The sequence below is a fragment of the Halodesulfovibrio sp. genome (assembly GCF_015482765.1).
Lineage (GTDB): Bacteria > Desulfobacterota > Desulfovibrionia > Desulfovibrionales > Desulfovibrionaceae > Halodesulfovibrio.
In genome coordinates, this window is sequence record NZ_JADMLB010000071.1 from 1 (window position 1) to 57,671 (window position 57,671).

Sequence of the window (57,671 nt, forward strand, 5' to 3'; positions counted from 1 at the left end):
GTAGCGACAGCAAGGTGATCATATGTCATTAGTTAATTCTTTATTGAAAAAGCCTGTAGAGGTGACTGAGCTTCAGCAAAAAGCTCAGAAAATTCAAAACAAAGCAGAAGTGAATGTTTCTAACCTGTTTACGGGACAGCAAACAGATCACTCTCGTTATGTACGTGCTACAGTCAAGTCTGCTGAAGCTGTTCGCAGTGCGATGGATAACAAGATGAACGCAATGACTTCGCTTCTTCAGGCTCAGATTAATTATGAGGAAGGAAGTCAGGCTGAGAACAATGCGTTATACTTGGGCCCGCTTGACCTGTCTTACTCCCGTAGGGCACGTATTGGTGCACGTGCAGGACAAATTTTGGACTTTGATAAAGACCGTCAGTTGCAACATGATAGCGATGCCAGTTCTGCTAAAGAGAGAGTTGATGCTAGAGCCGCTGAAGTTGCTTCGGGAGTTCAGCATGCAGTGCCAGAAAGGGTGCATGTAGCGTCTCCTGTCCGGACTGGCGGAGCTGCAGCAAAGGTTCAGGCCAGAGTCTCAATACGTGTTTAAATTTACTAGGAACGTTGGTGAAGGAGTTCCTTTTCAGTAGGATGAAAGGAATTGCTTGCTGGCTGAATAGGTATAAAAAAACGTCAGATCTACTAAGATGGATCTGACGTTTTTGTTTTCAGGGGAATTACGTATTTATAGTGTTAGTCCGGCAGGGGAATGTTGAATATTTTTTCCCACTGTTTGTGGTGCACAAGAAATCGCTCGGGGCAGATCTCTACACTATTAACTGGCAAATCATTTAAAAGTTCACGGTATTTATCGGGATTACTACCGTAAACAAGACAATTAATTTCTTGGAATCTACGGATGTCGTTTTGTAGATTTACTGTTGAGTCCGGTTCTGTGGCAAGTAATTGAAAAGCTTTTGCGGCACTGGAAGCAATGTCTGCTCCATCTGCATAAACGCTGATAAGCAAGATTACGGAAAGAGTGTCTACCGCTTCTTCTTCCATTGCATCAGAGATTCCGGTTTTCTGGGAATAGATTACGGCATGCCCTAGTTCGTGGTAAATAGCATGGTGAAGTGTGTTTAATGCTGATGTCGTAGGAGAGACTTGCTCAAGATATTTTTTGGAAGCAAACAGTTTTTCCATCTCTTTAAAGAAACTGTAGGGGATATGGATTTCAAGTTTGCCGTTTTGTAATACCGCAAAATGAGGCCCGAGTTGGGTTCCGAATCGAAGTGTAACGTTTTGGGAGAGCAGGCTCCAATCTTCAACAACTTGGGCTACTTCTTCTGCGACTTCTGATTGGTGGATAATTCGTGCTGCGGCAACATCTTCTGGGTCGGGGAGTTCGTACGTAACCCGTAGGCTTCCTTTTGCTTCCGCAATCACTGGTAATAATGCAGCGCAGAAGAGTAATAATGCGGTAAAAGTGATCGCGATGCGAAGGAAGTAAGGGCTGTACGTACGCATGCTCTGCACTGTAGCGTGAGTTTTTCAATATATCAATTGAATTGCCTAGCATTTTAGTCTGTGGCGTAGGGGAGGCATAGCGCTATGAAATGCTTTTGTATGTATCATAATGCTCGTTTGTGGTGGTCATAAAAAAGGGGTGAAGCATAGGCTTCACCCCTTTTGAATTCTAGTCTCTTACTGATGCTAAACTTTTGCAGCAGTGCGGAGAGCTTCAACTGCATCGGTAGCTTCCCAACGGAATTCAGGAAGCTCGCGACCGAAGTGGCCGTAGCATGCAGATTTTTTGTAGATAGGACGTTTAAGGTCAAGAGTTTTGCTGATGCCGTAAGGGCGCAGGTCAAATACTTCTTTAACAGCTTTAGTAAGGATTTCATCAGGTACTTCGGAAGTACCAAAAGAAGTTGCGAGTACGGATACTGGTTCTGCAACGCCGATAACGTAAGCGATCTGAACTTCACAAGTAGGTGCGAGACCCGCTGCAACAACGTTTTTAGCAATGTAACGACCCATGTATGCTGCGGAGCGGTCTACTTTGGAAGGGTCTTTACCGGAGAATGCGCCACCGCCGTGGTGCCCCATGCCGCCGTATGTATCCTGAATGATTTTACGGCCTGTAAGACCGCAGTCACCCATTGGGCCGCCGATTACGAAACGACCTGTAGTGTTGATGAAGATACGGGTAGCATCGTCGATGAGTTCTTCAGGAAGAGTTTTTTTGATAACTTCTTCACGGATGCCTTCAACGATGTCGTCCTGAGATACACCGTCTTTGTGCTGAGAAGAAATAACAACGGTATCGATACGGGTTGGTTTGCCGTCGATGTATTCGAAGGAAACTTCAGTTTTGCCGTCTGGGCGAAGGAAATCGAGGTCGTTGTCTTTACGGGCAGCAGTGAGGCGCTCGGAAAGTTTGTGGGACCAGTAGATTGGAGCCGGCATAAGGGTTGGAGTTTCGTTACATGCGTAACCGAACATCATACCCTGGTCGCCTGCGCCCTGATCTTCAGGAGCAGTCTGGTCTACACCCTGCGCGATGTCTGGAGACTGTTTATCAATAGAGGAGATAACAGCGCAGGTGTCGGCATCAAAGCCCATATCTGAGCTGGTGTAGCCGATTTCGCGGATAGTATCACGAACTACAGTCGGGAAGTCAGCGTAACCGGTTGTGCTGATTTCACCGGCAATAACAGCCATGCCAGTGGTAACAAGAGTTTCACAAGCAACACGACACTCAGGGTCCTGAGCCATGATGGTATCGAGAATAGCATCAGAAATTGCGTCAGCAACTTTATCCGGGTGACCTTCAGTAACAGACTCAGAGGTAAAATGGTATTTACCTTTGTTGTTGATCATCATTATGGAAGCTCCTCTAAATCAGATGATGTTTTATTAAATTTTTTTCGTCTCAGTTCAGGGCATTCAGGATTAAGGATGCCGCCTGAAATCAAAATTTTAAAGGCGTCTTCGACAGAGAGATCCAGCTTAATGGTATCTTCTTGCGGTACCATTAAGTAAAATCCGGATGTTGGGTTCGGTGTAGTGGGAACAAAAACGTTCAATACACTTTCCTCTGTCTTTCGTTGGATTTCTCCGACTGCGATGCCTGTAACAAACGCCAGAGCGTAGAGTCTCGGGCGTGGGTATTCAATAAGAACGACTTGTTTAAATTCTTTTGCGGGACTTTTAAAGACACTGATGAACAGCTGGTTCGTTGCAGCGTAAAACCGGTTGACTCCCGGTACCTTTAAAATGGCCTTTTCTATGGCTCGGGCAATTGCTTTGCCTACATAGTTCCGCACCAGCAGGCCGGTGCAAAGCAAGATAATGAAAACAAGTAGAATGCCTGTTCCGGTTTCGGGAATTCCAAGTTGACTGGGAATTCTCATGGATTCCGGTATCCATTTCCATGCGCTGTCTGCCCATCTGAGCAGGATACGCAGGATAAAGACTGTTACAACAATAGGCGCAAGAAAAAGAAAACCGGCAATGAGGTTTACACGTAGAAAATGTTTTAGCCGTTGCCAAGCAGTTCGTTTTTCCGGCGTTGCTGTCATGCGTTCTCCGTTTACAGGTAGAATGGCCAGTTGTCTAACAGTCTTGCTTTTCCAACATACACGGCTACAGCACACCGTGCTTTATCGGTAATAGTTGAAACCGGCTCAATGGAGTCGGGATCAATAAATTCAAGGTAATCTTCTTTTCCCAGCGGAAGGTGTTGTTTCCAATGTGCTCGGATAACGTCTTTTAGTTTTTCAACATTACGTTCTCCAGCTTCAAAGGCTTCAGCACCTGCGCGAATACCTGCATTGATGTGACTTGCCTGCTCACGTTCTTCCTGTGTCAGGTAAGCATTTCGAGAGCTCATTGCAAGCCCGTCTTTTTCCCGAATCAATGGTCCATTAATAATAGTGGTCGGTAAATTCAAATCTCGGGTAAGACGGCGGATAATTGCTAACTGCTGCCAGTCTTTTTCACCAAAGACTGCGTATTCCGGAAGTGTGAGAATCAGCAGCTTTGTGACAACGGTGGATACTCCCCTGAAATGGGTAGGGCGTGTTGCAGAACATAACCCCTGTGCCAGTTGAGGAACTTCAACCCATGTCGCATGGTCGTCTGCGTACATGCTTCCGGGTTCAGGGATAAAAAGAATATCTGCACCGAGTGCTTTGGCGTCCGCAGCGTCACCTTCATGATTACTCGGGTATGCGTCGAGGTCTTCATTTTCACCGAACTGCGTCGGGTTAACAAAAAGACTTACTATTAATTTGTCCGCTTTTTCGCGGGCAATACGCATGAGATTTTTATGGCCTTCATGAAAGTAACCCATTGTCGGAACAATACCGACTTTGATGCCTTCACAGCGCCATTTGAGACATATTTTCTGTAACTCAACAGGAGATGTAACTATTTGCATATCAATTTATCCAGATATATTTGAGGAAGTAATATACGTATCAGAATAACTTGTCTAGTTAAAAAAGGAATAATGTGCACTAAAGTGAGCATTTCCGGTGCCACTTGCGGGAGAAAAATGTTTGTGTCACATCTCCCTTTGTAAACGTTTTTTAATGAGAGGACATAAACCCTGATGGAAGCTTTGTTTCAAGGAAAACTCGATAACTTTTGTGCACTGTATGCTGTTTTGAATGCTATGCAACGAACCCATGGTATTAACCATTGGGAAGCACGAAAGCTTTTTCATGCTGGTCTGGTAAGTTTTTCACAGGATACTGAGCACTGGGAAAAGATCGTTTGCTGTCGCACAGATTATATTTCAGAAGTTCAGTCGTTTTTTCATGTGATACAGGGTAAAGGTACTCCTTTGGAGTATACACAACCTTTTCCTGATGGGAAGGCGAGTATTGATGACGTGTTGAAAGTCATAAAAGATTGGAGCCCTGTGAATAAGGAAAAGGGGGTGACTCTTTATGATCAATCAGAGGGAAAGGGTGTTGTTTTACAATTTAAGCGCTATCTTCCTTTTCGGGGAGCCCCTCTTATTAGTCACTGGACTGCTGTAAAAGAGTATGTGGGGAATGAGATTCGCTTTATTGATTCCAGTTTGGAGAAAACTGCGACATACGCACTTCCGGAAAATGGTTTTTGCACGGAGGAGAAAGAAATAAAGCAAGGCAGGTTGTTTTTAATTAATCCTGCGACGATTTATTTGATAGATTCCAATGTATAAAAGTTGGAATGATACAAAGAAACGCTTTTTTTTTCTTCACGGATTATTTTTTCTATTAACGCGTTAGTAATTGAAATATTTTATTTTCAAATGGTTGCTAGTTATGCTACGAGTGTTACTCTCGGGATGACGCAATGTTTGGGTTGCTGCCTCGATTTTTAGACAGATGTTACAATGCAGCATAGATATAGATGCTGTATTCGCATAGGCAGGGTGCGCGTTGAGCGCTTTTCTGCTATTGGTTTGGAAAGGTTGAATCTGTGTGGGATTTAAACCTGTTGTAGATGCGTACGCGCATTTAGTTTTTTATTTTTGGAGTTTTTTCGTGTCTAAGAACATTTATGTCGGCAACCTTGCCTGGTCTGTTAGAGATGATGATTTGCGTGATCTTTTTGAAGAATTCGGTGAAGTAATTTCTGCTCGAGTGATCGAAGATCGTGAAACAGGTCGTTCCCGCGGCTTCGGCTTTGTAGAAATGGAAGACAATGGCGCTCTTGAAGCCATTGATGCTCTTAACGGTAGCGTTCATGGCGGACGTAACCTTAAAGTTAACGAAGCTCGCCCTCGCGAACGTCGTCCTCGTTACTAGTTCAATAGAAAAATATTCTGTTTTGGCAGATTGCCATGCTGTGTTGCATACATGGTAGAACAGAGTCTTCTAGAGAAATCTAAAGCCCGCCTTCCGCGGGCTTTTTTATTAGTGGCTATTGGGATGGTAGGGGCTGATTTCTTGGTTGTACAAGGTTTGTGCTTCCCGAGAGAGGGCTATATGCAGCATTGCTTGTTTCATGTTTTCTATAAAATGCTGCGGGACAGCGTCATTAAATAAAAAACCGTTCGGCAGTTCGGCGACTCTTGCCACAATAATTAAATTAGAGGGATCACCGCCGGAAACTTGGTAGTTGTATGTGATGAGCGGTGCGCTGCCTACAATGAGTGGAGCTCTCCCCTTTTGAAATTTTTTTATGGAACAGGCTAGCGATGTAGCAAAGTCGAAGTTTGCTTCCGAGTAGCCGTTTCGTAGCAAAACAGGTAAGACACTTGCAGCCTTTGTGACACAAATTCGTACATTTTTTAGTTGCTCAGGGGTTGAGAAGAGCAATTTGTCTTTTTTGTGCGCCATAATGACAATATCAAAAAACATTGGGCTGCTGACGTAACGATATTTTTTTTTCCGCTCTTCTGTCAGTGCTACAGGGAAAAGACATGTCGGTGGAGCCGTGTCGAAGTCTTTTATAGAGCGGGGCCATGGCTGAACTGTAATTTTTTGTTCAGGCAGATTCATTTTTGCCCAGATTTTTTTTATCAGCGCAATGTTGTAGCCTTTAAGTCTGCCTTTGTGGAAATACACAACGGGAGGTACCTCTTCTGTAATAAATTTTACAGATTGGCTACTGGCAGCTGAAGATAGCGTCGGTAAGAGCACTAACTGTGCTATTGCAAGTGCTGAGAATATAAAAATCCGTAGTTGCATAGTTATCCCGTAACAGATACGTGGCATTGTTTTGCTGTGTTGTTGGGTATTTTTTTGTACTATAGACTCCTAGTACTTTTGGCAATGTATTACGGCGTAGACTTTATGGAGGAATATATGGGTCGAATCTTTACTGCTAAGAATTTTCCTTTCATTCTTGCAGCAGTATTTGTTGTTTTCTTTGGTTTGATGGGGATTGCTCCAGTTTCACGGGAAGTGTGGATTGCTGAAGTTATTCCTGTTGCAGCAATTTTTCTTTTGCTGTGCATTACGTTTCCTTTTTTCCGCTTTTCCAATGTATCCTATGGGTTGATGGCATTTTGGTTGTTTTGGCATACAATAGGTGGGCACTATACATTTGCCGGTGTACCTTTTGAGTGGGTGAATGACCTGTTTGGATTTGAACGGAATCATTTTGACAGAATCGGACACTTTTCAGTGGGATTTTATGCGTACCCGATTGCCGAGCTATTCGTACGCAGGAAGTTAGCCGGACCTGTTGTGACAACACTTTTTGCACTATTTACGATTATGTCGGTTGCGGCGGCTTATGAGATAATAGAGTGGCAGTACGCTGTTATTGAGGGCGGCACAGCGGGTATTGAGTTCCTTGGTAGTCAGGGAGATATCTGGGATGCACAAAAAGATATGCTTGCAGATACGCTTGGTGCAGTTGTTACGCTGATTCTATTTTGGGTTTTCGGTAAGCGGTGGGGAAGTCGTGGATAGCGAATGCGACCGAAATGAAGACAGTATAGTTGTGAACTTAGGGTAAGTTATTAAAAAAGCGGCACGGAGTTTTCCGTGCCGCTTTTTATGTTTGATCGTGTTTTAAATGAGAATGTTGAAGAGGAACCCGACGAGAAGAATGCCTGATGCAACAATTGCTACGTAAATTGAAATCAATTTTACACTGAGCACTTTTCTGAGGATTACCATTTCAGGAAGGCTCAAGGCGACAACAGACATCATAAACGCCAGCGCGGTTCCTAGAGCAGCTCCTTTACCGAGCAATGCAGATACAATTGGGATAATTCCAGCTGCACTTGCATACATTGGAACACCAATAATAACAGCGGCCGGAACGCTCCACCATGCTTCTTTACCCATGATTGAAGCCATAGCGCCTTCTGGAACATACCCGTGAATACCAGCGCCGACGGCAATACCGATAACGATGTAGAGCCATGTTTTACCAATAATATCTACAACAGAGTCCCATGCAAAGTCTAAACGATGAGCAAGGGTCGGGTATGTCGGTGCGTTGTTGCTTCCATCATCACGGATTTGTTTAACCCATGGTTCAAGCATGTCATCAAGCTTCATTTTGCCAAGTACCCAGCCTGCGATAACTGCAATAGTAACTCCGGTAACCAGATACAATGCGGCAACTTTAAAGCCGAAGAGACCGTACAGAAGAACAAGCGCAATTTCGTTTACCATTGGTGCGGCGATAAGGAACGAGAAGGTAACGCCAAGTGGGATACCTGCGGCAACAAACCCTAAGAAAAGAGGAACAGCGGAACATGAGCAGAATGGAGTGATGATGCCTACACATGCTGCAATTACGTTCCCGAGTGATTCTCTTCCGCTAAGGTATTTGCGGCTTCGTTCCGGTGTGATCCAAGTTCTCAGTACGCCAACTCCAAAAACGACAAGGCTGAGCAGCAGTAAGATTTTTGGAGTGTCATACAGGAAGAATTTTACGGATTCATAAAGATGGCTTCCCTTTTCAATTCCCGGAATAAGTCCTGTCAGAGTTTCTGCAATAAGAGGAAGTTGGGAGTATAACAGCGCCCATCCGATTAATGCAATAGTGCCGACGATTGCGTAAAAAGAAATAGAAAAACGTGGCTCTGTTCCTTGAGAAGGTGCTGCTCCGCAAGCGCAAGGGGATTCAAAAGGATTTTCAGGAATATTTCCTTCCTGTTTAGGTGCTCCAAAAGCCTGGGCAGCGAACTCGCCGCCTTTATTTGGGTTTCAGCCGTAGATTGAGCAGGAGCTTTTTTCTTCTTCTTTTTTTTGTGGTGTAATTTCGAGCGGTTTCATTTCTATACCCTCGTTAAAGGATGTTTTTAGCTTTTTTTAAAGCAACAAGATTTTTTTGTAATACCATAGATTCGCTGTCTGTTGCGATTGCTTGCTGCAACAGATTAAGAAAAGACGTTATATATAACTCAGTGCTGCTAACTGCTAGGCTGTAATGCGTCCATCCACCTGCTTTTCGGGCTGTTGTCAGTCCGGCGTCTGTACACTGTTTTAAATGACGGGAAATCGTTGGCTGGGATAAGCCCATAATCTCCACAATATTGCATACACAAAGTTCTCCTTCCAGCAGTAAGCCAAGAATTCGGACTCGCGTGGGGTCTGATAGTGCTTTAGTTATTTTGATGAAATCATGCATACGTCCTCCTGAATACACATTTAGCAATATGGCTATATGTGTATGTTGTCAATGGGGTTTCATGAGAAATGTCCGACTGTACAGTTGCGGATAAAGGGCGTATGAACTTCGGCTAGTATCTGTTGTTTACATGTGTATTCAGTGCAACAGTTTGAAATGATAAGCTAAGTTTTTTTGTAGAGGAGATGAATGATGACAGCCTGTGATCCTCAGGTAAATTTGCAAGGGCGTGAGAAGCTTACCCGTCTCGCTGACTTTTTGTTTGAAGCAGGCATGCTGCGTAAAACTCCTCGCAGCGGTTATCAGTTTTTAGGCTCCGGTAGCGAGAATGTTGCAGAGCATTCTTTCCGCACTGCAATTGTTGGTTTTGTGCTTGCTAATGAAGCTGGTGCAGATCCTGTGCATACTGCTATGATGTGTCTTTTCCACGACTTTCATGAAGCCCGAATCGGTGACTTTAACTATGTAAACCGAATCTACAACACCAGTGACCCTAAAGCTGCGTTTACGCATGCTTTGGAAGGTACCGGGCTTGAGTCTTTGGTTATGCCGTACTGGGATGAACTTGAAGAAGCAGAATCTCTGGAAGCGAAGCTTGCACAGGACGCGGATCAAATTGACTTGATCCTGAACCTTAAAGAAGAATTTGATTTAGGTAACCAGTACGCCGGTAAATGGATGCAGGGCGCAATGCCTCGTTTGCGTACAGAAGTTGGCCGTGCTCTTGCCGAGCGTATTCGCGAAACCGACCATACTGACTGGTGGTACAAAGGGCCGGATAGAAGTTGGTGGGCGCGTAAAAACGGTAAGAAAAAAGCGAAATAGTATAGATAAAACGTGTCTTGATGTGCCTACTGAATAGGTACTGAGTTTTTCAAGACGTATTTTGACAGATAAAGCCACTCTTTTTGAGTGGCTTTTTTTGTTTGCTGTTTGCTATTCGGACGCTTGAGGGGGATCATATTCCATAAGTTCAACCGGGGCGTTGTTTTCTTCGATAAAAGCAACTGTCAGCCCCTTACTTGGCGAATTAGGAGCGATAATTACATTTTTGCCGATAAGTGCTTCTGTCAGATTTTCTACAACAAAAGCAACATGTGGAATCGTCTTAACGAGTTCCGGATAAGGCGCGCCTTCTTCAAAACGCATCCACTGGATACCGTATGGATTGCTTTGGTGATCTGTCACAAACATTTTTAGATGCGGCAAGTGGATTTCATTTTCCTGCGGAGTGGATGTGGGAATACCAAGGTGATTGTACTTCATAAAAAACTCCGTAGTTGCTGGTGCGAATACTCAGCGTAGGAATAGTGTGTGTGATATGTTCTGTAAAAGGTATTCTGTGCATCGTGTTTGAATAGAATGTCAAATAAAATGGGAGCAGTACTTGCGTACTGCTCCCTTTTGTCTGAGATGTTTATTTCCCTTTAGGGAGATAGGTTACTGTGGAACGTGCACCAAGCTCTGCATCGGCAGTAATTTCAACATCTGTCCAGTAGATTGCTCCGGAATTGATGTCGTTTTGCTCAATAAACGTTGCGAGGGTGCTTGCGGATTCCACATGGGTAAGCAGCATCGGCGAGAGCACGAACATAAACAACCAGATTATGAAGACTCCTGTTGCGAAAGACAGGAAGCGTGTTGCGCTGCTTTTCTGCATATGCATTATCCTTTGTTCTTAAGTGTTAGATCTTCGCAGTGATTTCCGGGAATACGAGGTAGAACATGATGTATGCCATAGTCAGAGTCAGAAGCAGGTTGAAGGACTGTCCGCAAACATACAGGATAAGCGGCTTACCGCCTTTGAAGTAATGACCCAGTTCACGGAAGTTGGTTGCGAGGCCGATAGATACAAAGGCAAGGCAGAAGAACCATCCGCGGAAGGCTTTAGAGAAGCCGCGAATTACACCATGGTCGATCATTGCGTAGCCTACATCTGCTCCCATTGATCCGTAGATCCATGAGAAGAGAATAGAAGCAGCAAGGAAGCCGAGTACGAATTTAGGGAAACGGTACCAGATTTCCCATGCGTTTACGGAACGTCCAGGAGTGCAGTCAACGCGTGTGCACCAGTAAATAGCAACACCGAATGCTGTTACACCGATAAGAACGTTCTGGATCATTTTAATGGTAGCAGCAACATACAGTGCTTTCTGTGAAAGGAAAGCACCCGCTGCCGCAACAGCACCTGTGGCGTCAATCGTACCGCCCATCCATGCACCGCCAAGAATAAACGGCATATCAACCGCTTTAATGAAGGCCGGCATAATAATCATCATGATGGAGGTGAATACGAGGGAAAGACCAACTGCAAGGGTCAGCTCTTCTTTTTTAGCACGACATGCTGCTGCCGTTGCAATCGCAGCTGAAACACCACAAACCGACATGTCTGCCGAAATAACAATGTTCAGCGTTTTTGATGGCATTTTTACGACTTTTTGACCGAATATATAGGTCGTGATGAGTACGATAGGTGTTACTACCCACGCTACGAAAATACCCGGAATACCAATCGCAACAATTTTACTGAAGAGTACTTCTGCACCGAGCAGAACCAGACCGGTTTTAATGAAGTATTCTGTTTGAACGGCAGGCTCTACCCACTTAGGAGTTCCAATAGTGTTGGAAATAAGCAGGCCGAAAAGGATTGCCCACGCTGCATAGCCGATTCCAAGTCCTTTCATGGTGCTTTGTTGTGCGGCAACATAGGAAAGTGTTGCAATGGCAAAAACAAAGAAGAATCCCACAAAGAATTTAGCGGGGCTGTGCCCCATGGCTGCGCGACCGATAGCAAAGAAAATTCCGAGAGCTACGCATAACAGAATTAACCAAGTAAGCTGGTTGTATCCTTTTGCTTTTGTTTTGCTTTTAGCTTTTCCGGCAGCAAATTTTTTGTTCCGCCAGTCGCTGATAGCATCGGATGCCTTTTGGTTAAGAGTATCATCTGTGAAGTTTGCGGCAGCTGCAGCGGCTTGAGCAGCAGTAGCAACTGTAAGAGATTCATCGGCTGCTGCCTGTGCTTTTTCATATTTGGCCATGGCCTTAGCTTTTTTGGCATCAGCTTTTGCGGTGTCCATGAAGAAAGCATCAAGCGGGTTGGTAGACCAGCCGTGTGGTTTTCCCTGGAAGCTTTTGATTGTTTTTGCAAATGAGGAGGAGGTTGCTTTCATGCCTTTTGCATCAGCAGCCTTGTAGTACTCAATAGTTTTAAACGGAGCTTTGGCTGCTTCCGCCTCCATGATTGCGTTTGATTTAGCGATGGTTTCCCGCAAATTTTCCGGCTCGTTAGGGAGATAGATAACAAGCCCGGCGATAAGGATAATGAAACCAAGCCATATTGCCCAATAATCTTCGAGTTTGATTAAGTCAGACCAACTGGCATGCCCTTTATCAACAACAACTTCTTGCTGCGTTTTTTGCTCTGCCATTACCATTCCTCCTTAAAAAAAAGTAGCAAGGTCATGTACGCCACAATAATCGTAGGCAGTAACAACATAGGCATAGGACATTTTTCTGCTTATTTTACGAGCAGAAAAAAGATGCCTGTAGCATTACAATGCCGGATACCTCTAGTAGACACGTATGCAGGTGAGCAGACGGCGCAGGGGAGTGGAAAAATGGCGCGAAACGCAGAGTCGGTTGAGTAGGAAGAAATCAGAACAGGCGAAGCGCGATACTCAGTATAGCGAAGCTCATGCTGCTAACTTACTGCATAGTATAAGAGGTAAAAGACAGAAAATGTCAACAATTACCTGTAAATAAAACAAGAAGAGAATATAACGGAGTGGTGGTAAGCCTTGCCCTGTGCAGGGTTGGAGAAGAAAAAGAGCCGATGGGATAATTCGCCCGTCGGCTCTTTTTTTAGCGCATGAAAGTTGAAACGACATCGGAAACAACGTCGGACGTCGTTTTATCTGCCGGATACGTTAATCCGATTCTTCTGAACATTCTTGGTGCTTTTAGTGGAACTGTGACGAGGTCGTAGCCGGATTCAAGGACGCCGTCCGGTAAAAAAGAGATACCGAAGCCGGCTTGGACGAGGTGCATGACCTGACTTTTGTGTTCACCACTTGCAACAATATTCATACGTAAGTCGGAACAGGCCAGAAGCCCGATTGTTTGCTGGTGTGCCTCGCAAGGCGGGCATTCGATAAAATCGAATTCATGCAACTCTTCAGGAAGCACAAATTGTTTTTTTGCCAGTGGATGGTCTGGGCGCATGCACAGAACATAATCTTCTTCCCAGAGTGGAATCCATGTTTCACCTTGTTGGCGAAGCATATCGAGTGTGATGCGGGCATCGCACTCGGAGGCAATATCCACAAGCTTCGGCGTAAGACCGGGGACATTTTTTCGCATGGCTTCAAGGACTGATGCAAGACGTTCCGGACTTAAGTCTGGAAATATCCCGATGGTAATATGCCGTTCTTCCATGCTTCCTTTAAATAGGTCTTCTATTGTGTGTGCTTCGTCCAAGAGTCTTTTTGCACGCGGATATAGGTGGTGTGCTTCTTCTGTAATCTGCACTCCTTGCTTTCCTCTTTTGAATAAGGAAACGCCAAGCATTTCTTCCAGTTGTTTTATAGCGCTTGAGATGGAGGGTTGTGATACATGGCTGCGTTGTGCGGCGCGTGTAATATTTTGTTCTTCAAATACGGCTATGAAGTAGCGGAGTAATCGTAAGTCCATAAATCCTCACTGCCTTTCAGCATTCTACTATCTAAGTCCTTTCATAGGCTGAACCTATCACAAGTAAAAGAACTCTGTATTATACAAAGAAAAAAAAGGGTGTATTCTTATGCAAAACGAAAGCAAAGGGCACAGCCCATAATACATTGGAGAAAAAGAATGTCTAAACCACTCGTAGTCATCACTGGTGCAAGTTCTGGCTTTGGTGAAGCAACAGCTCGAACTTTAAGCGCAAAAGGTTTTCCGCTTCTTCTTATTGCTCGCCGTCTGGATAGACTGGAAGCATTAAATTTACCAAATACTATTTGCGCTCAGGTAGATGTAACAGATCGTGAGGCATTGGTAAAAGCTATAGCTGATGCAGAATCTCAGTATGGTCCTGTAGACTGCATTGTAAATAACGCCGGTGTGATGTTGCTTGGTCAGATTCATGATCAGGATCCGGCAGAATGGCAGAAGATGGTGGACGTAAACGTCTTGGGACTTTTGAACGGTATTCACGCTGTGCTTCCAGGAATGCGTGAGCGCAAGCAGGGAACTATCATCAATATTAGCTCAGTAGCTGGACGTAAAACATTCCCTAACCATGCAGCATACTGCGGAACCAAATTTGCGGTTCATGCAATGAGTGAAAATATTCGTGAAGAAGTGGCAGCAGATAACGTCCGCGTGATTGTTATTGCACCGGGTGCAGCAGAAACTGAATTGTTGAGTCACACCACATCCCAAGACATTAAAGATGGCTACAATCAGTGGAAGGTGCAGATGGGAGGTGTTATGAGTGCGCAGGATGTTGCAAACTCAATCGCCTTTGCCTACGAGCAGCCTCAGTCTGTGTGTGTTCGTGAGATTGTTCTTGCTCCAACCTTGCAGGAGCCGTAAGCCGGTTACAGGGTAGTAACGAACCGTAACGAGTGCTTATTGTACAAGAGATTTTGTTGAAGAGGATTGCCATTGTCCGCGTAAATGCAGCTTCTCTTATTTGAAAAGACATAAGAACGCCTGTTGTTTTCCAAACTGATAAGACAGTATGGAAAACAACAGGCGTTTCTTTATGATGCTGTGAATGTAGGTAAACTAGGCGTATTGATTCGCTAGTCTTCCATTTTTAGATAGTTGTTAAAGAGCCTGCGGCTTACTCGGGTGAACGAGTCAAAGTCGGCTGTTAATTCCATGTTTGGAATGAGTGCTTTAACAACAGGGAACTGGAGATCTTTTCGAGCAAGTTCAACATAAACTGGGCGTCTGTTGTTGGCGATAAGCATTTGCTCAAGCATCTGCACGTTGCGGAAAGGATCTTCCATAGAGACATCAGGGAGATCTTCTTGTTTTCTTGTTCCAATCCCGCGCAGTGTCGGTGCAGATGGAGGGCTTTGCGGGTATGGATATGGTGTTTCTGTCAGTGCAGAAACAATGGCGCGTCTGCCATCCAACCCAGCCCCTGTGCCTCGGATAACTTCACCGCGTCTGCCCATGACAAAAGCGTAGTAACAAGGGATGCCGAATTCTGTTGTGATATCCTGAAACATGACATGGACGCCGCGTGCGGCATAGTCATTTAACAGCATGGATAGTTTTGGATCTTCAGTTGTGAGCGTAAAGCATTCTTTCTTGTCGAAAGGCTTGGTTGCTTCAGCATCGCGTTCAAAGATTTCCATGAGTGCTGCAACCTTTGCTTCTTCAAGAATATTGCCGGAAGCAAGGCCGGTAGATCCCGGTGAGGAGAAGAGGGAGACTTCATCCAGATTGCAGAACATGTACACCATCTGCACGGGGACAAGGATAGGTTCATACCCGTCTTCTTCGAGTTTCGGGGTGTGGCCTTCCATCCAGTACAGCTTTTCGTCTTCGTATGGAACTTCAAGCGATAGTAAATTGGGATCAAACGCATTAATGCCTTGAGCTTTCAGTTCGGACAATCGTGCATGTGTCAGCGGATGGTCTTTGAGAGTGTTAATAACACCGGCATCATCAAAGGAGACAAAGGAGGAGGAGCGTTCAACCACTTCCATTGTTAACCCTACTCGTGCATCCGGCAGAGCCAGTCCGCGTCCGTAGGATGTTGCCAACCCTTGCAGAGTGTAGTCGAGCGAGCCGTTTTTGACAGCAAGATCGATGTTCCAGCGTCTCAGCAGTGCGATAGGTGACAGTGACGCAATATGGCGCATTTCAACATCTGCAAAGAGTGGAGTTTTATCCAGTCTGCTTAGTGCGAGGTCTGTTGTCTCTTGCGCAGGGGGACGTGACCATGGGGTGTCGTATGGTGTTTTTAATAGCTCTTCACGTACTGCTGCTGCGGTGGTGAACTCTTCAGTGGACGCTTCATACAACATCGGCAGGTCAAAGTCCTCTGCTACATCAGGGAGCGGCAGCATGCGATGCTCGTGTATGTTTTCTTTAAATTTAGTAATCCATGCAAGGTGGTCATATCTGTCTTCGCGTTTAGCCCAGCGAAGGTAGATAAGGGGAGTGTGTTCCTGCAATTGTTCAATTGCATCATCTGGAAACAGCGGAAGAAGTTTGGAAAATTTTCCATAGAGCATACACGTTTCATACAGCAATGCTGCAAGAACAGGCTTTACGACGGTGTATTCTTCTACAGCTGTCTTCAGAAGAGTTTTGAATTTTTTTTGATCAAAATTCTGAACACGTGTCAGCAGGTATTTATGCATAAAGTCATCAAGAGGATGTTCCTCAAGATAGGCAAGTGCTTCTTCAAAGGTAATATCTGCCGGAGGCTCGCAGGAAACATATCCAACGGTTCCTACCGTATCTGAAAGATTAAATTTGTATTTCATGGATGACGACATCATATACTCCCATATGCTATGAATGAGGCGTTATAGCGTATGTTTTTACGGTGGACAATGGATGCCGTGAACAATAAATGAATACTAACACGCTGTGACATGTGTTCGGCGTGAATAGTGTATGAATCTATTTCCGGCGCTGATATGTCGGAGTATATATAAGGGGGCAGAATGCCACATTTTGGTGCTCACATGTCCATTGCCGGTGGACTTGAAAAGGCTGTTGAACGCATCATGCGAGTAAATGGGACTGCATTGCAGATTTTTTCCAAAAATCAGCGTCAGTGGAAATCGAAGCCGTTGGAGCAAAAGCAAATTGATGCCTTTATCGATGCGTGTGCATCGTGGGGGAATCATCCTGTTGCAGTGCATGATTCTTATTTAATTAATCTCGGTTCTCCCAAAGAAGATGGCGTTGAAAAGTCCGTTGCAGCCTTTGCGCATGAACTGGAGCGTGCAGAACAGCTTAAAATACCCTATGTTGTTATGCATCCTGGAGCTCATCTTGGAAGTGGTGTTGAAGAATCTTTAGAGAGGGTTGCGAAGAATCTTGATAGAGCCTTCGAAGAATCCAGAACTGAACACGTGATGGTGTTGTTGGAGAATACCGCTGGACAGGGGACAACACTGGGACGTTCCTTTGCCGAGCTTGCTTCCATTATTCAGCAAGCCAAACAGACCGACAGGATTGGAGTGTGTGTAGACACTTGTCACGCCTATGCTGCAGGCTATGATCTTGCTTCTGAAGAAGGATATATCTCTACTTTCAAAGAACTGGATGCTACAGTAGGGCTTAGCAAGTTGTTATTTATGCATATTAATGATTCAAAAGGGGCTTTGGGCAGTCACTTAGATAGACATGACCATATTGGACAGGGGCTGTTAGGAGAAAATACCTTTGCTCGCTTAATAAATGATCCAAGATTTATTGATTTACCTATGGTATTAGAAACACCAAAAGGTGAAGACCTTTCAGAAGACATAAAAAATCTGGAAGTCCTGTATAACTTGCTTATTAAGCAATAGCAGGGTGGTTATAAAATCGGTGCGTCGAAAGAGAATATAGTGCAGAAGTTGCAAGTTAGACGGTGTTGATGTTGGTAAATCTATAGTTTTCACGAAATAATGATTTTTTTACTTGTCTTGACGATATTCTCATTTTAGTAATTAGTTGCTGACATTATTTCGTCATGTTGACCCATTAAGTACTCTGGTTTGTAGGGATGCATGCAGAAGACATTTTGCGGGGGCTTAACTCGTATGTCACTGTAAATACCGGTGCTGCTTATGTAGATTGGTGGATTGTTGGGTTTCGCCTCTCTATTGTCGTCAGACGAAATGGTGTCAGCTTTTTTTTATGCTTTGTTGTGTAATGCCATTATGGTGTTATCGGATGAAACATATTTCATTAAAGATCTTTGTACTGCTAATTCTTTCGACCTTTTGATTATATAAAGAATCTTGTACTGTATTGTGCATTTGCTGAGTATGTTTTTTATGTATGTCTACTGCTACGCAGTAGTGTTTTTGCTTTGATCAAAGGGTAGATTATGTCTGTTTTTGTTGTTTCACAATTGCTTGTCGGTGTAGCTCTCATATTTGATGTGCTTTCTTTTCAGTTTAAAGACAGAAAGTACATTGTACTGTCTATTGCTGCTGCGTGTTTTTTTATGGCAGCACATTTTATGCTGCTTGATCAATGGACAGCAACAATTCTCATGATAGTTTCTGGAATACGGTATGCTGTGAGCGGATACACAACAGAACGAAAATGGATGTACTTTTTTTGTATTGTAGCCGTGTTGGGTACTGCGTGGACATATACAGGTGTTGTCAGTTTGTTGAGCTTTGGCGCAACATTCGTGCTTACCGTTGCTGCGTTTTCTAAAACGGATAAGCAGTTACGAGAGATAACCTTTGTGGGTGTTCTGTTGTGGATAATTCATAATGTTGTGGTTTGGTCGCCTTCAGCTATTGCATTGGAAAGCTTTTTCCTTATGAGTAATATCGTTGGGTATTACCGGTACTATATGCGCTCCCCCAAACCGTTTCCTGCTATGGGAAAAGAATAGATCGTTTTGCAGATTGTGCCCCGCTTTGAAGCGGGGCTTTTTTTATGGTTTTTTCATTTTTGAGTAAGAAAAAAGTAATGCTCCGCATTGTGTGATGTTCAGGGACGTTGCGGAGGGACAGGCTGATTTTCAGGCGGAATGACGAAAAATATAATTCGTATACACCTCTAACATGGTAGTATTTATCAATTGTCTTAGGTTCACCCTTTAAATATTGGCAAAGGGGAGGTTTATGCCTCAGAGCAGCGATAGGAAAAAGCGAAAAAAGCTACTGTTGATAGGGGGTGTAGCCGGTTTTGTATTGACCATCGTCCTTGTGTTGGCTTCTGGCCACATGATCGCTTTGACGAATACAGATCAGTTTTGTGTGACGTGCCACGTAATGAAGCCGTTCAGGCAGGCCTGGCTTGCTTCACCTCATGGGGGGAATAACCCTCAGGGTGTGGTTGCTCAATGCGTAGATTGTCATCTGCCACATGGCACTCTTGTAGAGTACGTCGTAGCCAAAGCCTATACCGGTACACATGATGTTATCATGAACATGATTATTGACCCCTATACTCATGATTGGGGAGCAAACCGGGCTAACCGTGAAAAGTTTACGTATGATAATTCATGTCGGAAGTGCCATACCAGATTGCAGGCGCCGAAAATGGGCATCAAAGCAATTCTTGCGCACCGTGAATATCTGAGAAAAGAGAATAAACTCAGATGCGTTAAGTGCCATGAACATGTGGGACATAAAGATATGATGTATTACGTGAACAAGTATTTCAACAGGGATTCACAACCGAACTAGGACTGAAAACCTGAAAGTGTGTGGAGGGAACGGAATGAAGATATGGAGGACTTTGGTAATCCTGTTAGGAATGGTGATCTGTTGCATGCTGGGCACGGGGGTAGCCGGTGCTCAGGAAAAAGTGCAAAAGACGCCTAAAGCCTCTTCCCAAGGGACACAGTCCGTTGGGGGGCTGCATAAGCAGATTCTTGTGCAGCGTGGTTTCTCTGAAACAGCTAAAAAATGTATTGAGTGTCACGCAAAAGAAACACCGGGTATCGTCGACAACTGGAGAAACGGTCGCATGGCGCATGCGCAGGTCTCCTGTTATGACTGTCACGTGGTGGAAAAAACATCTCCTATGGCAAGCCAGTGTGAAGGTATGAGAGGAACAAATGTATATACCAGCCCTATGGTATCTTCTAAAACTTGTTCCCGTTGCCACCCTGTAGAAGTTTCGCAATTCCTTGAAAGCTCACATTCAAAACCGGCTTCTGAGCCTGTAATGAACAACCCGACCTTCGATAAACTTATGTATTACTACGAAGGATTGGAGTTTGCAGGTGTTGATCGTAATACTCCTGAAGGCAGAGCACCTCGTGCTTCCGGCTGTCAGATGTGTCACGGTACAATTATTGAGCTCGGTGCTGACAATAAACCTATCAACATGACATGGCCGGCAGGTCCGGGACAGCGTTATCCGGATGGCTCCGTCGGTAACTGCTCTGTATGTCATACCCGTCATATGTTCTCCATTGCTGAAGCACGTAAGCCGGAATCTTGCGGTACGTGTCACCTTGGCCCTGACCATCCGAACATTGAAATTTACGAACAGTCCAAGCATGGTCAAGTGTATGCAGCACATGAAGAAAATTGGAACTTTACTGCCGCTCCGGATACATGGGAACCGGGTGATTACGATGCTCCTACCTGTGCAGTATGTCACTTAAGCGGTATCGGTGAATTAACTACGACACATAACCCTGCAACACGTCTGAAGTGGAAGCTGTACAGCAAACGTTCTGAAATTCGTGAAGGAACACGCGGTAACGGTGAGGAAGGCAGAAAACGTATGCGTCTTGTTTGTACGAACTGCCACTCAAAACTTCATACTGATGCAACAATGGATACGCTTGAAGCTTCTGTAAAGCTCTACAATATCTACTGGGATAAAGCAGTAGCCATGAAGAAAGAGCTTGCTGAGAAGAACCTCCTTGGTGATGATCCTTGGAAAGACGGTTTCCAGCGTATGATGTACTATCTCTGGCACCATGAAGGCCGTCGTGCCCGTCAGGGTGCAGCTATGAACGGGCCTGACTATGCACACTGGCATGGATTCTTCCAGATGTTCCAGATGTTCATGGACATGCAGGCAATCCGTGATTGGCGCATTAAAAATGGTAAAATCGAAGATCTGAGCAACGTAGCTTGTCCAGGTCCCGATTAGTAGGTCATTGTCGTACTCCATAGAGAAAGCCCGCTGGAAACAGCGGGCTTTTGTTTTGTACTATATGCATACGGCTATCGATATGTGATGCCGTTACGGCGTGTTCTATTCGGAAGGAACGCCTTTAAAAGAAGGGAGAAGTGCTTTTTTAGCAAGCTTGGCGTCTACAGTAAGGATTGGGCCTTCTTCTGTTTCATGCACTTTGTAATCAGTAATTACACGAAGATCATTCGGGTACATTACTTCTTTTTGACGGATCATTTCTTCAACAATGTCAACGAGTGTTGCTTTGGTGTCGTCTGTCAGTTCAAACTGTTCAAGAGAGCGATGCAGGCCGTTCTCCCAGCGGTCGCGCGGAAGGAAAGACGCGTTCCACGCAAATACACCAAGGCCGATTGCATTGTCGTCTCCGCTCAAGCTTTCAGATTCAGCGAGAAGCGGTTTACAGAAAGACATTACGGTATCGGAAAAGTCGTCAGCAGTAGAGGCTTTACGGCGTTTGATTGCTGCAATGCGTTTTTTTAACTTCTGTTGGGCTTTTTTGGGTTTAGCCATGCGGGGCTCCTTTTTCATAAGATGTCTGCCGCGTCATAGTGTTTTTATGAAAGAAGAGCAACAACACAAGCGGCTTCATGGAAAACAGCTGAAATTTGGTGTTGAAAGCAAGAGGTGCACAAGAGCTTGAATGAAGTTCTTATTGTCTTTTGCGATACTGGATAAATGCTGCCAGACCAAGAAGACCTAAAATATATCCCAGTCCCCCGAAGATGTCTTTTACTGTCGTTTTCGGCTGAAGGATTTGCGCATTAAGTTTTGCGAGCTGTCCTTTGACATGGACAAGTTCCTGTTGGACAGCTGTTCTGACAATGGATTCAAGTTCAGCTTTAGTCATAGTGACTGTTTCTGGGGAAGAAGGGGGAGCTGAAGATGTTGTGCTGGTTGCTGCCGGTGTTTTTTCAGAGGTAGTCGGTGCGGTTGACGGCATAGCAGCATCTGCGAAGTCCTGCGCTTCCAGTGTCCATGTAGAGGAATGTCCCTGACCGGCATCAAGCGTAATCACAATAGGATCTTTACTCTTAAGCGCTTCAGCAGAAAGGGGGAACGACCATTCACCTTTTGTATTGGTTTTTCCTTCGGCGAGGAGTTTTCCGGTGTTCTGGTCTGTGGCGCGTATTGTGCTGCTTTGTGCTTTATTGCCACTTGAAAAAAAGGATTCTGTATAGACAGTATTTCCTTCTATCCATGCAAAAATGTTTACGCGATGCGCAAATGCAGATGTTGCAAGAAGGCAGGTGAGGATACAAGAAAAAAGGATGGCTGATATACGCATGGGTGCTCCTGCTATGCTGTGTTATTCATTCAATACCGGATGCAGGTTGAACGTGTATGTCCGGCTTCAGACATATGTTTGTGTGACGATATAAAAAAAAGTAACACGCAGCAAGAAAAGTCTTTTTTCTGCCTAGAGTACAGGTAATGTAAGGAATACAGCGTGTTGTTTTATAAAACGTGAGATTGATTAAATAAACAGCTTTACAGGATTGTTAAACCTGACTATACCTATCTCAACAGCTAGGGGGGTCCTTCGGGGCTGAGAGTGAGCGTAAGAGTTCTGACCCTTGAACCTGATGTGGTTTATACCACCGGAGGGAAGCAATTCAGTTAAAAAGAACTATAAGCTTATCCTTCGGGGTAAGCTTTTTTTTATGCCTGTAGCATAAAACGCACGTCGTTTTATGAGATACAGGGTGTGTCTACATACAGCTAGGGGAGCCTTCGGGCTGAGAGTGAACATTCAGTTCAGACCCTTTGAACCTGACGCGGTTTATACCGCCGGAGGAAGGCTGAGTACTTAACTCGTATTCTGAGCTTGCCTTCGTGCAAGCTTTTTTTATGCGATTGAAGCAGCAAAGGAACCCTATATGCAACTAACTGTAAATGGTCAGATGCAACTGTGCAATGACGACACAACCCTGCTTGAATATCTGCAGGGCAACGGCGTGGATGTAAAAGCGGTTGTCGTGGAACTGAATCGTACCGTTGTGACGGCTGATGATTTTGGAACTACCGTACTTAATGACGGGGATGTATTAGAAATCCTGCAATTCGTAGGAGGGGGCTAATGGAAGCGAACAACAACGACGCACTGGTTATCGGCGGAGTCAGCCTGACCAGCAGACTTTTTACCGGAACTGGTAAATATGGCTCAGATACTATCATCCCTGATGTTTGTGCATCGTCCGGATCTCAGGTGATCACAGTCGCGTTACGACGTGTCGACACAAACGCTGCTACCGGGAACGTAATGCAGCACATTCCCAAGCACATGCAGTTGTTGCCAAATACGTCCGGTGCGCGCAATGCCGATGAAGCAGTGAGAATTGCTCGATTGGCGCGCGCGGCCGGATGTGGCGACTGGATTAAAATTGAAGTTATTTCCGACAATAAATACTTATTGCCGGATGGATACGAAACTGCAAAGGCCACAGAAATTCTTGCAAAAGAAGGCTTTACTGTACTGCCTTATGTGAATGCTGATTTGTATATAGCACGTGATCTGGTGAATGCCGGAGCTGCTGCGGTAATGCCGCTCGGCGCTCCTATCGGTAGTAACCGCGGGCTTAAAACAAAAGAGATGGTTCGTATTCTTATTGATGAAATTTCTTTACCGATTATTGTTGATGCAGGAATCGGTGCCCCGTCACAGGCGTGTGAAGCTATGGAAATGGGCGCAGCAGCTTGTCTTGTAAACACTGCTATTGCCGCTTCCGGCGATCCTGTGGCTATGGGACGTGCTTTTGGCGAAGCTGTACGCGCCGGTCGTGCTGCATATCTTGCGCAGACCGCAGCAGTTTCTACAGGTACTGCCGATGCTTCATCTCCACTGACCGGCTTTTTAGGCGGTATGTAATATGGGTTTTTCTGATCTTCTTTCGCAGTACGATACGCTGGATATGGCAGCGTATCTTGCAGGTGTGACTCCTGCGGATGTGGAGCGGGTGCTTGCAAAGCATTCTATTACTCCACTGGACTATCTGGCTTTGCTTTCTCCGGCGGCAGAGGGGATGCTGGAGGCAATGGCGCAGAAAGCAAACGGCATTTCTATGCGCCATTTCGGAAAGACGATTCAGCTTTTTACCCCGTTATATCTGGCAAACTACTGTACAAACCAGTGTGTCTACTGCGGGTTTAATACCGCGAACAAGATTACCCGTTCGCAGTTGACCGCAGAAGAATTACGCAAAGAAGCCGAGGCTATTGCAGCAACCGGTTTAAAGCATATTCTGATTCTTACCGGAGATGCTCCGGCAAAGTCGACTGTTGAATACATTGGTGACTGTTCCCGCATCTTGAGTGAATACTTTTCGTCTATCAGTATTGAAGTCTATGCCATGACTCAGGATGAATATGCGTACCTGATTGATAAGGGCGTAGACGGACTGACTCTCTATCAGGAAACATACAACAGATCGTTGTATAAAGAGCTGCACCCAAAAGGGCCGAAGCGTGATTACGACTTCAGGCTTGATGCTCCTGAACGTGGATGTATGGCAGGTATGCGTACCGTCAACGTTGGTGCATTACTTGGTCTGGAGTCTGTATGGCAGCGTGATGCCTTTTTCACTGGATTGCATGCTGACTACTTGCAGCGGAAATACCCAGCCACAAGTATTGCGATTTCTCCACCGAGAATGCGCCCGCATGTCGGCTCATATGAACCTGCTTCTATTGTTTCTGATAAAAATCTGGTTCAGCTTGTTCTTGCGCAGCGTATATTCCTGCATAATGTCGGCATCACCGTTTCTACTCGTGAATCTGCCCAGCTGCGTGATAACATGATGCCGCTTGGAGTTACGAAAATGTCTGCCGGTGTAACAACTGCTGTTGGTGGGCATACTTCTGATGATGACAGTACTGCCCAATTCGATATTTCAGATCCACGCAGTGTTGATGAAATGTGCAGAGCTATCGAGTCGAAGGGATTCCAGCCGATATTTAAGGATTGGGAACCGTTTTAACCTGTCAGGAAACAAGTGATGGTAGCTGAATCAACGTTACAGAAAGGGCTGAGCCGTTATTTGAGTGCAGAGCAGCTGGAAAAGCTCGGGGCTGTGACTGTAGGCATTGCCGGTTGCGGCGGGCTTGGGTCTAACTGCGCTTTTATGCTTGCACGTAGCGGTGTCCGTAATTTTGTTATTGTAGACTACGATGTTGTGGATGCATCCAACTTGAATCGGCAGTTCTTTTTCGAAGATCAGCTTGGTCTGGAGAAGGTACGTGTCTGTAAAGAAAACTTGCTGCGTATAGACAGCGGGTTGAACATTACTGTGCATAATGACAAGATAATAGCGCAAACTGCATTGCAATACTTTGCCGACTGCTCCTGTGTGATTGAAGCACTGGATAGCATTGAAGGCAAAAAAATGATGGCTGAGCAGTTCCTTTCAGATTCCCGTCTTTTTGTATCGGCTTCCGGTATGGCAGGCTGGGGAGAGCCGTATATGAAAAAACGGCAGATACGTGAGGATGCTGTACTGGTTGGTGATTTTACCACGGACATTGCTGATTATCCGCCTATGGCACCTAAGGTTCTTATGGCTGCTGCTATGCAGGCCGATGTGGTGTTAACGCATATTCTGGGGAAGTAATATGAACTTTCAGGAAATTTTAGATACCGATATTTATGCTCTGACAGACGAAGGGCTATCCAAAGGACGCTCTAATATTGAAGTGGTGGATGCTATGCTTAAGGCTGGCATTAAAGTGCTTCAATATCGCGAAAAAGATAAGAAGTCCGGAGCAATGCTGGAAGAATGTTTACAGATTCGGGCCATGACAAAGCAGGCAGGCTGTAAATTTATTGTTAATGACTATGTAGATATCGCTATTCTGTGTGATGCAGACGGGGTACACGTGGGGCAGGGAGATATTCCGGTTCCGCAGGTGCGTCAGCTTATCGGTGCTGACAAAATTATTGGTCTTTCTACGCATTCACCTGAAGAATGTAAGCGTGCAATTGAAGTAGGTGCAGACTACATTGGAGTAGGCCCTATTTTTGCCACGAAAACCAAAAAAGATGTTTGTGCGCCAGTAGGGTATGAATATCTTGAATATGTAACACAGAATCATTCAATTCCACATGTCGCTATCGGTGGTATCAAACTGCATAACATCCATGATGTTGCCCAGCATGGTGCTCGTTGCTGCGCGATTGTTTCTGAGATTGTCGGGGCAGATGATATTACTGCTACCGTTCATGCGTTACGCAAGGCAATGGCTTCAAAATAGCCGTAGCTGTCTTTCTATAAAAGATGAAGACCGCCCTTTAAAAGGCGGTCTTTTTTTGTGCCATCAAAAATGTCGGAAAGAATATACTCCGCTATCAGCGGGGAGAAAATAAAAATAAGCGTAAAGTAATAACTTAATGCTATTATTACAGATGCTTTTTAGGTAACAAATGAGTATTCATATTGTTCCATCCGTCAGATTTGAAGGAGCGCATTTATGTGGCGTAAGGTTATCTTTCTCACGCTGATTCTTATTCTCGCCAGTGCAGATCTCGCACATAGTAAGAAAGTTTTTGTTGCAAAACCGGCGAAGCGGTATGTGCACATGACAGGCTTTACCCGCCCTCGAACAGTACTCACTGTTTCAAGCGAAGAAAATGCCCGATGTCTTGCTGTGTATGCGGATATCGGTGACACCATAAAACCTGACGGTGTTTTTGCTAAGCTTGATCCCACCTTTATCGATTTTGATATCCGCCGCAATCTGGATAAACAGCAGGCCACTGAAAGTGATGTGTATTTTTATTCAAAGGAAGCGGAGAGGTATCGTACCCTTATTGAAAAAAAGCATGCGGCACAAACAACACTTGATGCGCTTGAAAGCGATTTGGCCTCTGCAAGAGAAGCGACAGAAGCGCTTAAGGTGGAAGAGCTGATTCTTCGCGAACATAAGCGTCGTCATTCCATACAGGCTCCTGCCGGTTGGCGCGTCATTGAGCGGTATATTGAGCCTGGAGAGCTGGTTCGCAATGGTGATGAATTGGCTAAGATAGGGAATTTTAAAATATTGCTTGTTCCGTTAGCGCTTACCCCCTCTGAGTTGATTACCTTGCAGAAAATGAAAGATATTAAACTGCATCTTCCGGAGCTGGATGCAACTGTTCCGGCATGGATTGAAAATATTTCCCCTGACTATGATCCTGATATGAGAAAGATTCAGGTAGATTTGGGAATTGATAAATTCCCGATGGAAAAGCGGGGAGGAATCCGTGCCGACTTGTATATTCCCATGGCGGAAGGAAAGGGGGCTGTTATTGTGCCCGACAGTGCGTTGGTTCAAGGATATGAAGAGGCGTATCTAGTGCGGGAAGACGGTGAAGAGGTTCCTGTGATCATTATGGGAGATGGTGATGAAGAGGGGACGAAACGTGTTCGTTCAAAAGAAATTGCAGCGGGTGATCGATTTTTAGCAGAACCGCCTCAGACAGGGTTTTAGGGGGATGCTATGCGCTCTGTAATTGCATTTACTCTACAACAGAAGGTTCTGGTCAACCTTGCTTTCTTAGTGCTCATGATCCTTGGTGTCATAAGCATTCTAACCATTCCTGTTGATCGCATGCCGTATGTGCGTATGGGGAAAGTGCACATCAGTGCTTTTTTACCGGGTGCATCACCGTCTGATGTTGAATCTCTTGTTACAAAAGAAATTGAAGAGGCTTTGGAAAGTCTTGAGCAAGTAGAGTATATCCGCTCCCGTTCGTATCGTGAACGCAGTTCTATTTTGGTAAAGTTTATTGACGATTCCGACTATCAAATGCTTTACGATGAGTTGCGGTTTAAAGTGCTCTCTATTCAGAACGATTTACCTGAAGATATGGACCCGCCTAAATTTACGGAGATAACCGTTGATGAATGGCTTCCTGCGTTGAACGTAATTCTTGTGGGTGAACGCTCAAATAGAGCGTTAAGCCTTATCGCAGAAGAGTTGAAAAATGAATTTTCCCGCATTCCGGGGGTAAAAGATGTTCGCCTTAACGGCGAGTACACCCGTGAATTTCATGTTGATCTCTCTCCGGCTAAAATGAATAGATATATGGTGACGCTTGAAGAGGTACGTAAAGCGTTGCTGGATGCAAATGTATCCATTCCTGCCGGTGATTTTGATACGGGAAAGACAGAGTATGTTGTCGTCGTCGATGAACGTTTTCGTACTCAAGAAGACATTGAGAAAGTAATTCTTCGGCGTGACAGTGAAGGTTCCTTCGTGCGTGTCGGCGATATTATGACAAAGGCGGAATACGGCTACCGTGATCCGCATGTCATTACTTCTGTGAACGGCAAAGATTGTATTACTGTTGCCGTGATGAAACAGAACACAGGGAATGCTATCGCTATTTGTGATGCTGTAGAAGCGATTGTTGATAAGCATAGAGAGAGACTTGCGGTAAATAAGGTAACGCCTGTCATAACACAGGATCAGCGTATCTACATTGACGAGTCCATGAATATTATGGGGTCAAACCTGCTTGTCGGTATTTCGCTGGTGTTAGTAATTATCTGGATTGTTATGGGGCTGCGTAACGCGGTTATCACTACTGTGGGCATACCATTTTCGTTCTTGGTTACGATGATATTTATGAAGCTGTCCGGCAATTCCCTAAACGAGATCACATTATTTGCATTTGTTCTGGTTGCGGGGATTATTGTTGATGATGCGATTGTTGTTATTGAGAATATCTTCCGGCATGTCCAACTTGGTGAACCGTTGAGAACAGCAGTCGTTGACGGGGCAGCCGAGGTTGCTGTTCCCGTGATTTCCGCTACTTCCACAACGGTGGCTGCTTTTCTTCCTATGCTTATTATGTCCGGTTCTACAGGGGATTTCTTCGCGCAAATTCCTATTGCAGTGAGTTTTGCAATTGCAGCGTCCCTTATCGAGTGTTTGTTGATATTGCCGTTGCATTTTTATGATTGGCCGGGGGCAAAGAAATTTGCACAGGAGTATGTGCCTCCCAAAGATCAGGCATTTATGATTCGTTTTAAAGAGATAGCCGTATCCATTCTCCGCGTGTTTATGAAGCACCGTACTAAATGCATTGTATCTGTATTTATAGCATTTCTCGGTGCGTTGTTCATTTTAGGAGTGTCGGTTACGGGGACAATTCCACTTCTGCGGATTAAATTTTTCCCTGATAACTACAATATTTTTTATGTAAATGTTGAGGCTCCGGCGGGAACTTCTCTTCAGGAAGTTTCAAGAAGACTGAAAGAAATGACAGTTGTTATTGATGGCAAAGGGAAGAATGTAGTCAGAGCTGCCACAGCGTTTGCAGGGTTTTATGTGAATGAGGATTATGAACAGGTTTACGGTTCAAACTACGGAACAATAAATGTTGAGTTACCGGAAATAAATTCGAGGATTTTTGCTGACTACCCGAAGAATGATCCAATTGCTCATCTACAGACAATGCGTGAAGAACTGACAGAGTATGCGCATAAGAACTGGGGCAAGCGGTGGGTTGTCCGTGTTCGTGCCGAATCTGATGGGCCGCCTACAGGAAAAGATGTGACTGTCAGAATAATGGGTGTTGATACTAAAAATGTCGGGCTTCTTACACGCGATATAATGGGCTTTCTACAGAATAACAAAGAGTTTGCTCAGTACCTCGTCGACCTGCGTCCTGACACAGGGTATCCGAACAGTATTGTCCGCTTTATTCCGGATGAAATGCGGGTGTCACAGTATGAACTGACACCACGCCTTGTAGCCAGAATGGCTGGCTCTATTCTTGATGGTTCTCTCGTTGGTGAGTTTAGAGCAGATGATGAAGATATTGATTTGCGGATGCGTGTGGATGAACGTTATCTACAGGAGCCTGAAGATGCGTTGAATATTCCTGTTATCGAAGAAGATATGGGGCCTATTCGTCTTAGTGATATTGTGAAGATACAGACGTATACAGAACCCGGTCAATTTAACAGGTTCCAAGGGGAACGTGCTATTACGCTTTCTGCAAACTTGAAGCCCGGTTCATCCTATTCACCTCCGTACATTGTAAATGAAGTGGTGAAGTACTATTCAACCATTCGTACCAAGTACCCCGGAGCGACACTTAATTTTTCCGGCGAGTATGAATCTACACAGAAATCGTATTCATCCTTGATGTTTGCTTTTTTGATTGCCTTGCTTGTAATTTACATGATTTTAGCAACACAGTTTAACTCGTATGTACAGCCTTTCATTATTCTTTCAGCAGTGGTTTTCGCGCTGATCGGCGTTGTGTACGGTGTTTTCCTGACGCGCACGCTGTTCACCATTAACAGTTTTATTGCCACAATCGGGGTTACAGGAGTTGTTGTAAACGACTCCCTTGTGCTCATTGCATTCCTCAATAACCTTTGCAAAAAAGGAATGCACAGGGATGAAGCCGTTTATGAAGGGGTGCGTATGCGGTTACGCCCGATTTTGTTAACGACTCTTACAACGACACTTGGTTTATTACCTATGGCTGTAGGTATCCCATATTACTCACTCAACTGGGGAACAATGGCTGCAACTTTCGTTACTGGACTATGCACAGCAACGTTGCTCACCTTGTTTATTGTTCCAGTGTTGTGGCACTTGTTTATGGGACTGCAAGAACGGTTGGCGAAGGAGAGCCATTAGGGCGAAATGACAATGGCTTGTTTGCCGACCATCGTGCCGGACTCTTGCTTTATGTGCGCTTTCTGAATGTTTTTTACAGTAAGCCCGTAGAGTGTCTCTGTAAGTGGTGAGCGGATTTTCATGGAATCGATGAGTTGCGAAATTTTTGTGAGCGTGAAGCCCTGCATGTTCAGGTCTTCTGTTTCGTACATTGTCCGTACAAGAGCAAATTCCCAGCATATGCGAATTGATTTTGTTTTGAAGAGCCGTATGTCCAAAGGGCCGTCAGGGTCGTCAATTAATGCGATGGCATTTTGTGGTTCAATGAGTTCTGCCATTGCTGCCCAGTGTTGGCTCATGTGAGTAGTACAGAAGATGGAATGTACCCAGTGAAAGCCTAAGGCACGAACTTGTTTTACAAGGTCTTCGTGGTGGCTGATAACGTAATCTGCACCCATATCTTTGCACCAGTCCACAGTTTCATCACGGGAAGCCGTAGCTATAACGGTAAGCCCAGCCCATTTTGCAAGTTGTATTGCCATGGAGCCTACGCCGCCGGCACCGCCTATGATGAGAATTGTTTTATCTGTGTTTGCGTGACCGGCTGCAATATAGCCGAGTCTGATAAATAGCGCATCATAAGCGGTAAACGTGACAACCGGAAGAGCTGCTGCTTCGGCATCGGAGCATCGTTGCGGTGTGAGAGCTACAGTACGTGCGTCAGCAAGTTGATATTGGGCAAAGGAACCTGCGTATTTGCTTTGTCCCATGAAGTATACACTGTCACCTTTTTCAACTCGGGTAACGTCCTCGCCTGTATCTACAACAATCCCGCAGGTATCATGACCGAGAACAGCGTGCTCTGATTCGGGAGTACGCATGCGAACTTTTGTATCTACAGGATTGATCGAAGTTGCCAGCACTTTTACAAGAATTTCCTGCCCTTTCGGCGTTGGAATAGTACTTAATTTTTCAGAAAACGTTTTACTGTCTTTAGCGTCTCCGCCACCGCGAGCTAAAATCTGAAGCATAGTTATACCGCCTGTTGCAAAGTTTGGTATCAATTCTAGCAGGAAAGAAGGTGTACTATCCAGTAGAAGTTCTGGAGGGTGTCGATGGGCTTGCTTTTCTGATTTGTATCGAAATGATGCAACACTTCTTTTTGGCATAAAAAAAGGGATGCGCCATAGAGGCACATCCCTTTTTAGGTACATTGTAGTACTACGTTGACTACTCAGCAGGGAATTGTGTTCCAAGCTGTGTCGCCAGCATTGCTTTTGCTGATTCGCAAACAACGCTCCAAGCGTAGCCGCGTTTGTCTTTAGATCCGACACCCGGAATAAGGTATGCAGCGAAGCGGATGGAGAAAATAAGCATATCCATGCCGCCGAAGAACAGTGCGGTAAGCGGGCAGTAGTGTTTCCAGAAGTACATCTGTTCACTGCGAGTACGTGCTTTGATTACGGAGGAACCATTCAATGCGTAGTCAGTGCATTCACACTGAAGAGCAAATTTATCAAGAACACGGGCAGTTGCCTGCGGTACGTAGTAAATTGCAAAGGACGGGTTGAGTGATTTTACAATGCGTCGGCAGAAATCTGCATCTGCAAGACCTGCGTAAAAACGCTCATCAAGTTGTCCAAGTTTTGCGATAACGTCTTTGCGGACGGCAGCAAAAGTGAAAGGAACAAAGTTCACAGTCATTGGCTGGTCAGCATTGCGTGTTTTAGAGCAAGTGCAGCCGAACATACGCTTGAAGTTTGCAACAAGACCAGGGAGACGGTCCACGGTTTTGAGACCGAGGTTGTCTGCACCGACAACTTTACCACCGGCAACAGCGCAGGAAGCGTTGGTTGCAAATTGGTCCATGAGGCGACGTACGGAGCCTGCAAGAACTTCAACACGAGGGTCAACAAAAACGATAAGGTCGCCGGTTGCACGTTCTACGGCCTGATTGGCAGCAGCAGCGTAGCCTTTATTATCAGAGTTTTGAATAAGCTCAATCTCTGGAAGAGCTGTTTTGGCAATAGTTCCGCAATCATCAGCAGAAGCGTTGTCCACAACGATAATTTCTGCATCAAACTTAGCTGCGGTTTGGTTTTCAATAGTCTGTTTAATAGAATCGAGACAACGCCCGATGAATTTGCTTGTGTTATTTGTTACAATAACAAAAGAAAGTTTCATGATTATGAATCCTTATGCTATGTACGTTTAGCTAATCCTACGGAGTCAGCTATGGGAGTGATGGATTCAATGGCCAGTTGAAAAAACTGTCCTAAATCCAAGTCCAGTTTCTCGCACTCTCTAATTCGGTCACGACTGACAGACGCGGCAAATGCCTTGTCTTTCATTTTCTTTTTTAAGCTTTTAGGTTTCATGCCTTCCATGCCGTTTGGTCGAACAAGCGCATTCGTGGCAATAAGGCCGGTAACTGTTTCAGCACAGCGAAGTGCCAGATCGAGTTTTGTGGTGGGTTCGTGGTTCGTGTATTCCGAATTATGGGCAAGTATAGCATTCAGTGCTATTTCTGGAAGCTTTCCTTTGAGTAGTTCTACAGATTGCTTTCCATGTTCCTCAGGTGTGTCCTTTGTGCTCGGAAAATCAAGATCGTGCAACAAGCCGGTTATGGACCAAAGCATTTCATCTTCACCAAAGTGCCGTGCCAGTCCAGTCATAACTGCCTCAGTTTGCATGGCATGGTGAATAAGATGAGGCTCAGGATTTTGTGAATCCAGCAGTTGAAAAGCGCTTTCACGATCAATCATTTTTATTCTCCTGAAATACATTTACAAAATCATGCGAACGATTTTTCATAAACATGAATGCGCCAGAACACAACCATATATTCGATTTGTTGACACGAGCGTCAATAAAGCCGAAAAGAAAATGTTCTTTCAATAAATAAATGCTGAGCAAAAACGTTGCATCAGCATATAACATATACGTGTTGCCTTGGCAGCATTTCGAAGAGTGGATCGCCATGTCATCAATAGCTGGTGTTAAGTTCCGGGAATATGGGAACATATACTATTTTGAAATAAAAGATCTGGAAGTCTCCATGGGAGACTGGGTCGTTGTTGATCAGGGGCAGGGACTTGGTGAAGTCGTTGTTCTGAGAGACGATGTGCCGGCAGATGCAGAAAGTGATGAGCTGAAGCAGGTAAACAGATTAGCGGAAAATGAAGATTTAGTACGTCATCAGGAAAATGAAGGGCTTTCTCGTGAAGCGTTTCAATACTGCCTTGATTGCGTTCGTCAGCGTAAGCTTGATATGAAGCTTGTAGACGTTGAAGTGTTTTTTGACCGCAGCAAAATAATTTTTTACTTCACTGCTCCAAACCGTATCGACTTTAGAGAGCTTGTAAAAGATCTTGTTAAAAACTACCGCACCCGTATTGAACTGCGTCAGATTGGTGTTCGCCATGAGACACAGATGGTCGGCGCTGTAGGTAACTGCGGCATGGTTTGCTGCTGCCGAAGATTCCTGCGCAAGTTTGCTCCTGTAACCATTAAGATGGCAAAAGAGCAGAACTTGTTTCTCAACCCTGCTAAAATTTCCGGAATCTGCGGAAGACTGCTTTGCTGTCTTTCTTACGAGCAGCAGAACTATGAAGAATTTCATCGTGCTTGTCCGAAACTTGGTAAGAAATACTTCACCGAGGACGGCTCTGTAAAAGTTCTTCGTGCGAACATGTTCCGCAACAGTGTTTCTTTGCTTTCTGAGTTTAACGAAGAAATGGAAGTGACATTGGAAGAGTGGGCAGAAATGAAAGCAACGCGTCCTGATCAGGCATTACAGGATGCTGCGCGTGCTGCTGCAAAAAAAGCTGCTGAAGAAGCTGCCCGCAAAGAGCAGGAAGCTAAAGAAGCAGAGGAAGAAGAAGCTCGCCGTGCTGAAGTTGAAAAAGAACTTGAAGCACGTGCAGAAGCAGAAGGCGTTGATGTTGATACACTGCGCGAGCAGATGATCCGCAAACCGGGTGTGAAGAGCGCAGAGCCTATGAAGCGCACAAGCCGCGGTAAACGCAAACGTAAACGCAGACCGAAGTCTACAGAAGAGTAGTCACTGCGAATAACGACAGAAGATATCGTCGAGAGAGACTTCATTGCTCAGTTGTAATGGAGTCTTTCTCACGAATACTTATAGAATGAATGTTTGCTGTGTACCTGCGTATACAGCCAGAAAATACAACAAAGAATCCAGCGCCTGTTTCCAGCGGGCGAAGCCGTCGGGAGATTCTCTTGGAACGCTTTTATATTACGACTCCGATTTACTATGTGAATGCTAAGCCGCATCTTGGACACGCCTATACTACAATCATTGCTGACACCATGAAGCGTTTTCAGCAGATGATGGGAAAAGAGACCTTTTTCCTTACCGGTACAGACGAACACGGCGATAAAATTGTTCAGGCTGCTGACAAAAACAAATGCACCCCGCAGGAATATGTTGATCAGATCAGTCAGCTGTTCAAAGACCTGTGGCCGGAGCTTGGTATTTGCAATGACCACTTTGTTCGCACAACAGATGTTGCCCATAAAAAGGTAGTGCAGGACGTACTGCAGAAAGTATACGATTCCGGCGACATCTATTTTGGTGAGTACGGTGGCCATTACTGCTACGGCTGTGAGCGTTTCTACACTGAAAAAGAATTGGAAGACGGACTGTGTCCGCAGCATCAGACAAAGCCTGAGTACATTGCTGAGAAGAACTACTTCTTTAAGATGTCCAAGTATCAGGACTGGCTTAAGCAGCATATTCTGGACAACCCTGAGTTCATCCGTCCGGAACGCTACCGTAAAGAAGTACTTTCTTTGCTCGATAGCGGCGAACTTGAAGATTTGTGTATTTCCCGTCCTAAATCCCGTCTTGAATGGGGTGTGGAACTTCCTTTCGATAACAACTTTGTTACCTACGTGTGGTTTGATGCGCTGCTCAACTATGTTTCTGCATTAGACTACCCTGAAGGTGAAAACTTTAAGAAATTCTGGCCTGCAGTACAGCATATTGTGGCGAAAGATATTCTTAAGCCGCACGCAATCTTCTGGCCGACTATGCTTAAAGCTGCCGGTTTTGAGCCGTACAACAACCTGAACGTGCATGGTTACTGGCTTGTAAACGACACCAAGATGTCCAAGTCACTCGGTAACGTTGTTGCTCCGCTTGATATGGCGAAAAAATACGGTAACGACACATTCCGTTTCTTCCTGCTGCGCGATATGCACTTTGGTAACGATGCAAGTTTCTCTGAAGAAGCACTTGCCATGCGCCAGAATGCTGAGCTTGCAAACGATTTGGGCAACCTTTTCAGTCGCGTTCTTTCTATGGTTAAAAAGTACTTCGGTGGCGTTGTACCGCAGCCTGCAGAGTACACAGAAGCTGACATGGAATTACGTGAACTTGCTTCTAACTCTTGTAAGAACTTCCAGCAGCTTTTTGATAACGTGCGTTTCTCTTACGGCATTGAATCTTTATGGGAACTGGTTCGTGCATTGAACAAGTACGTTGATTCAAGCCAGCCTTGGACTCTTGCAAAAGAGGGTGATACCGCTCGTCTTGGTACTGTAATGTACACAATGCTTGAGTGTATGCGTAAGGTTGCATTGCACTTATGGCCGGTAATGCCGGAATCTGCTGAAAAGCTTGTTGCGCAGCTCGGTCTGGATTTTGATCCACTGACAGCAAATCTTCCTGCGGAAGTAGAAGCATGGGGTACATTGCCTGTAGGTATTGAGATTGCTCCTGGTTCCAACTTATTCCCGCGTGTTGATATCGACAAGCTCCGCAAAGAGATTGAAGAAGCTGCTAAAGCTGCTAAAGCTGCTGAAAAGGCTGCTAAGAAAGAAGCTGCTCCGGCTCAGGAAGTTGCAGAACCTATCGAATTTGATGATTTCACAAAAGTTGACCTTCGTGTGGGTAAAGTGCTTGTTGTTGAAGATCATCCTAAAGCGGATCGCCTTTTCCGTTGTGAAGTAGATCTTGGTGAAGAAAAGCCGCGTCAGATTCTTGCAGGGCTTAAAGAGCACTTTACAGCTGAAGACCTTCTTGGTCGTCAGGTTGTAGTTGTTGCGAACTTGAAGCCTCGTAAAATCCGTGGACTTGAGTCCCACGGCATGATGCTCGCTCTGAAGACTGCTGAAGGCATGGAAATGCTTACCGCTTCCGGTGAGGTTCCAGCTGGAACTAAAGCTTCTTAATCTAGTTGTATACCTAGTGGGAGTTGCGTGGTGTACCAACTGTAAGTTGGTTACATATAACAACCTTGTATCCCTCCTAGAAAATGAATAACGTACCCCCCCCCGCTTCTGTGAGAAGCGGGGGTTTTTATTGAGCACATTATAAAAAAAAGGGCGCATCCGTGGATGCGCCCTTACTAGTCTTTACGAATTATTTACTCATTTCAATGCCGCGATCGTGGGCTTTGAAAATAGAGTCGATAATGTTTCCGCGAAGTGCAGTGCGATCCATATGGTTAACCGCTGCGATAGTAACTCCACCCGGTGAGCACACCATTTCACGAAGAACAGAAATATGATGTTCAGACTCTTCAGCAAGCTTGGTAGTGCCTTTGAAGAGATTGATCGCCATTTCAGTTGCTTCGTTTCTGTGGAAACCGACGCTGACAGCAGCTTCGGTTACAGCTTCGATGAAGTAGAAAACATACGCAGGTCCACAGCCGGCAACGGCAGTGAAAGCATTGAATTTTGCTTCCGGCAGCACCATTACCTGACCGAGCTGCTCGAACATGGTGTGAACGGCTGTTTGTTGCTTCTCTGTAAGAGACGGGTCTTCAAAACAGAAAGCAAAAATGCCTTCGCCTACCATAGCAGGTGTATTCGGCATGCAGCGAATTACAGGGCATTTACCGCCGCTGTATTTAGTGAGCGTCTCCATAGAAACACCTGCTGCAATGGAAATGATGACCTTATCCTTTGTGAGTGCGGGCTGGATATCTTCAAGCACTGTTTCGACATAATCGGGCTTAACCGCAAGCAGAATATAGTCTGCCTGCTTGGCAAGTTCGATGTTAGAGTCGCACGCTGTGCACGGAACATTACCGCTCGGATCATAGCCGAGAAGGGTGATGTCCTTTTGGGATGTAAGACCGCCGAGAATGGCGGAACCCATGTTACCGCAGCCGATACAGCCGAACGTATTCATGTTAGCCAGTGATCTCCAGATTATTAAAGAAGTAGTTAATCTCGTACTCTGCAGTTTCAGGAGCATCGGAGCCGTGAACTGAGTTCGCTTCGATGTTTTCTGCAAAATCTTTACGGATGGTTCCATCTGCTGCATCTGCAGGGTTGGTAGCACCCATAATAGCACGATAGTTCTCAATTGCGTTTTCGCCTTCAAGAACAGAGCAGACAACAGGGCCTGATGTCATGAACTCAATAAGGCTTTGGAAGAAAGGACGCTCTTTATGAACGTAATAGAATCCTTCAGCCTGTTCTTTTGTCATGCGAATTTTTTTCATAGCAACAACTGCAAGTCCTGCTTCTTGGATGCGCGCAAGAATTTTGCCTTCAAGGTTGCGTGCTGTTGCGTCTGGTTTAATGATGGAAAACGTTCTCTGAATCATTGCCAATGATCCTCCAAATAGAAAGGTAATTGAAGGATACAACTGTCGAGATGTATGTGGTATCCGACTTCCTGTTGTATCTAGCCCGCTAGAAGTTCAGCATCTCTGACAGTTTGACAACCGCAACCTTTTTGTTGCGCTGTTTTTCCCATTCCTGCAAAGCAAGCAGGGTGGTAGGATACGGGTGTCCGATTGCAATGGCGGTACCTTTTGCCAAGGCAATACGTTCTGCTTTTTTCAGCTGGTGCAGAGTGCTGGGAACTTCTTTTACATTATCGATGAAAACATTTCTCCTGAAGGCAATAAGCCCTTGCCTTTTTGCCTCGTCAAAAAACACTGATTTTGCGTGTGTCATGCTGTCTAGAACAAAGAGCCCACTTTTCTTTGCCTCAAGTGCAACAGCACGGACTGCTTCCCGCTTTTGCGTAAACTTGGAACCCATATGGTTGTTTAGCCCAACAGCCTCGGGAACAAGCTTAAGGTTAGTGCGGATAGTTTCACGTATTTCCTCAGGTGTCATAGTAACGTATACGGCTCCAGGTCCCGGTTTTGCATCAGCAGATATCGGCTCCATAGGCTGATGAATGATGATCTCACGGGAAACAGCACTTGCTACCTGTGCAATTTCTTTTGCATAGGATGACCGTGGCCATATTGCAAAAGTGACTGGGTAGCTTAAGCCTGCAAGCGAATGTGCTGCCGAAATACTTTCACCAAGGTCGTCTATCACAATCGTGAGATGACCGCCAATATCCTGCGATACAGCACTGTTATCAGCGCCTGCTGTACCACTGGTTTTGGTAAATTTAAGCAGGTGTGTTTCTACACCGTTGAATGTTACGCGATATATTCTATCAGAAAGTTTAGTCAGGTTTGTTTTGTCTGACCACTGAAGTAATGCTGTCGCAATTGGTGCAACAAGGTTTTCAGGGTCAAGTGCGGTTTCGATGCGTAACTGTTGAAAATGAAATGTCTCGTCGCCGAAGCGTTGTTGCTCAACTGCAATAAGCTTAATGGCAGATGTTGGAATGTGCGCATCTTGAAGTGCCCGTATAATGGCATAGTCAATGCGCTTTACACCTTCTTCCATAGGAGCATCCATGCGTTCTTCATACGGTAATGAAGCTACGTTCACCGCCGCACGGATTTCAGTTGCAGGTTCCGAATGTCGTTTTTCTGGACTACTGGTGAGAACATAAATTAAGGCGATCAATGTGATACAGCAAATAGCTGCGAGTGCATAATAAGGCCAGCGCGCGGGCTGGTTCTGTCGCGAATCAGACATCAAGGCTCCTAAAGGAAAATTAAATACCCAAAAGACATACATCAGAGTCGCATGATTTAAAAGACGCAAAAAAAGGGGGAGCACAATTGTGCTCCCCCTTTGATGTATATCGCTTTACTGTAAGGTTTTGATGCGTGGCAGTGTCTGCACTAAGCGGGTTGCAAGTCTGAGCTGGTTATCTTTATCCAGACGTTCTTGAACAGCTTTTTCACGCTTAAAGTTTCTTTTCTTTTTCTTTTTATCAACTTCTTCAAGGTGACCCTGCAGATCCTGCTCACGTGGTGCGTGGAGGAATTTAGCGGCAGGATTTTCATCTTTTGCCGGTGCTTCAAAAGGAACTACCAGATCCGGCTCAATGCCTTTTGCCTGAATAGATGTTCCGTTCGGAGTGTAGTAGCGGGCAATTGTAAGCTTGATTGCGCTGCCATCATTAAGAGGAATGATGTTTTGAACAGAGCCTTTACCGAAGCTTGGTTCACCCATAATAAGTGCGCGTTTATGATCGCGCAGAGCGCCTGCAACAATTTCAGAAGCAGAGGCAGAACCGGCGTTGATAAGAACAACCATTGGTGCGTCAATATCGGCAGTCTGCTTTGATGCATCAAAGTTACGGGACTCATTGCCTTTTCCTTTAATGGAAACAACGGTTCCGCCTTTAAGGAAGAGGTCTGCAATTTTGATAGACTGGTCGAGTAATCCGCCCGGGTTATTTCGCAGATCGAGTACTACGCCTTTAATTTTGTGTTTTTTCTTGTACGCGTTCAGCTTTTCTTTCAACTCGTCGGTAGTGTTTTCAGAGAAACGGCTGAGGCGAATCCAGAGAATACCGTCGTCGAGTTCACGTACTTTCGCACTGATAAGCGGGATTGAGTCGCGAACAATTTCTACTTCGCGTGGTGCTTTTGCTTTCTTGGAGAGAATGGTCAGTTTTACTTTAGTACCTTTCTCGCCTTTGATGCGTGAAACAGATTCGCGCAAACCAAGATCTTGAGTGAGTTTTCCGTCTACTTCAAGAATGAGGTCACCGGCAGCAAGACCTGCTTTGTCGGCAGGGGTATCTTCAATTGGAGTAACCACGCGCAGTACGCCTGATTCATCCTGAGTAATTTCAACGCCGATTCCATAGAATTCACCTGTAGTGGATTCCTGCATGCTCTTGTATTCTTCCTGATCCATAAAAGTGGAGTGTGGATCAAGAGATTGCAGCATACCGTCGATGGCACCGTTAATAAGGTCTGTCCTTGGAACGTCTTGTACGTAGTAGCGTTCAACAAGATCTAAAATCTGGCTAAATCGCTTGAGAGACTCGAACTTGCTTTGTGCATCTGTTGCCATGCCCGGAATAGATGAGAAAGCAAGTAAAGCTGTAGTCATGATGGCGACTAACCACATAGTTAAGCGCATTATCAAAGATCCTCCAAGTTCAAATTGATGACAAGACAGCACGTTGCTGTATTGCTGCAAAGAAAACAGACTGTTTCATGCTAGTTACTGTGCGTGTTCTTGATTATGTGTTTGTTTCATTCGCATCGTCAGCAGCGAAGAAGTGTGCTGCTTCGGAAGGTTACCTGCACGATTTTGTCTCAATTTGCTCGCGTGTTGTATCTATTTGATAAAACAATTTTTGCGGCAAATAGGCGTCTGTCTGTCGGTTCAAGGCAGAGTCTGTCGGCCGGAGGCAAAATATGTAAATGTCGTGTTAATCCAGTGCGGAAAGCCACGTCTCTGGATTAATTGCTTTTTGATGAAAGCGCAATTCGAAATACATTCCTGTACCGTCTACGGCAGGGTAGAAGCCCGCATTACCAATCATCTGTTTGGGTTTTACAATGTCGCCGACATTGAGTTTGCTGTCGGCAAGAAATGCATAGAGTGAATAATACTCTTCTCCATGCATGACAATAACAACTCGTCCAAAACCTCTCAGGACATCGTTGTGAACAACTTTGCCACTTGATACAGCTTTAATCGTACTTCCTTCCTGCAGAGCCAGACCGATACCCCTTACAGGAGGTTTTGCCTTTGGTTTGAATCGCTTGGCAATAACCCCGTGAGCCGGCCATGGAAGCACTCCTTTAAGCAAAGGAAAGTTTGCTCCGGCTTTGCTTTTTTCTTCCAGCTTGTAGTTCAGTGTCTCAATAATTGAGAGAACATTTCTCAGAGAAGATTCAGCAGAAGCCCGTTGTGCACTGACTTTTTTTAGCTGTTTATGGTGGCGAAGCTTTTGTTGCAGAAGGGTATCTTTTTTACGGTTCACTTCTGCAAGCTGTTTTTTGGCTTTTGCCGAAAGCTCAGCCTGTTCTTCAGAAAGTTTTTTGAGTTCTTCTTCTTGCTCAAGGAGCACCAGCTGCTTTTCTTCGACTGTAGCGTACAATGTAGAAGCCCATGTGTAGCGTCTGTCAAGCTCATCCCAGTTTTCAGCAGCATTGCTGGCGAGTACTCGGCTATTAATGTACAACGGCCATAACTTTTTAACCAATGATATCAATTCTTTTTGTGCTTTATTATTTTGTGCGCTCAGAATTTTATGCTTGTCGGTCAATGCTTGACTTGTTGCACTAATGGCTGCGTATTTTTTTTCTTGCGCATTAATGGTTTTAGAGAGTTTGGCAATCATGACTTCTTCCTGCGTGAGAGCACGTTGAAGTCGTTTGGCTTTGCGCTTGAGAGTGGTGAGTTTTTTCTTTTTGCTTTCAGCTTGTTTTTTTTCTTGTTTCAACTTTTTGGCAATGCTTGCGGCATCTTCGGCATATGCTGAAGAGCAGGGTGGAATGCACGAGAGTACTGTGAAGACGATGAGTATGTACAAGAAGTATTTTTTCATTTGATGCCTTAGGCAGGAAATGGTTGGTTTAACCCGCCGGGCTTTCCCATGGGGATAAGCTGAAGATGTATGTATCTTGAGTAGTATAAGTGCTTTTGAATGTATGGCAACTAAATATATCGTGAAGAGAGAGTAAATCTATTATGTTAGCGCGTGTGTCTCAGTTCCCCTTGTGTACACATAACGAATGAGTATTGGTGTAGAAGGGAACCTTTGTATATGTTTTTTTGTTGTAGAATGCAAAACTACACAACGTGTTGGGTAATGGTTGTTCAAAAAGCGAATGCAGCAAAGAAGCTATTCTAAGAAAATTTTAAGAGGGCAACTTTCGCATTGCGGTGCTTTCTTCAGGCACCAGTCTTTAGCGACTCTCACAATAGATGCATGATATTCATTATAAAGAGCGACGTCTTGAGGAAGAACATCCATGAAAAAATCTCTCAGGTCTTCATAGTAGATATCTTCTTCAACAAGGCTGTGTCGGTTAAATATCCTTCTTGTGTACGCATCAACGACAAAAGACGGGCGTTCAAACGCGTATAGTAGAATAGAGTCCGCTGTTTCCTGTCCAATACCGTTTACGCTGAGGAGCTCTGCTCTCAGCTCTTCCATAGAAAGAGTATCCAGTTTTGAAAAAGAAAATTCGGAAGCGTTGTGGAACCAGCGAAGTAAGTTGTGTAGTCGCTTCGCCTTTACGTTGAAATACCCCGCGGGGCGAATCAGGGCTGCAAGTTCGTCCTGTTGTAGGCAAAGCATTTTCTCGGGTGTTAATACCTGAGCGTTTTTTAGGTTGTGAATTGCCTTTTCTACATTTTTCCAGTTTGTGTTCTGAGTAAGAACAGCCCCCACCATTACCTCAAAAGGGCTTTCCGCAGGCCACCAGTTACTGCTGCCCAACGTGTGTTGCATGGCAGCAAACATGTCATTTAGTAATTTTTCACGATTCATAATGTATTCAGGTTTACGCTTATCTACTATGGCAGGCAAGAGTCAGAAGGTGAAGTGTGTTAGTTGTACAAGAGTTGTATGGAAATGTGTGAAGATTTATTTTGTTTGATTAAATGAAGAAGAATATGGTTTTCAAACAAAAATGTACTAAAAGTCGAAAAAACAACACGTACCGAGATTTCATTGAAAGATATATTTAGATGTATGTTGTTTGTACAATATGGTTTTTTACGAGTGTTATAGATAATATTTTATTGCAAAAAAGCGAAATGCAGTAATTTAATATTATAAAAAATGGTAGAGAAAGAGTATAAGATGTATTTTATTTTGTACTAAAAATATAAAGAATATGCTATATGGGGTTTTATGTTGTGTAAATAGCTATATAACGTCATGTTTTTCTCTGTGTCTTACTCTTTTCGGCATTATTATTTATAAATATGCATTATTTTATTAAATGTTGACATTGTTATAACTCATGATTAAATGATTTCTATAGTTTCTTTTAACGTAGAAGCTTAAAGTTGAATTTTTATGCTGAGGCATATCATTACGCCTATTGGTGTTTCAGCATGTAATTCTTCCCTACACTTTATATGCACCCCATATAACCGAAGAGCGTCCTGTTTAGTACAGGACGCTCTTTTGCGTTTATGATTTGGGATGAAGTATGTGTAGGAGAGTATACTTTGAAAAAAAGTATATCATATTGTATTGAGTGATTTTTTACAGAGAAGACACTGTTTACGTGCAGTGATTTTTATGTAGTGCTACAGAAAATAAGTTTTTACTTGTTTTTAGTAGCACTTTTTTATCCTCTTACATAAGTGCAATACGAAGCTCTGTACGCAACTCATCGGGAGGAGTGTTTTCTACCGTGTTAAGATAAAATTGTATTGAAGGTGCTTCTTTGAGTTCCTCTCCAGAAGCAGGGAGCCACTCTCCGAACAGTGCGGCATAGGTGATATACAGCGTTTCGTATGATCCTTTGTGAACAACCGTGGCGTAACGTCCTTCAGGAATGGTCTGCATGTTCGCTTCACCTGATACGTTAGCGGAAGCATCTACAACAATGCATGCGTCGTAACGGCATTTCTCTTTCGGGGTAATTTTAGGGTCGTCGTAGCAGATTCCAAGGAATTGCGTTTGGTTGTTCAAAAGGTTTTGTGTGTCAGCCCACTGGCACAGCATGTCGTATGCTTCTCCACATCGGCTATAGTCACCGGTATGTCTGATACTTGCTACGTGCATTTCAGGCAGTGTTTTGATTTTTACTGTCAGATTGTTTTCTTTCAAAAGACTGTGTGTGGAATTCATGAGCATTTCTCCAGATAGTAATTCATGTTTTGGCGAACACTTCCTGTAGTAGTAAGGAGTGTAGCCGCACCAACGTTTGAATGCACGGGTGAACGCTTCTTGAGAACCATATCCAGCCTGAAGAGCTATATCGATAATTTGTCTGTTGCTGTACAACAGAGCATTTGCCGCACGCTGTAATTTCAACCGTCGTTGATATTCTGCGACACCTTCACCTATGAGGCCTCTGAAAATATGGTGAAAGTGATGCGGGGCATACATGCTTTGTTGCGCAACCTCTTCGAGGGACAACGGCTCGTCTAAATTTTGCTCTATATAATGTAGAGCAAGGCGGATGCGTTCCTGTGTATTCATGTCAGTGTCTCCATGAAATATATCCTGCCTGAATCCAACATATTCTTCTTGATCGTTTTTGCTAACCTTTTACTGTTTTGCCTGTTCACGTTGACTTATGATGCTTTGAACCCTGTGAAGGTTGGTTTGCCTGCGTTTTACCCCTTTCGTAAGGCTCTATTCGTTTTTTTTGTGGCTTGAGCTGTTAGAGGATCTTCCGGCCAAGGGTGCTTGGGATATCGTCCTCGCATTTCTGCACGAACAGAAGGGTAGCCATTTTTCCAGAATGAAATCAGGTCGCGCGTTACCTGTAATGGTCTTCCCGCAGGTGAGAGAAGATGTACGGTGAGGGGGATTTTTCCGTTTCCGATAGATGGTGTTTCTGTTGCACCAAACATTTCTTGCAGTTTGACAGGAAGAACTGGCGCTTCTGATTCGCTGTAGTCAATGCGTATATGTGAGCCTGAAGGAACAGTGAAATGGGTAGGAGCGAGTTTTTCAAGAGCTTGTTGCTGTGCCCACTCAAGTGACGAAAGGAGAATCGTTTCCATGGTAAGCTTTTTGAGATCAGCAGCTTTTCGGAAACCGGTGAGATAAGGTGCAAGCCAGTTCTCTAGCGTTTCTAATAATTGTTTGGTGGACATATCTGGCCATGTAAAAGCGTTTTTTTCTGTGAATTGAAGTGCATGGCGATGTATAAATGCAAGGCGATTTCTTAGCTGCATTGCTTCTTTTGTCCAAGGTAATGCCTGAAGACCGAGTTGGCGGATTCCATCAAGCATGGCATGCAGCACGTCCTCTTCGGAGGCGGAGGAAATTCGTTCCTGTTCGAGAACAAGTTCACCTAAATTTTCGGTTTGTATCATTGCAACAGAAGATGTCTTCTCATCCCATGTTACTGTTGCCTGTTTGGTTATGTGTTGATGAAACAGTTTATATATGTCTGAAAGATCAATTGGAGCACCTTGCCAGATTCGGCTTGTGGCTTGAGCATCATTAAGTTCTGCAACAACGATAAAAGGTGATCCGGCAAGAGAGCTGTCTTCTTGCACAGAACCTTTGCGACCATTGCTGAGTTTGTACTCTGTTCTTCCATTGCTGAGCTTACCGATTCTGTCGGGGTATGCCAGTGCGATGCAGCTTCCAGTTTTTGCAGGGGCAACTGAGGTGCTGGAAATAGTAAGAAGATTGCAAAGATGGCGTCTGGTTTTGATTACAGAGGAAGAGAATGTCCCCTTTTCCAGAATTTGCTGTAAATCCGTTCCCCGCATTTTTTCAGAAAGCAGAGCTGCCACGGTTGCAGCAGTATGCCCAAAGTCTTGTTTCTCAGCTGTGATCAACATATGCGCTAAACGAGGATGCAGGGGAAGTTTTGCAATCTGTTTTCCATGCTCAGTAATGGCAAAGTCATTATCTAGCGCTCCAAGAGTTTGAAGCAATTCTAATGCCTGCTGGTAGCTGCTTTGCGGAGGTGTATCCAGCCATAAAAGAGTGTGGACTCCTTCAATTCCACATGCTCCCCATTGCGCCAACTCTAGAGCAAGGGGGGCAAGATCACTTTCTTTTATTTCCGGTGCTGCAAAAGCGCGGAAAGAGTGTTCCTGAGTTTCTGACCAGAGTCTGTAACAAATACCGCTTTCCAAACGTCCGGCGCGTCCTGTTCGCTGTGTGGCAGCAGCTAGGGAAACAGGTTCTGTAATGAGTTTGTTCATGCCGGTTGATGGAGAGAAGCTTGATGAACGGGAAAGACCGCTGTCGATAACGATTCGGATTCCTTCAATGGTGAGTGAGGTTTCTGCAATGGATGTTGCAAGAACAACTTTCCGTCGGCCTGTTGGAGCAGGAAGTATCGCAGCATCCTGCTCTTTTTGCGAGAGCTGTCCGTACAAACGAGTCAGATCAGTGTCAGAGGGAAGTGTTTCATGCAGTTGTTCTGCGACGCGGTTAATTTCTCCGGCACCGGGCAAAAATGCTAAAATGCTGCCTTGCTCGTGGGTAAGAGCATGCTGAATTGTTTTTACCATAAGCGTCAGCTGTGCCGGAATATTCTGTTCAACTCGACTTGAAACAGTTTGTGGAAGTGGAGTGTACTTTATAGTTACGGGGTAGCTTTTTCCTTCACTGCGTATGACCGGGCAATTGTTAAGCAGGGTAGATATTTCTTCTGTATCCAGTGTTGCGGACATAACAAGAAGGCGCAGGTCAGGGCGCAATGCCTCCTGAATTTCTAGAGCCAGAGCTAATCCTAAATCAGCGTGGATACTTCTTTCGTGGAATTCATCAAAAATAATGCAAGAATATGCAGAAAGTTCCGGATCATTTTGTATTATGCGCGTAAGAACACCTTCGGTTACGACTTCAATTTTTGTTTCAGAAGAAACTTTGGTGTCATTCTTAATGCGATATCCAATTGTTTTACCTACTTGTTCGTTGATTGATTGAGCAAGTCGGGATGCAGCTGCACGAGCCGCAAGGCGGCGCGGTTCGAGCATAATAATTTTTTTTTCGCTTAAATGAATATTTTTTAATAATGCAAGAGGAACCCGCGTGGTTTTACCTGCTCCCGGTGGTGCATGGAGTACGCAATTCGGGGACTTGGTGAGTGTTGCGGTAATTTTTTCAAGACAGGAATCTATCGGAAGTGGATCAGAATGCGTAAAAAAGTTTGTGTGCATAAACAGTAGGTTGGTGTGTTTTATGTGAATTAAGTAACAAGAACAATATACCGTAGAAAGCCACGCAACGTAAGAGAATATGCAAGAGATGAAAACGAAAAAATCAATCTGAAAAATCCATTTTGCAGGCTTGCGTGATTTTCGCACTCAATTTGCGAGTTTTCTGCAAAAAATTCTACGCATATTGACGTAAATACAAAAGTGTGTGTATGGCACTGAGAACTACTTAGCTGTATGCACAAGTTTGCGGGATGAACAGATGGAGAGAGTTTAGTCATCTAAACTTTCATCTAAGATGGGTAGCCAAACTGGGAAGGCCGCTTTTTCTTTCTCCTCGCATCGAGCTGCATAACGTTTCGTACGGCAGGTTGACCAACGCTGCAATGCATGGATTGTTCAACCTGTATGATTGGCTTGATGTACTCATGCTCACACAGAATGCTTTTTTCTATCGATATTGAATGGGCGCTTATGGATCCTTATGTTGAGACGCGTAAATGTGGTGACATTCTCTGTGTAGAGCACTACCTGTTCTTTTACCTTTAAGGGAGGGTGAAAAGATGGCCTCTGTGGAAACAGAAAATAAGACCTTGGATCCAAAAAATCACGCTGACTGGGAAGTTGCTCAGGATGCTGAGAAACGGATGAAGACCATCTACGCCATTGCTGACGAGATGGGGCTTACAGAAAAAGAACTTCTTCCGTACGGACACTACATGGGTAAAATTGATTACCGTGCAGTGCTTAAACGCCTTGAGAACAAGCCTAACGGCAAGTACATTAACGTAACTGCGATTACCCCGACTCCGCTTGGTGAAGGTAAGTCTACAACGACCATCGGTCTTGTTCAGGGACTTGGCAAGCGTGGTAAGAAATCATCAGCTGCAATTCGTCAGCCTTCCGGCGGCCCGACTATGGGTGTGAAAGGTTCTGCAGCGGGCGGTGGTCGTTCACAATGCATACCGCTTACTCCTTTCTCTTTGGGTTTCACCGGCGATATCAACTCTATTATGAACGCGCATAACCTTGCGATGGTAGCTCTTACCTCCCGTATGCAGCATGAGCGTAACTATGATGATGAAAAGCTGGAAAAACTTTCAGGCATGAAACGTCTTGATATCGATCCTACCCGTGTAGAAATGGGCTGGGTAATCGACTTCTGCTGTCAGGCATTGCGCAATGTTATTATTGGCATTGACGGTGTTAACGGACAGCGCGACGGCTACATGATGCGTTCTAAATTTGATATTGCTGTTTCTTCTGAAGTAATGGCGATTCTTGCAGTAGCGAAAGACTTACGTGACCTTCGTGAACGTATGTCAAAAATCATTCTTGCATACGATAAAAAAGGCAATCCGCTTACCACAAAAGACTTTGAGGTAGACGGTGCTATGACAGCATGGATTGTTGAGGCTGTGAACCCGAACCTTATCCAGACTCTGGAAGGTCAGCCTGTTATCGTTCATGCAGGACCTTTTGCAAACATTGCAATTGGCCAGTCTTCTATTATTGCAGATCAGGTGGGTCTGAAGCTTTCAGAATACCACGTAACAGAATCCGGCTTTGGTGCGGATATCGGATATGAAAAATTCTGGAACCTGAAATGCCACTACTCCGGTCTTAAGCCGGATGCAGCAGTTGTTGTAGCAACTATCCGTGCGCTTAAGTGTCACGGTGGTGCTCCGGTTCCTGCTCCAGGTAAGCCGCTTCCGGAAGAGTACAACTCTGAGAATGTTGAATGGGTTGAAAAGGGTTGTGCTAACCTGCTTCATCACGTCAATATTGTTAAAAAATCTGGTGTTTCTCCAGTTGTTTGCATCAACGCGTTTGTTACAGACACTGATGCAGAAATCGCCAAAGTGCGTGAACTGTGTGAAGCTGCCGGTGCTCGAGTTGCTCTTTCCCGCCATTGGGAACACGGTGGTGACGGTGCTCTTGAACTCGCAGATGCTGTTATTGCTGCTTGTGAAGATGAAACTGAGTTTACACCGCTTTATACTTGGGATATGCCTGCACGCGAACGTATTGAGCGGGTAGCTACCGAAGTATATGGTGCTGATGGTGTAGATTACTCAGTTGAAGCGCTTAGGAAACTGAAGGCTATTGAAGCTGATCCTAAGACAAGTGAGCTTGGTATGTGTATGGTAAAAAGCCACTTGTCACTTTCAGATATTCCTACAAAGAAAGGTGTTCCAACTGGTTGGCGTCTCACTATTCGTGATGTTCTTGTCTTCGGTGGTGCAGGATTCTTTGTTCCGGTAGCAGGTGCTATTTCACTTATGCCGGGCACTGGTTCTAATCCGTCATTTAGAAGAATTGATGTTGATCCTGACACCGGACAGGTTAAGGGGTTATTCTAGCAAGAAAAAGCGCGCGTGCGCGATTTAGTCGGGCTCCGCATTTGCGGAGCTCGCTTATATGCGCATTGCACAAAGGAGCAGACGATGAGTGCTGAAATTATCAGTGGAACCCAGATGCGCGCAGCAATTCTTGAAGAACTGCGCGGAGAAGTAGCGGCGATTAAAGAAAAATATGACACCGTTCCTGGTCTCGTAACCATTCTTGTCGGTGAAAATCCGGCTTCTGTAAGCTATGTGACCCTTAAAGTGAAAACTGCTCTTGGTCTTGGTTTTCACGAAATTCAGGATAACCAGCCTGAAGACATTACTGAAGATGAGCTGCTTTCGCTTATCGATCAGTACAACAACGACTCTTCCATTCACGGCATCTTAGTTCAGTTGCCGCTTCCAAAACACATTGATGAAGAAAAAGTCATCACTGCAATCAATCCAGATAAAGACGTTGACGGATTCCACCCTGTAAACCTTGGCCGTATGGTGCTTGGTGATACAGAAGGCTTCCTCCCGTGTACCCCTGCCGGTATTCAGGAAATGATCGTGCGTTCCGGTACGGAAACAAGCGGTGCGGAAGTTGTTGTGGTTGGTCGCTCCAATATTGTTGGTAAGCCTATTTCTATTATGATGGGACAAAAAGGTGTAGGCGCCAACAGTACCGTGACCATGGTACACACTCGTACAAAGGACTTGGAAGCACACTGCAAGCGTGCAGATATCCTTATTGTTGCGGCGGGTGTTCCAAATCTTGTTAAACCGGAATGGATTAAGCCCGGTTCAACAGTAATCGATGTAGGTGTTAACCGCATCGGTACAGCGGAGTCCGGTAAAGCACTCTTGAGCGGCGATGTTGAATTTGACAAAGCTAAAGAGATTGCCGGTAAAATTACTCCAGTTCCCGGGGGCGTAGGTCCAATGACAATTGCAATGCTCATGAAAAATACTGTCGCGTCTGCATGGCGCCACCTTGGGGCTTCATAAGTCTCTTTGTGTTTCGCAGTATATGATATGAGGTATCGATTGTTACGATAGTTTAGAAAGGCCGTTAACTCAGATTTGTTTGGAGTTGGCGGCCTTTCGTCCTACTGATAGTACTGGATGGAATCAGTAGGAAATGACGAAGCGGCATATTCTAGTTCTACAGACATACGTTCGGTCTGTGCGGAGGAACAATGAGCTGTTGTAGTGATGAAATTTCTCAGGATATGTGGAAAGAGGTTGATGGTGTTATCGAACGCCATCGTGAAACTCCCGGAGCATTAATTACAGTACTTCGAGAAGCGCAGAATATAGTAGGGTGGTTCCCGCAGGCGCTTATTGAATACATTGCAAAAGGGATGAATATTCCCGCCAGTGATGTTTTCGGGGTTGTATCATTTTATTCTCTGTTTTCTCTCAAGCCTAAGGGGCGCAACTCTATTAAGGTCTGTACCGGTACAGCCTGTTATGTAAAGGGTGCGCGTGAAGTCATTGGTCGAATTTCCGGTGAATTCGGTATTGCTGAGGGGGAAACAACTGAAGACAGACGTTTTGATCTTGAAGGGGTTCGTTGCGTAGGAGCTTGCGGTCTTGCTCCTGCCATGGTTGTGGATGGTGACGTACATGGTGACGTGACTGCTGATTCCGTTTTGAAAATTTTAGAAAAATATTCATAGCGGAGTACATATGACACACGTAACTCCAGAAAGACTTCAAGAGATGCAGGCAGAATATGCTGCACGGATCTCTGAACCTAACATTCGCCATTTATTTATTTGCGGTGGTACAGGCTGCCATGCCACCGGTAGTTTGAAAGTAAAAGACGCGCTGCACGAAGAGATAGCCAAGCATGGTCTTGAAGATCGTGTCCGTGTTGTAGAAACCGGCTGTAATGGATTTTGTGCGTTAGGGCCGTTGATGGTGGTTCATCCTGATAATGTTTTTTATCAGAAAATGACCAGAGAAGACGTAGCGGAAATTGTGAGCGAACATCTTGTTAACAATGCTCCCATCGAGCGTCTTATGTATAAAGATCCGCAGTCTAAAAAGCGGGTTCCACTTTTCTCAGATATTCCTTTCTTTGCTTTGCAGAAGCCTTGGACGCTGCGTAATAAGGGCATCATTAACCCTGAATCAATCGAAGATTACATCGGGCGTGAAGGCTACATGGGGCTTTCAAAAGCTCTGCTGCAAATGCAGCCTGCCGAGATTATCGACGAAATGAAGAAGGCCGGTATTCGCGGTCGCGGTGGTGCCGGATTCCCGACTGGTATGAAATGGTCATTTGCGGCGCAAAATGACAGCGATATTAAATATGTGCTGTGTAATGCGGATGAAGGTGATCCGGGTGCGTTCATGGATCGCAGTATCCTTGAAGCTGACCCGCATGCTGTTCTTGAAGGAATGACCATTGCCGCTCGTGCTATTAATGCCACAGAAGGCTATATTTACTGCCGTTCAGAATATCCGTTGGCAATCAAACGTGTTCAGATTGCTATTGATCAGGCTCGTGAAATGGGGCTGCTTGGTGAGAATATTCTCGGTACTGATTTCTCCTTTGATATTTTTATTTATCAAGGGGCAGGTGCGTTTGTCTGCGGCGAAGAAACTGCATTGATGCGCTCAATTGAGGGAAAACGCGGCATGCCTATTCCTCGACCGCCGTTTCCTGCTGCTCAAGGGCTTTGGAAGAAGCCGACTATCCTTAACAATGTTGAGACGCTGGCAAACGTTGCGCAGATTATGGTTAACGGCGGTGAGTGGTATTCCTCTGTCGGTACGGAAAACAGTAAGGGAACCAAGGTATTTGCTCTTTCCGGTGATGTGAACAACATCGGACTTGTTGAAGTACCTATGGGAACTTCTCTTCGTTCTATTGTGTACGACATCGGCGGCGGTATTCCTAAAAAACGCAAGTTGAAAGCCGTTCAGCTTGGTGGACCGTCCGGCGGGTGTATTCCAGAAGATCATATGGATGTTGTTGTTGATTACGAGGAAATTGCCAAGGTCGGAGCCATCATGGGTTCCGGTGGTGTTATCGTAATGGATGATAAAACCTGCATGGTCGATATGGCGCGCTTCTTCTTGGAATTTATTCAGGAAGAATCTTGCGGTAAATGTACCCCGTGTCGGGAGGGCACACGTAGACAGCTGGAAATTCTCGAACGGATTTGTGAAGGGCATGGGAAGCCTGAAGACATTACGCTGATTGAAGAGCTTTCTGAAATGATTACAAGTTCTGCTTTGTGCGGGCTTGGGCAGACAGCTTCCAATCCGGTTCTTTCTGTACTTCGTCACTTCCGTGAAGAATTTGAAGCACACATTTTTGAAAAGAAATGCCCTGCTAAACGTTGTCCGGCGCTGGTTGATTTTAAGGTCATAAATGAGCGCTGTAAGAAATGCGGCAAATGTGCTTCTGTTTGTCCTGTCGGGGCAGTGGAATGGAAGAAGAAAGAAGTTGCAAAAATCAATACGGATATATGTGTTCAGTGTATGAGCTGTTACTCTGCCTGTCCGTTTGATGCCATAGATTAGGTGGTGACCCATGAATACCTTAGAATTGACCATTAATGGCAAGGTGTACGCGTTCACGCAAGGGGAAACCATTCTTGATGTGGCACGCAGAAACGACATTTTTATTCCAACCCTGTGTTATTTGAAAAATGCTTCACCAACGGGCGCATGTAGAATGTGTGTTGTTGAAGTAAAAGGTGCAAGATCGCTTGTTGCTTCATGTACAGCACCTGCGGGTGCTGGAATGGACGTGCAGACCGAGTCCAAATCTGTTGTGAAGTCTCGCAAGATGAATTTGGAACTGCTGCTTTCTTCCGGCTCGCATGATTGTCTTTTGTGTCCTTCAACAGGTGATTGCCGTCTGCAGGATTTAGCGTTTCGCTACAATGCAACCGGTAAACGTTTTGAACGAACCAAGCCGAAATATCAGCCAGATTTTTCAAATCCATTTTTAATCCGTGATTTTTCAAAATGCATTTTATGCGGGCGTTGTGTGCAGGCATGTAAAGAAGTGCAGGTTAACAATGCCATTGATTATGGATATCGCGGAAGTGACGCTAAAATTATTGCAAAATGTGATTTGCCGCTGGGCGATTCAGACTGTGTTTTCTGTGGTGAATGTCTACAGGTTTGCCCTGTGGGTGCATTGAGCTTGAAGAAAGCACGACAGAAGCCACGTGTGTGTGAAACCGAAGTTGTGCGTACTACTTGTGCGTATTGCGGTGTCGGCTGCCAGATGAATCTGCATGTAAAAGATAATGTTGTGCAGATGGTTAACGGGGTGGATGCGATCCCGAACCACGGAAGCTTGTGTGTAAAAGGGCGTTTTGGAATGCAGTTTATCAACTCTGATGAACGGTTAAAGACGCCTCTTATACGAAAAAATGGTGAACTTGTTGCGGCTGAATGGGGCGAAGCTCTTAGCCTTATCGCAGAAAAATTAGGTGAATATAAAGAAAAAAATGGAGCGGATTCGATAGGTGTTCTTGCTTCCGCTCGATGTACAAATGAAGAAAACTACCTTTTTCAAAAGTTCGCACGCGCAGTTATCGGGACAAATAATGTCGACCACTGCGCCCGATACTGACACTCCCCTACAGTAGCCGGTCTGGCTGCTGCATTCGGAAGCGGTGCTGCTACAAACCCGATTGATGACCTGAAAAATGCTGATACAGTATTGATAACGGGTTCTAATATAACGGAAAACCATCCTGTTATGGGCGCTGCGCTTAAGCGTGCGATTACACAGCATGGAACAAAACTTATTGTGTCTGACCCGCGTAAAATTGATATTGTGCGCTTTGCAGATGTATGGCTTCGGGCGCAACCCGGAACAGATGTCATATGGATTAACGCACTTGCTCATGTCATTCTGCGTGATGGTTTACACGATCGGGAGTATATTGATGAACGCACAGAAGGCTTCACAGCCTATTCGCAATCCCTTGCGCAGTTCACACCGGAGTACGCAGAGAAGATGTGCGGTATTCCGGTTGTTGACCTTGAAAAAGCAGCGCATTTGTACGCAAAAGGAAAGAGTGCCATCCTCTACTGCATGGGAATTACCCAGCATGTAAGTGGTACGGACAATGTAAAAGCACTCGCTAACCTTGCCATGTTATGTGGTAATATCGGTATTGAAGGTGGCGGATTGAATCCATTGCGCGGGCAGAATAATGTACAGGGTGCGTGTGATATGGGGGCACTTCCTGTCACATATCCTGCGTATGGAAAGGTGACAGATGAAACAGTTCGTGCACGTTTTGAAGCTGCATGGAGTGTAACATTGTCACCAAATAACGGACTGACATCACGACAAATGTTCGATGCTGTTGACGCAGGAACATTGCAATCAATGTATCTTATTGGTGAAAATCCGGTTGTTTCGCATGCTGACTCTGCCCACGCAGTGCACTGTTTGGAGAAAATTCCGTTCCTGATTGTGCAGGATATTTTCTTAACTGAAACAGCTAAACTTGCCGATGTTGTGCTTCCAGCAGCGTGTTTTGCTGAAAAAAATGGAACATTCAGTAACACAGAACGGCGTGTTCAACGTGTTAGAAAGGCAGTAAATCCGCCTCAAGGTGCGCGTGATGATGCGCAAATTGTCTGTGATATTGCAGCCCAAATGGGAGCCGTGTTGGCACCTGAGGGTGGTACCAATGCAGAAGCAATCTTTAATGAAATGACTTCTGTAACACCTTCATATGCAGGACTTTCATACAAAAGAATTGAAAAAAACGGCATTCAGTGGCCGTGTCCTGATGAAAAAAGTGATGGAACTTCTATTCTTCATGCAGATAATTTTGTTCGAGGAAAAGGAAAATTCCACCCCGTATCATATGTCGCTCCGGCAGAAGTTGTTGATGAAACATATCCGTTAATACTCACAACCGGCCGTGTTTTATACCAGTATCATACCGGAACAATGACACGAAAAGCGACGGAGCTGGCAACCAAATCACCTGCCGCCTATATAGAGATAAGCAGTAATGATGCTAAAAAATACGGAATGAAAGACGGTGATATGGCGAAAGTTTCCTCACGTCGGGGAACGATTCGTGTGACGGTTAAGCTTTCTGAAAAAGCTGTGGATGGAACTGTGTTCATCCCGTTCCACTTTGCGGAAGCTGCTGCTAATGTATTAACAAACAGTGCAGAATGTCCTGAGTCCGGTATAGCCGAGGTAAAGGTGTGCGCTGTTAATATAGAACCAGTCGGTGACTAGACGAGAGTCTGGTAGCCACAACAACCACATATGACAGGAGCGGGGCAACATACAGTTGTCCCGCTCCGCTGTTATGAGCTGAGAAAAACAGGAGGGAAGTTTAAGGCAACCTGAAAAAAACAGGTAGATGCCTGAATCTAAATGTTATTCAGGAAGAGTGTTCGGATCAAGAATGTACGGAGTCATCAGGTTTGAGCCTTTATAAACAACAAAGCTTTCCACAGAACGAATGCCTTCAATTTTAGACATTTCTTCAGAGTAAAATTCCAGAAGACCGTAACCGTCACGAAGAAGAAGTGTTAAAATAATGTCAAAGCGTCCTGTTACAACAGCGCCGGAAACAACACCGCGAAGCTGACTTAATTCCTGACACTTAGCAAAAAGATCACGCTCATCAAGCAGCACGCCGGTGAAAACCATTGTGTGACCCGGAAGCTTTTCTACATCAAGACGCGCAACAATATCCATTACGCCTTCTTTTTGCATCTTATTGATACGTGAGCGGACTGTGTTTTCCGCAACAGCAAGCTCCTGTGCAATTTCTCTGAAAGATTTACGTCCTTCAAGGAGCTGTCCGGCTATTTGAAAACTCAACTTGTCAATCTTCATATATTCCCTCCGGTTACGGCTTTGTCTGTTACAGGCACAATGAAAATTCTAGATGACAAAGCGATAGTGATTCTATTGATACTAATTTTTACCAAAAAATTCAATAACACCAGATGAAAAGAGTGCATTTCTTCATTCAAGAGTGCTTGCAGCTGTTAGAAACGCAGAAACGCCGTAGCAGGTACGGCGTTTCTATAGTTGAAAAGTTGTTTTTCCACGGGGAGCTATCCGCCATACAGGGTGGGGCCTATTGGGATGCGGCTCCGTTTCGTGAAGAGTACAGAGCTTTTTGCCGTTCTTGAGTTTGAATTGTGTTGGCTACCCACATGTTCATATCTGAGAGCAGTGTTTCGACGGTACTGTTAAAGGAAGCAACGATAGGTTCCAATCCTTTGGCAGAAGCTGCCTGTTGTCCTGTAAATACCGAAGACATTGCAGGCTGTGACAGGTTGTCTACATCGATAAGCCAGCAGGTAAGAGTGACAGCAATAGTAGGCGGTGATTTTTCAGCGCTGTATTTTGCGTAAAAATCTTCAATGCTCCAGACCAGTCTATAGTCTGAAGAGATCCCCGGTTGTGTATTATAGAAAGCGCGTACTCGCTGCGTTGAGTTTAATGAACGAACAACGGCCTCCTGCATCATTTCCGGTAATACCGTCGCCCATTGCCCTTTAGCATAATACAGTGCCTTCTGGTCAGGTTGTATGATTGCAATTCCTGTGGAGTTGAGGAAGGCGTTTGTCTGTGGCCGTGAAACAGAGACCGTAGGTATATTGGCGCTGGTGGGGTGAACCGGAGTATCGGTTGAGACCGCCAGCATGTAGTTTTCTGAAGCTGCTGGGGGTGTCAGCCCAACATCAAACGCGCAACCAGTACAGAAGAGTACCAAGGAAAGTATAAGTAGGTTAACGATACGTTTGCGCATAAATGCTCCTATGGTGTCTGGTATTCAGGTACGGTTTTTCCAAGCAGGTATTGCTTAGGGTTGCTGTTAAGTCTTTGCGCAATATTTTCCAGCGTATTAACAAGCGTTT

Annotated in this window: 52 protein-coding genes and 2 riboswitches (1 of these 54 running past the window's edge); of the genes, 24 read left to right on the forward strand and 28 right to left on the reverse strand. The window is 44.9% G+C overall.

Features of this window, described 5'->3' with window-relative positions:
• The first annotated feature begins 22 nt into the window (after window positions 1-22).
• Window positions 23-550, forward strand: coding sequence for a hypothetical protein (locus QZY95_RS13495; protein WP_290924410.1), 528 nt, complete (start codon window positions 23-25; stop codon window positions 548-550).
• 143 nt (window positions 551-693) lie between these two features.
• Here QZY95_RS13495 and QZY95_RS13500 read toward each other — a convergent pair whose 3' ends face one another.
• The 4 genes from QZY95_RS13500 to panC form a co-directional block, all read right to left on the reverse strand.
• On the reverse strand, window positions 694-1,470 hold the full coding sequence (locus tag QZY95_RS13500; protein WP_290924413.1) for a DUF4344 domain-containing metallopeptidase: 777 nt from the start codon (window positions 1,468-1,470) through the stop codon (window positions 694-696).
• A 186-nt stretch (window positions 1,471-1,656) separates the two neighbouring features.
• Window positions 1,657-2,826 (reverse strand): methionine adenosyltransferase, encoded by a 1,170-nt coding sequence (metK, locus tag QZY95_RS13505; RefSeq protein ID WP_290924685.1) that lies wholly within the window; start codon window positions 2,824-2,826, stop codon window positions 1,657-1,659.
• A 2-nt stretch (window positions 2,827-2,828) separates the two neighbouring features.
• Complete coding sequence (locus QZY95_RS13510; protein WP_290924416.1) at window positions 2,829-3,527, reverse strand: DUF502 domain-containing protein; 699 nt, start codon at window positions 3,525-3,527, stop codon at window positions 2,829-2,831.
• A gap of 11 nt (window positions 3,528-3,538) precedes the next feature.
• Window positions 3,539-4,387, reverse strand: coding sequence for a pantoate--beta-alanine ligase (gene panC, locus QZY95_RS13515; protein ID WP_290924417.1), 849 nt, complete (start codon window positions 4,385-4,387; stop codon window positions 3,539-3,541).
• A 174-nt stretch (window positions 4,388-4,561) separates the two neighbouring features.
• Between panC and QZY95_RS13520 the strand changes: the two genes are divergently transcribed.
• Window positions 4,562-5,161 (forward strand): hypothetical protein, encoded by a 600-nt coding sequence (locus QZY95_RS13520; RefSeq protein WP_290924418.1) that lies wholly within the window; start codon window positions 4,562-4,564, stop codon window positions 5,159-5,161.
• Window positions 5,162-5,486: 325 nt separating this feature from the next.
• A complete protein-coding gene (locus QZY95_RS13525; protein ID WP_290924419.1) occupies window positions 5,487-5,750 on the forward strand; it encodes an RNA-binding protein in 264 nt (87 codons plus the stop codon).
• Between the two features lie 108 nt (window positions 5,751-5,858).
• On the opposite strand, the gene QZY95_RS13530 is transcribed toward QZY95_RS13525, so the two are convergent.
• The gene (locus tag QZY95_RS13530) at window positions 5,859-6,662 is read right to left on the reverse strand and encodes an ABC transporter substrate-binding protein (protein WP_365971402.1); all 804 of its coding nucleotides are present in this window, start codon (window positions 6,660-6,662) and stop codon (window positions 5,859-5,861) included.
• A 90-nt stretch (window positions 6,663-6,752) separates the two neighbouring features.
• On the opposite strand from QZY95_RS13530, the gene QZY95_RS13535 reads away from it, so the two are divergent.
• A complete protein-coding gene (locus QZY95_RS13535) occupies window positions 6,753-7,364 on the forward strand; it encodes a DUF2238 domain-containing protein (RefSeq protein ID WP_290924423.1) in 612 nt (203 codons plus the stop codon).
• 102 nt (window positions 7,365-7,466) lie between these two features.
• Here the strand turns inward: QZY95_RS13535 and QZY95_RS13540 are convergent, their stop codons facing one another.
• Together QZY95_RS13540 and QZY95_RS13545 are read right to left on the reverse strand one after the other, a co-directional pair.
• A complete protein-coding gene (locus tag QZY95_RS13540) occupies window positions 7,467-8,552 on the reverse strand; it encodes a permease (RefSeq protein WP_290924687.1) in 1,086 nt (361 codons plus the stop codon).
• Between the two features lie 145 nt (window positions 8,553-8,697).
• Complete coding sequence (locus tag QZY95_RS13545; RefSeq protein WP_290924425.1) at window positions 8,698-9,039, reverse strand: metalloregulator ArsR/SmtB family transcription factor; 342 nt, start codon at window positions 9,037-9,039, stop codon at window positions 8,698-8,700.
• 192 nt (window positions 9,040-9,231) lie between these two features.
• On the opposite strand from QZY95_RS13545, the gene QZY95_RS13550 reads away from it, so the two are divergent.
• Window positions 9,232-9,864: an HD domain-containing protein gene (locus tag QZY95_RS13550; protein ID WP_290924689.1), complete on the forward strand. Its 633-nt coding sequence runs from the start codon at window positions 9,232-9,234 to the stop codon at window positions 9,862-9,864.
• Between the two features lie 111 nt (window positions 9,865-9,975).
• On the opposite strand, the gene QZY95_RS13555 is transcribed toward QZY95_RS13550, so the two are convergent.
• From QZY95_RS13555 to QZY95_RS13570, 4 genes are all read right to left on the reverse strand, one after another.
• The gene (locus QZY95_RS13555) at window positions 9,976-10,305 is read right to left on the reverse strand and encodes a hypothetical protein (RefSeq protein ID WP_290924427.1); all 330 of its coding nucleotides are present in this window, start codon (window positions 10,303-10,305) and stop codon (window positions 9,976-9,978) included.
• 151 nt (window positions 10,306-10,456) lie between these two features.
• Window positions 10,457-10,699 carry a hypothetical protein gene (locus QZY95_RS13560; protein WP_290924429.1) on the reverse strand — a complete coding sequence of 81 codons (243 nt, stop codon included), beginning with the start codon at window positions 10,697-10,699 and terminating at the stop codon, window positions 10,457-10,459.
• A 25-nt stretch (window positions 10,700-10,724) separates the two neighbouring features.
• Window positions 10,725-12,467, reverse strand: coding sequence for a putative sulfate exporter family transporter (locus QZY95_RS13565; protein ID WP_290924430.1), 1,743 nt, complete (start codon window positions 12,465-12,467; stop codon window positions 10,725-10,727).
• A 433-nt stretch (window positions 12,468-12,900) separates the two neighbouring features.
• Window positions 12,901-13,728 (reverse strand): LysR family transcriptional regulator, encoded by an 828-nt coding sequence (locus QZY95_RS13570; protein ID WP_290924432.1) that lies wholly within the window; start codon window positions 13,726-13,728, stop codon window positions 12,901-12,903.
• A gap of 159 nt (window positions 13,729-13,887) precedes the next feature.
• Between QZY95_RS13570 and QZY95_RS13575 the strand changes: the two genes are divergently transcribed.
• Window positions 13,888-14,610, forward strand: a complete 723-nt coding sequence (locus QZY95_RS13575) for an SDR family oxidoreductase (RefSeq protein ID WP_290924434.1) — start codon at window positions 13,888-13,890, stop codon at window positions 14,608-14,610.
• 212 nt (window positions 14,611-14,822) lie between these two features.
• Here QZY95_RS13575 and QZY95_RS13580 read toward each other — a convergent pair whose 3' ends face one another.
• Window positions 14,823-16,538: a YcaO-like family protein gene (locus QZY95_RS13580; protein ID WP_290924436.1), complete on the reverse strand. Its 1,716-nt coding sequence runs from the start codon at window positions 16,536-16,538 to the stop codon at window positions 14,823-14,825.
• Window positions 16,539-16,709: 171 nt separating this feature from the next.
• On the opposite strand from QZY95_RS13580, the gene QZY95_RS13585 reads away from it, so the two are divergent.
• From QZY95_RS13585 to QZY95_RS13600, 4 genes are all read left to right on the forward strand, one after another.
• The gene (locus tag QZY95_RS13585; RefSeq protein WP_290924438.1) at window positions 16,710-17,564 is read left to right on the forward strand and encodes a deoxyribonuclease IV; all 855 of its coding nucleotides are present in this window, start codon (window positions 16,710-16,712) and stop codon (window positions 17,562-17,564) included.
• 524 nt (window positions 17,565-18,088) lie between these two features.
• Complete coding sequence (locus tag QZY95_RS13590) at window positions 18,089-18,610, forward strand: YgjV family protein (protein ID WP_290924440.1); 522 nt, start codon at window positions 18,089-18,091, stop codon at window positions 18,608-18,610.
• A 232-nt stretch (window positions 18,611-18,842) separates the two neighbouring features.
• Window positions 18,843-19,409 carry a NapC/NirT family cytochrome c gene (locus QZY95_RS13595; RefSeq protein WP_290924442.1) on the forward strand — a complete coding sequence of 189 codons (567 nt, stop codon included), beginning with the start codon at window positions 18,843-18,845 and terminating at the stop codon, window positions 19,407-19,409.
• 34 nt (window positions 19,410-19,443) lie between these two features.
• Window positions 19,444-20,835: a multiheme c-type cytochrome gene (locus QZY95_RS13600; protein WP_290924444.1), complete on the forward strand. Its 1,392-nt coding sequence runs from the start codon at window positions 19,444-19,446 to the stop codon at window positions 20,833-20,835.
• 105 nt (window positions 20,836-20,940) lie between these two features.
• On the opposite strand, the gene QZY95_RS13605 is transcribed toward QZY95_RS13600, so the two are convergent.
• Window positions 20,941-21,390 (reverse strand): hypothetical protein, encoded by a 450-nt coding sequence (locus tag QZY95_RS13605; protein ID WP_290924446.1) that lies wholly within the window; start codon window positions 21,388-21,390, stop codon window positions 20,941-20,943.
• A 139-nt stretch (window positions 21,391-21,529) separates the two neighbouring features.
• On the reverse strand, window positions 21,530-22,165 hold the full coding sequence (locus QZY95_RS13610) for a hypothetical protein (protein WP_290924448.1): 636 nt from the start codon (window positions 22,163-22,165) through the stop codon (window positions 21,530-21,532).
• Window positions 22,166-22,399: 234 nt separating this feature from the next.
• A riboswitch (TPP riboswitch) is annotated at window positions 22,400-22,504 on the forward strand.
• 87 nt (window positions 22,505-22,591) lie between these two features.
• A riboswitch (TPP riboswitch) is annotated at window positions 22,592-22,694 on the forward strand.
• 63 nt (window positions 22,695-22,757) lie between these two features.
• Here QZY95_RS13610 and thiS point away from each other — a divergent pair.
• The 7 genes from thiS to QZY95_RS13645 all read left to right on the forward strand — a co-directional run bounded on the left by thiS (window position 22,758) and on the right by QZY95_RS13645 (window position 30,510).
• Window positions 22,758-22,958, forward strand: a complete 201-nt coding sequence (thiS, locus tag QZY95_RS13615) for a sulfur carrier protein ThiS (protein WP_290924450.1) — start codon at window positions 22,758-22,760, stop codon at window positions 22,956-22,958.
• Window positions 22,958-23,746: a thiazole synthase gene (locus QZY95_RS13620; protein WP_290924452.1), complete on the forward strand. Its 789-nt coding sequence runs from the start codon at window positions 22,958-22,960 to the stop codon at window positions 23,744-23,746. Before thiS ends, QZY95_RS13620 begins: the two co-directional genes overlap by 1 nt.
• Window position 23,747: 1 nt before the next feature.
• On the forward strand, window positions 23,748-24,854 hold the full coding sequence (gene thiH, locus QZY95_RS13625) for a 2-iminoacetate synthase ThiH (RefSeq protein WP_290924454.1): 1,107 nt from the start codon (window positions 23,748-23,750) through the stop codon (window positions 24,852-24,854).
• A gap of 18 nt (window positions 24,855-24,872) precedes the next feature.
• A complete protein-coding gene (gene thiF / locus QZY95_RS13630; RefSeq protein ID WP_290924456.1) occupies window positions 24,873-25,484 on the forward strand; it encodes a sulfur carrier protein ThiS adenylyltransferase ThiF in 612 nt (203 codons plus the stop codon).
• Window position 25,485: 1 nt separating this feature from the next.
• The gene (gene thiE, locus QZY95_RS13635; protein WP_290924458.1) at window positions 25,486-26,124 is read left to right on the forward strand and encodes a thiamine phosphate synthase; all 639 of its coding nucleotides are present in this window, start codon (window positions 25,486-25,488) and stop codon (window positions 26,122-26,124) included.
• A 216-nt stretch (window positions 26,125-26,340) separates the two neighbouring features.
• Window positions 26,341-27,339 carry an HlyD family efflux transporter periplasmic adaptor subunit gene (locus QZY95_RS13640; RefSeq protein ID WP_290924459.1) on the forward strand — a complete coding sequence of 333 codons (999 nt, stop codon included), beginning with the start codon at window positions 26,341-26,343 and terminating at the stop codon, window positions 27,337-27,339.
• Between the two features lie 9 nt (window positions 27,340-27,348).
• Window positions 27,349-30,510: an efflux RND transporter permease subunit gene (locus QZY95_RS13645; RefSeq protein ID WP_290924461.1), complete on the forward strand. Its 3,162-nt coding sequence runs from the start codon at window positions 27,349-27,351 to the stop codon at window positions 30,508-30,510.
• Here QZY95_RS13645 and QZY95_RS13650 read toward each other — a convergent pair.
• From QZY95_RS13650 to QZY95_RS13660, 3 genes are all read right to left on the reverse strand, one after another.
• Window positions 30,507-31,520 carry a zinc-binding alcohol dehydrogenase family protein gene (locus QZY95_RS13650; RefSeq protein WP_290924463.1) on the reverse strand — a complete coding sequence of 338 codons (1,014 nt, stop codon included), beginning with the start codon at window positions 31,518-31,520 and terminating at the stop codon, window positions 30,507-30,509. The two genes, QZY95_RS13645 and QZY95_RS13650, sit on opposite strands and share 4 nt — an antisense overlap.
• A gap of 199 nt (window positions 31,521-31,719) precedes the next feature.
• A complete protein-coding gene (locus QZY95_RS13655) occupies window positions 31,720-32,673 on the reverse strand; it encodes a glycosyltransferase (protein WP_290924465.1) in 954 nt (317 codons plus the stop codon).
• A gap of 17 nt (window positions 32,674-32,690) precedes the next feature.
• Window positions 32,691-33,254, reverse strand: coding sequence for an HD domain-containing protein (locus QZY95_RS13660; RefSeq protein ID WP_290924467.1), 564 nt, complete (start codon window positions 33,252-33,254; stop codon window positions 32,691-32,693).
• Window positions 33,255-33,469: 215 nt separating this feature from the next.
• Between QZY95_RS13660 and ricT the strand changes: the two genes are divergently transcribed.
• Both ricT and metG read left to right on the forward strand, forming a co-directional pair.
• Entirely contained in the window at window positions 33,470-34,552 is a 1,083-nt protein-coding gene (gene ricT, locus QZY95_RS13665; RefSeq protein ID WP_290924469.1) for a regulatory iron-sulfur-containing complex subunit RicT, read from the forward strand.
• Between the two features lie 179 nt (window positions 34,553-34,731).
• On the forward strand, window positions 34,732-36,687 hold the full coding sequence (metG, locus tag QZY95_RS13670) for a methionine--tRNA ligase (RefSeq protein ID WP_290924471.1): 1,956 nt from the start codon (window positions 34,732-34,734) through the stop codon (window positions 36,685-36,687).
• A 190-nt stretch (window positions 36,688-36,877) separates the two neighbouring features.
• Here the strand turns inward: metG and proC are convergent, their stop codons facing one another.
• From proC to hrpB, 8 genes are all read right to left on the reverse strand, one after another.
• Window positions 36,878-37,651: a pyrroline-5-carboxylate reductase gene (gene proC, locus QZY95_RS13675; protein ID WP_290924472.1), complete on the reverse strand. Its 774-nt coding sequence runs from the start codon at window positions 37,649-37,651 to the stop codon at window positions 36,878-36,880.
• 1 nt (window position 37,652) lies between these two features.
• A complete protein-coding gene (gene ndk / locus QZY95_RS13680; RefSeq protein ID WP_290924474.1) occupies window positions 37,653-38,072 on the reverse strand; it encodes a nucleoside-diphosphate kinase in 420 nt (139 codons plus the stop codon).
• Between the two features lie 88 nt (window positions 38,073-38,160).
• Complete coding sequence (locus tag QZY95_RS13685) at window positions 38,161-39,357, reverse strand: divergent polysaccharide deacetylase family protein (protein WP_290924477.1); 1,197 nt, start codon at window positions 39,355-39,357, stop codon at window positions 38,161-38,163.
• A gap of 114 nt (window positions 39,358-39,471) precedes the next feature.
• Entirely contained in the window at window positions 39,472-40,761 is a 1,290-nt protein-coding gene (locus QZY95_RS13690) for a S41 family peptidase (RefSeq protein ID WP_290924478.1), read from the reverse strand.
• Window positions 40,762-41,056: 295 nt separating this feature from the next.
• Entirely contained in the window at window positions 41,057-41,974 is a 918-nt protein-coding gene (locus QZY95_RS13695; RefSeq protein WP_290924480.1) for a M23 family metallopeptidase, read from the reverse strand.
• A gap of 504 nt (window positions 41,975-42,478) precedes the next feature.
• Window positions 42,479-43,129, reverse strand: coding sequence for an endonuclease III domain-containing protein (locus QZY95_RS13700; RefSeq protein WP_290924482.1), 651 nt, complete (start codon window positions 43,127-43,129; stop codon window positions 42,479-42,481).
• Window positions 43,130-43,948: 819 nt separating this feature from the next.
• Complete coding sequence (locus tag QZY95_RS13705; RefSeq protein ID WP_290924484.1) at window positions 43,949-44,800, reverse strand: AraC family transcriptional regulator; 852 nt, start codon at window positions 44,798-44,800, stop codon at window positions 43,949-43,951.
• Window positions 44,801-44,937: 137 nt separating this feature from the next.
• On the reverse strand, window positions 44,938-47,454 hold the full coding sequence (gene hrpB, locus QZY95_RS13710; protein ID WP_290924486.1) for an ATP-dependent helicase HrpB: 2,517 nt from the start codon (window positions 47,452-47,454) through the stop codon (window positions 44,938-44,940).
• 560 nt (window positions 47,455-48,014) lie between these two features.
• Here hrpB and QZY95_RS13715 point away from each other — a divergent pair.
• From QZY95_RS13715 to fdhF, 5 genes are all read left to right on the forward strand, one after another.
• Window positions 48,015-49,814: a formate--tetrahydrofolate ligase gene (locus QZY95_RS13715; protein ID WP_290924488.1), complete on the forward strand. Its 1,800-nt coding sequence runs from the start codon at window positions 48,015-48,017 to the stop codon at window positions 49,812-49,814.
• Between the two features lie 84 nt (window positions 49,815-49,898).
• Entirely contained in the window at window positions 49,899-50,789 is an 891-nt protein-coding gene (gene folD / locus QZY95_RS13720) for a bifunctional methylenetetrahydrofolate dehydrogenase/methenyltetrahydrofolate cyclohydrolase FolD (RefSeq protein WP_290924489.1), read from the forward strand.
• 191 nt (window positions 50,790-50,980) lie between these two features.
• The gene (locus QZY95_RS13725) at window positions 50,981-51,463 is read left to right on the forward strand and encodes an NAD(P)H-dependent oxidoreductase subunit E (RefSeq protein ID WP_290924491.1); all 483 of its coding nucleotides are present in this window, start codon (window positions 50,981-50,983) and stop codon (window positions 51,461-51,463) included.
• A 10-nt stretch (window positions 51,464-51,473) separates the two neighbouring features.
• Window positions 51,474-53,321: an NADH-quinone oxidoreductase subunit NuoF gene (gene nuoF / locus QZY95_RS13730; protein WP_290924493.1), complete on the forward strand. Its 1,848-nt coding sequence runs from the start codon at window positions 51,474-51,476 to the stop codon at window positions 53,319-53,321.
• Between the two features lie 10 nt (window positions 53,322-53,331).
• A complete protein-coding gene (gene fdhF / locus QZY95_RS13735; RefSeq protein WP_290924495.1) occupies window positions 53,332-56,028 on the forward strand; it encodes a formate dehydrogenase subunit alpha in 2,697 nt (898 codons plus the stop codon).
• A 144-nt stretch (window positions 56,029-56,172) separates the two neighbouring features.
• Here the strand turns inward: fdhF and QZY95_RS13740 are convergent, their stop codons facing one another.
• From QZY95_RS13740 to QZY95_RS13750, 3 genes are all read right to left on the reverse strand, one after another.
• The gene (locus QZY95_RS13740; protein WP_290924497.1) at window positions 56,173-56,637 is read right to left on the reverse strand and encodes an Lrp/AsnC family transcriptional regulator; all 465 of its coding nucleotides are present in this window, start codon (window positions 56,635-56,637) and stop codon (window positions 56,173-56,175) included.
• 247 nt (window positions 56,638-56,884) lie between these two features.
• Window positions 56,885-57,562, reverse strand: a complete 678-nt coding sequence (locus QZY95_RS13745) for an ABC-type transport auxiliary lipoprotein family protein (RefSeq protein ID WP_290924499.1) — start codon at window positions 57,560-57,562, stop codon at window positions 56,885-56,887.
• 8 nt (window positions 57,563-57,570) lie between these two features.
• Window positions 57,571-57,671, reverse strand: partial view of an MlaD family protein gene (locus QZY95_RS13750; RefSeq protein ID WP_290924501.1) — the end only. 823 nt of this gene lie beyond the right edge of the window; only the last 101 of its 924 coding nucleotides appear in the window; its start codon lies beyond the right edge, outside the window — the gene reads right to left on this strand; it ends in the stop codon at window positions 57,571-57,573.

Coding starts and splice junctions, on each gene's coding strand:
- QZY95_RS13495 (WP_290924410.1), top strand. CDS start 23: ATGTCATTAGTTAATTCTTTATTGAAAAAGCCTGTAGAGGTGACTGAG.
- QZY95_RS13500 (WP_290924413.1), bottom strand. CDS start 1,470: ATGCGTACGTACAGCCCTTACTTCCTTCGCATCGCGATCACTTTTACC.
- metK (WP_290924685.1), bottom strand. CDS start 2,826: ATGATCAACAACAAAGGTAAATACCATTTTACCTCTGAGTCTGTTACT.
- QZY95_RS13510 (WP_290924416.1), bottom strand. CDS start 3,527: ATGACAGCAACGCCGGAAAAACGAACTGCTTGGCAACGGCTAAAACAT.
- panC (WP_290924417.1), bottom strand. CDS start 4,387: ATGCAAATAGTTACATCTCCTGTTGAGTTACAGAAAATATGTCTCAAA.
- QZY95_RS13520 (WP_290924418.1), top strand. CDS start 4,562: ATGGAAGCTTTGTTTCAAGGAAAACTCGATAACTTTTGTGCACTGTAT.
- QZY95_RS13530 (WP_365971402.1), bottom strand. CDS start 6,662: ATGCCACGTATCTGTTACGGGATAACTATGCAACTACGGATTTTTATA.
- QZY95_RS13535 (WP_290924423.1), top strand. CDS start 6,753: ATGGGTCGAATCTTTACTGCTAAGAATTTTCCTTTCATTCTTGCAGCA.
- QZY95_RS13545 (WP_290924425.1), bottom strand. CDS start 9,039: ATGCATGATTTCATCAAAATAACTAAAGCACTATCAGACCCCACGCGA.
- QZY95_RS13550 (WP_290924689.1), top strand. CDS start 9,232: ATGACAGCCTGTGATCCTCAGGTAAATTTGCAAGGGCGTGAGAAGCTT.
- QZY95_RS13555 (WP_290924427.1), bottom strand. CDS start 10,305: ATGAAGTACAATCACCTTGGTATTCCCACATCCACTCCGCAGGAAAAT.
- QZY95_RS13560 (WP_290924429.1), bottom strand. CDS start 10,699: ATGCAGAAAAGCAGCGCAACACGCTTCCTGTCTTTCGCAACAGGAGTC.
- QZY95_RS13565 (WP_290924430.1), bottom strand. CDS start 12,467: ATGGCAGAGCAAAAAACGCAGCAAGAAGTTGTTGTTGATAAAGGGCAT.
- QZY95_RS13570 (WP_290924432.1), bottom strand. CDS start 13,728: ATGGACTTACGATTACTCCGCTACTTCATAGCCGTATTTGAAGAACAA.
- QZY95_RS13575 (WP_290924434.1), top strand. CDS start 13,888: ATGTCTAAACCACTCGTAGTCATCACTGGTGCAAGTTCTGGCTTTGGT.
- QZY95_RS13580 (WP_290924436.1), bottom strand. CDS start 16,538: ATGTCGTCATCCATGAAATACAAATTTAATCTTTCAGATACGGTAGGA.
- QZY95_RS13585 (WP_290924438.1), top strand. CDS start 16,710: ATGCCACATTTTGGTGCTCACATGTCCATTGCCGGTGGACTTGAAAAG.
- QZY95_RS13590 (WP_290924440.1), top strand. CDS start 18,089: ATGTCTGTTTTTGTTGTTTCACAATTGCTTGTCGGTGTAGCTCTCATA.
- QZY95_RS13595 (WP_290924442.1), top strand. CDS start 18,843: ATGCCTCAGAGCAGCGATAGGAAAAAGCGAAAAAAGCTACTGTTGATA.
- QZY95_RS13600 (WP_290924444.1), top strand. CDS start 19,444: ATGAAGATATGGAGGACTTTGGTAATCCTGTTAGGAATGGTGATCTGT.
- QZY95_RS13605 (WP_290924446.1), bottom strand. CDS start 21,390: ATGGCTAAACCCAAAAAAGCCCAACAGAAGTTAAAAAAACGCATTGCA.
- QZY95_RS13610 (WP_290924448.1), bottom strand. CDS start 22,165: ATGCGTATATCAGCCATCCTTTTTTCTTGTATCCTCACCTGCCTTCTT.
- thiS (WP_290924450.1), top strand. CDS start 22,758: ATGCAACTAACTGTAAATGGTCAGATGCAACTGTGCAATGACGACACA.
- QZY95_RS13620 (WP_290924452.1), top strand. CDS start 22,958: ATGGAAGCGAACAACAACGACGCACTGGTTATCGGCGGAGTCAGCCTG.
- thiH (WP_290924454.1), top strand. CDS start 23,748: ATGGGTTTTTCTGATCTTCTTTCGCAGTACGATACGCTGGATATGGCA.
- thiF (WP_290924456.1), top strand. CDS start 24,873: ATGGTAGCTGAATCAACGTTACAGAAAGGGCTGAGCCGTTATTTGAGT.
- thiE (WP_290924458.1), top strand. CDS start 25,486: ATGAACTTTCAGGAAATTTTAGATACCGATATTTATGCTCTGACAGAC.
- QZY95_RS13640 (WP_290924459.1), top strand. CDS start 26,341: ATGTGGCGTAAGGTTATCTTTCTCACGCTGATTCTTATTCTCGCCAGT.
- QZY95_RS13645 (WP_290924461.1), top strand. CDS start 27,349: ATGCGCTCTGTAATTGCATTTACTCTACAACAGAAGGTTCTGGTCAAC.
- QZY95_RS13650 (WP_290924463.1), bottom strand. CDS start 31,520: ATGCTTCAGATTTTAGCTCGCGGTGGCGGAGACGCTAAAGACAGTAAA.
- QZY95_RS13655 (WP_290924465.1), bottom strand. CDS start 32,673: ATGAAACTTTCTTTTGTTATTGTAACAAATAACACAAGCAAATTCATC.
- QZY95_RS13660 (WP_290924467.1), bottom strand. CDS start 33,254: ATGATTGATCGTGAAAGCGCTTTTCAACTGCTGGATTCACAAAATCCT.
- ricT (WP_290924469.1), top strand. CDS start 33,470: ATGTCATCAATAGCTGGTGTTAAGTTCCGGGAATATGGGAACATATAC.
- proC (WP_290924472.1), bottom strand. CDS start 37,651: ATGAATACGTTCGGCTGTATCGGCTGCGGTAACATGGGTTCCGCCATT.
- ndk (WP_290924474.1), bottom strand. CDS start 38,072: ATGATTCAGAGAACGTTTTCCATCATTAAACCAGACGCAACAGCACGC.
- QZY95_RS13685 (WP_290924477.1), bottom strand. CDS start 39,357: ATGTCTGATTCGCGACAGAACCAGCCCGCGCGCTGGCCTTATTATGCA.
- QZY95_RS13690 (WP_290924478.1), bottom strand. CDS start 40,761: ATGCGCTTAACTATGTGGTTAGTCGCCATCATGACTACAGCTTTACTT.
- QZY95_RS13695 (WP_290924480.1), bottom strand. CDS start 41,974: ATGATTGCCAAACTCTCTAAAACCATTAATGCGCAAGAAAAAAAATAC.
- QZY95_RS13700 (WP_290924482.1), bottom strand. CDS start 43,129: ATGAATCGTGAAAAATTACTAAATGACATGTTTGCTGCCATGCAACAC.
- QZY95_RS13705 (WP_290924484.1), bottom strand. CDS start 44,800: ATGAATACACAGGAACGCATCCGCCTTGCTCTACATTATATAGAGCAA.
- hrpB (WP_290924486.1), bottom strand. CDS start 47,454: ATGCACACAAACTTTTTTACGCATTCTGATCCACTTCCGATAGATTCC.
- QZY95_RS13715 (WP_290924488.1), top strand. CDS start 48,015: ATGGCCTCTGTGGAAACAGAAAATAAGACCTTGGATCCAAAAAATCAC.
- folD (WP_290924489.1), top strand. CDS start 49,899: ATGAGTGCTGAAATTATCAGTGGAACCCAGATGCGCGCAGCAATTCTT.
- QZY95_RS13725 (WP_290924491.1), top strand. CDS start 50,981: ATGAGCTGTTGTAGTGATGAAATTTCTCAGGATATGTGGAAAGAGGTT.
- nuoF (WP_290924493.1), top strand. CDS start 51,474: ATGACACACGTAACTCCAGAAAGACTTCAAGAGATGCAGGCAGAATAT.
- QZY95_RS13740 (WP_290924497.1), bottom strand. CDS start 56,637: ATGAAGATTGACAAGTTGAGTTTTCAAATAGCCGGACAGCTCCTTGAA.
- QZY95_RS13745 (WP_290924499.1), bottom strand. CDS start 57,562: ATGCGCAAACGTATCGTTAACCTACTTATACTTTCCTTGGTACTCTTC.